At 70.0% G+C, this 54784-nt stretch carries 64 protein-coding genes (1 of these 64 cut by a window edge); 27 read left to right on the plus strand and 37 right to left on the minus strand.

What is annotated here, in order from left to right; translation table 11 throughout:
• Positions 1-30: 30 nt before the first annotated feature.
• Complete coding sequence (aroQ, locus tag JOB34_RS15850; protein ID WP_208053606.1) at positions 31-477, minus strand: type II 3-dehydroquinate dehydratase; 447 nt, start codon at positions 475-477, stop codon at positions 31-33.
• 189 nt (positions 478-666) lie between these two features.
• Here aroQ and JOB34_RS15855 point away from each other — a divergent pair, with 189 nt between their 5' ends.
• The 3 genes from JOB34_RS15855 to JOB34_RS15865 are packed head-to-tail and all read left to right on the plus strand — an operon-like array spanning position 667 to position 2774.
• The gene (locus JOB34_RS15855; protein WP_208053607.1) at positions 667-1569 is read left to right on the plus strand and encodes a DMT family transporter; all 903 of its coding nucleotides are present in this window, start codon (positions 667-669) and stop codon (positions 1567-1569) included.
• A 41-nt stretch (positions 1570-1610) separates the two neighbouring features.
• On the plus strand, positions 1611-2003 hold the full coding sequence (locus tag JOB34_RS15860) for an MmcQ/YjbR family DNA-binding protein (RefSeq protein WP_208053608.1): 393 nt from the start codon (positions 1611-1613) through the stop codon (positions 2001-2003).
• 45 nt (positions 2004-2048) lie between these two features.
• The gene (locus JOB34_RS15865; RefSeq protein ID WP_208053609.1) at positions 2049-2774 is read left to right on the plus strand and encodes an LLM class flavin-dependent oxidoreductase; all 726 of its coding nucleotides are present in this window, start codon (positions 2049-2051) and stop codon (positions 2772-2774) included.
• Positions 2775-2805: 31 nt separating this feature from the next.
• Here the strand turns inward: JOB34_RS15865 and JOB34_RS15870 are convergent, their stop codons facing one another.
• Positions 2806-3390, minus strand: coding sequence for a CGNR zinc finger domain-containing protein (locus JOB34_RS15870; protein ID WP_208053610.1), 585 nt, complete (start codon positions 3388-3390; stop codon positions 2806-2808).
• Between the two features lie 24 nt (positions 3391-3414).
• Here JOB34_RS15870 and JOB34_RS15875 point away from each other — a divergent pair, with 24 nt between their 5' ends.
• Positions 3415-4209 carry a class I SAM-dependent methyltransferase gene (locus JOB34_RS15875; RefSeq protein WP_208053611.1) on the plus strand — a complete coding sequence of 265 codons (795 nt, stop codon included), beginning with the start codon at positions 3415-3417 and terminating at the stop codon, positions 4207-4209.
• A gap of 131 nt (positions 4210-4340) precedes the next feature.
• The gene (locus JOB34_RS15880; protein WP_208053612.1) at positions 4341-4763 is read left to right on the plus strand and encodes a DUF1810 domain-containing protein; all 423 of its coding nucleotides are present in this window, start codon (positions 4341-4343) and stop codon (positions 4761-4763) included.
• A gap of 72 nt (positions 4764-4835) precedes the next feature.
• On the opposite strand, the gene JOB34_RS15885 is transcribed toward JOB34_RS15880, so the two are convergent.
• Positions 4836-5693 carry a CoA transferase gene (locus tag JOB34_RS15885; protein WP_208053613.1) on the minus strand — a complete coding sequence of 286 codons (858 nt, stop codon included), beginning with the start codon at positions 5691-5693 and terminating at the stop codon, positions 4836-4838.
• Positions 5694-5720: 27 nt separating this feature from the next.
• Here JOB34_RS15885 and JOB34_RS15890 point away from each other — a divergent pair, with 27 nt between their 5' ends.
• On the plus strand, positions 5721-6290 hold the full coding sequence (locus JOB34_RS15890; protein ID WP_347813896.1) for a VOC family protein: 570 nt from the start codon (positions 5721-5723) through the stop codon (positions 6288-6290).
• Between the two features lie 49 nt (positions 6291-6339).
• On the opposite strand, the gene JOB34_RS15895 is transcribed toward JOB34_RS15890, so the two are convergent.
• The 3 genes from JOB34_RS15895 to JOB34_RS17740 all read right to left on the minus strand — a co-directional run bounded on the left by JOB34_RS15895 (position 6340) and on the right by JOB34_RS17740 (position 9362).
• Positions 6340-7434, minus strand: a complete 1095-nt coding sequence (locus JOB34_RS15895; RefSeq protein ID WP_347813897.1) for an alkene reductase — start codon at positions 7432-7434, stop codon at positions 6340-6342.
• Between the two features lie 158 nt (positions 7435-7592).
• Positions 7593-8960 carry an NAD-dependent succinate-semialdehyde dehydrogenase gene (locus JOB34_RS15900; RefSeq protein WP_208053615.1) on the minus strand — a complete coding sequence of 456 codons (1368 nt, stop codon included), beginning with the start codon at positions 8958-8960 and terminating at the stop codon, positions 7593-7595.
• A gap of 192 nt (positions 8961-9152) precedes the next feature.
• Positions 9153-9362 carry a DUF3072 domain-containing protein gene (locus JOB34_RS17740; RefSeq protein ID WP_233767628.1) on the minus strand — a complete coding sequence of 70 codons (210 nt, stop codon included), beginning with the start codon at positions 9360-9362 and terminating at the stop codon, positions 9153-9155.
• A gap of 365 nt (positions 9363-9727) precedes the next feature.
• Between JOB34_RS17740 and JOB34_RS15910 the strand changes: the two genes are divergently transcribed.
• Positions 9728-10102 carry a hypothetical protein gene (locus tag JOB34_RS15910; RefSeq protein WP_208053617.1) on the plus strand — a complete coding sequence of 125 codons (375 nt, stop codon included), beginning with the start codon at positions 9728-9730 and terminating at the stop codon, positions 10100-10102.
• A gap of 52 nt (positions 10103-10154) precedes the next feature.
• On the plus strand, positions 10155-11330 hold the full coding sequence (locus tag JOB34_RS15915; protein WP_208053618.1) for an NAD(P)/FAD-dependent oxidoreductase: 1176 nt from the start codon (positions 10155-10157) through the stop codon (positions 11328-11330).
• A gap of 34 nt (positions 11331-11364) precedes the next feature.
• Here the strand turns inward: JOB34_RS15915 and JOB34_RS15920 are convergent, their stop codons facing one another.
• From JOB34_RS15920 to JOB34_RS15945, 6 genes are all read right to left on the minus strand, one after another.
• A complete protein-coding gene (locus JOB34_RS15920) occupies positions 11365-12069 on the minus strand; it encodes a glycosyltransferase (RefSeq protein ID WP_208053619.1) in 705 nt (234 codons plus the stop codon).
• A complete protein-coding gene (locus tag JOB34_RS15925) occupies positions 12060-13388 on the minus strand; it encodes a bifunctional PIG-L family deacetylase/class I SAM-dependent methyltransferase (protein ID WP_208053620.1) in 1329 nt (442 codons plus the stop codon). Before JOB34_RS15925 ends, JOB34_RS15920 begins: the two co-directional genes overlap by 10 nt.
• Positions 13385-14431: an acyl-CoA/acyl-ACP dehydrogenase gene (locus JOB34_RS15930; protein ID WP_208053621.1), complete on the minus strand. Its 1047-nt coding sequence runs from the start codon at positions 14429-14431 to the stop codon at positions 13385-13387. Before JOB34_RS15930 ends, JOB34_RS15925 begins: the two co-directional genes overlap by 4 nt.
• Positions 14432-14524: 93 nt before the next feature.
• Entirely contained in the window at positions 14525-15496 is a 972-nt protein-coding gene (locus JOB34_RS15935; protein WP_208053622.1) for a WcbI family polysaccharide biosynthesis putative acetyltransferase, read from the minus strand.
• Entirely contained in the window at positions 15493-16710 is a 1218-nt protein-coding gene (locus tag JOB34_RS15940; protein WP_208053623.1) for a glycosyltransferase, read from the minus strand. Before JOB34_RS15940 ends, JOB34_RS15935 begins: the two co-directional genes overlap by 4 nt.
• Positions 16707-17702 (minus strand): hypothetical protein, encoded by a 996-nt coding sequence (locus JOB34_RS15945; RefSeq protein WP_208053624.1) that lies wholly within the window; start codon positions 17700-17702, stop codon positions 16707-16709. The genes JOB34_RS15940 and JOB34_RS15945 overlap by 4 nt, the downstream gene beginning before the upstream one ends.
• Before the next feature lie 116 nt (positions 17703-17818).
• On the opposite strand from JOB34_RS15945, the gene JOB34_RS15950 reads away from it, so the two are divergent.
• The 5 genes from JOB34_RS15950 to JOB34_RS15970 are packed head-to-tail and all read left to right on the plus strand — an operon-like array spanning position 17819 to position 22399.
• Entirely contained in the window at positions 17819-18997 is a 1179-nt protein-coding gene (locus JOB34_RS15950; RefSeq protein ID WP_208053625.1) for a glycosyltransferase family 4 protein, read from the plus strand.
• Entirely contained in the window at positions 18981-20015 is a 1035-nt protein-coding gene (locus JOB34_RS15955) for a glycosyltransferase (RefSeq protein ID WP_208053626.1), read from the plus strand. Before JOB34_RS15950 ends, JOB34_RS15955 begins: the two co-directional genes overlap by 17 nt.
• The gene (locus tag JOB34_RS15960; protein WP_208053627.1) at positions 20012-21010 is read left to right on the plus strand and encodes a glycosyltransferase; all 999 of its coding nucleotides are present in this window, start codon (positions 20012-20014) and stop codon (positions 21008-21010) included. The genes JOB34_RS15955 and JOB34_RS15960 overlap by 4 nt, the downstream gene beginning before the upstream one ends.
• Positions 21007-21885: a galactosyltransferase-related protein gene (locus JOB34_RS15965; protein WP_208053628.1), complete on the plus strand. Its 879-nt coding sequence runs from the start codon at positions 21007-21009 to the stop codon at positions 21883-21885. Before JOB34_RS15960 ends, JOB34_RS15965 begins: the two co-directional genes overlap by 4 nt.
• A 28-nt stretch (positions 21886-21913) precedes the next feature.
• Positions 21914-22399: a 2'-5' RNA ligase family protein gene (locus JOB34_RS15970; RefSeq protein ID WP_208053629.1), complete on the plus strand. Its 486-nt coding sequence runs from the start codon at positions 21914-21916 to the stop codon at positions 22397-22399.
• 57 nt (positions 22400-22456) lie between these two features.
• Here JOB34_RS15970 and JOB34_RS15975 read toward each other — a convergent pair whose 3' ends face one another.
• Both JOB34_RS15975 and JOB34_RS15980 read right to left on the minus strand, forming a co-directional pair.
• On the minus strand, positions 22457-22966 hold the full coding sequence (locus JOB34_RS15975; RefSeq protein WP_208053630.1) for a pyridoxamine 5'-phosphate oxidase family protein: 510 nt from the start codon (positions 22964-22966) through the stop codon (positions 22457-22459).
• Positions 22963-23169: a hypothetical protein gene (locus tag JOB34_RS15980; protein WP_208053631.1), complete on the minus strand. Its 207-nt coding sequence runs from the start codon at positions 23167-23169 to the stop codon at positions 22963-22965. Before JOB34_RS15980 ends, JOB34_RS15975 begins: the two co-directional genes overlap by 4 nt.
• Before the next feature lie 95 nt (positions 23170-23264).
• On the opposite strand from JOB34_RS15980, the gene JOB34_RS15985 reads away from it, so the two are divergent.
• Together JOB34_RS15985 and JOB34_RS15990 are read left to right on the plus strand one after the other, a co-directional pair.
• Entirely contained in the window at positions 23265-24326 is a 1062-nt protein-coding gene (locus JOB34_RS15985; protein ID WP_208053632.1) for an NAD(P)H-binding protein, read from the plus strand.
• A gap of 144 nt (positions 24327-24470) precedes the next feature.
• Positions 24471-25022: a DNA starvation/stationary phase protection protein gene (locus JOB34_RS15990; RefSeq protein ID WP_208053633.1), complete on the plus strand. Its 552-nt coding sequence runs from the start codon at positions 24471-24473 to the stop codon at positions 25020-25022.
• 31 nt (positions 25023-25053) lie between these two features.
• On the opposite strand, the gene JOB34_RS15995 is transcribed toward JOB34_RS15990, so the two are convergent.
• The 7 genes from JOB34_RS15995 to JOB34_RS16025 form a co-directional block, all read right to left on the minus strand.
• Positions 25054-25587, minus strand: coding sequence for a DinB family protein (locus JOB34_RS15995; protein ID WP_208053634.1), 534 nt, complete (start codon positions 25585-25587; stop codon positions 25054-25056).
• A 53-nt stretch (positions 25588-25640) separates the two neighbouring features.
• On the minus strand, positions 25641-26135 hold the full coding sequence (locus JOB34_RS16000) for a cysteine dioxygenase family protein (RefSeq protein WP_208053635.1): 495 nt from the start codon (positions 26133-26135) through the stop codon (positions 25641-25643).
• 280 nt (positions 26136-26415) lie between these two features.
• The gene (locus JOB34_RS16005) at positions 26416-28068 is read right to left on the minus strand and encodes a dihydroxyacetone kinase family protein (RefSeq protein WP_208053636.1); all 1653 of its coding nucleotides are present in this window, start codon (positions 28066-28068) and stop codon (positions 26416-26418) included.
• 95 nt (positions 28069-28163) lie between these two features.
• Positions 28164-29138 carry an alpha/beta fold hydrolase gene (locus JOB34_RS16010; protein WP_208053637.1) on the minus strand — a complete coding sequence of 325 codons (975 nt, stop codon included), beginning with the start codon at positions 29136-29138 and terminating at the stop codon, positions 28164-28166.
• A 68-nt stretch (positions 29139-29206) separates the two neighbouring features.
• Positions 29207-29863, minus strand: coding sequence for a VOC family protein (locus JOB34_RS16015; RefSeq protein ID WP_208053638.1), 657 nt, complete (start codon positions 29861-29863; stop codon positions 29207-29209).
• Positions 29864-29918: 55 nt separating this feature from the next.
• Positions 29919-30689: a helical backbone metal receptor gene (locus JOB34_RS16020; protein ID WP_208053639.1), complete on the minus strand. Its 771-nt coding sequence runs from the start codon at positions 30687-30689 to the stop codon at positions 29919-29921.
• Between the two features lie 92 nt (positions 30690-30781).
• Positions 30782-31210 carry a class F sortase gene (locus JOB34_RS16025; RefSeq protein ID WP_208053640.1) on the minus strand — a complete coding sequence of 143 codons (429 nt, stop codon included), beginning with the start codon at positions 31208-31210 and terminating at the stop codon, positions 30782-30784.
• On the opposite strand from JOB34_RS16025, the gene JOB34_RS16030 reads away from it, so the two are divergent.
• The gene (locus tag JOB34_RS16030; protein WP_208053641.1) at positions 31203-31388 is read left to right on the plus strand and encodes a hypothetical protein; all 186 of its coding nucleotides are present in this window, start codon (positions 31203-31205) and stop codon (positions 31386-31388) included. The two genes, JOB34_RS16025 and JOB34_RS16030, sit on opposite strands and share 8 nt — an antisense overlap.
• A 107-nt stretch (positions 31389-31495) precedes the next feature.
• Here the strand turns inward: JOB34_RS16030 and JOB34_RS16035 are convergent, their stop codons facing one another.
• The 3 genes from JOB34_RS16035 to JOB34_RS16045 form a co-directional block, all read right to left on the minus strand.
• Positions 31496-32764 (minus strand): ice-binding family protein, encoded by a 1269-nt coding sequence (locus tag JOB34_RS16035; protein ID WP_208053642.1) that lies wholly within the window; start codon positions 32762-32764, stop codon positions 31496-31498.
• A gap of 255 nt (positions 32765-33019) precedes the next feature.
• Positions 33020-34093 carry an NAD-dependent epimerase/dehydratase family protein gene (locus tag JOB34_RS16040; protein WP_208053643.1) on the minus strand — a complete coding sequence of 358 codons (1074 nt, stop codon included), beginning with the start codon at positions 34091-34093 and terminating at the stop codon, positions 33020-33022.
• A complete protein-coding gene (locus JOB34_RS16045; protein WP_208053644.1) occupies positions 34090-34443 on the minus strand; it encodes a Rieske (2Fe-2S) protein in 354 nt (117 codons plus the stop codon). The genes JOB34_RS16040 and JOB34_RS16045 overlap by 4 nt, the downstream gene beginning before the upstream one ends.
• A 98-nt stretch (positions 34444-34541) precedes the next feature.
• Between JOB34_RS16045 and tdh the strand changes: the two genes are divergently transcribed.
• Both tdh and JOB34_RS16055 read left to right on the plus strand, forming a co-directional pair.
• Complete coding sequence (gene tdh / locus JOB34_RS16050) at positions 34542-35579, plus strand: L-threonine 3-dehydrogenase (RefSeq protein WP_208053645.1); 1038 nt, start codon at positions 34542-34544, stop codon at positions 35577-35579.
• A gap of 36 nt (positions 35580-35615) precedes the next feature.
• Complete coding sequence (locus JOB34_RS16055) at positions 35616-36815, plus strand: glycine C-acetyltransferase (RefSeq protein WP_208053646.1); 1200 nt, start codon at positions 35616-35618, stop codon at positions 36813-36815.
• A gap of 43 nt (positions 36816-36858) precedes the next feature.
• On the opposite strand, the gene JOB34_RS16060 is transcribed toward JOB34_RS16055, so the two are convergent.
• Positions 36859-38340, minus strand: a complete 1482-nt coding sequence (locus JOB34_RS16060) for an MFS transporter (RefSeq protein WP_208053647.1) — start codon at positions 38338-38340, stop codon at positions 36859-36861.
• A 55-nt stretch (positions 38341-38395) separates the two neighbouring features.
• Between JOB34_RS16060 and JOB34_RS16065 the strand changes: the two genes are divergently transcribed.
• Positions 38396-39076 carry a hemerythrin domain-containing protein gene (locus tag JOB34_RS16065; protein WP_243758235.1) on the plus strand — a complete coding sequence of 227 codons (681 nt, stop codon included), beginning with the start codon at positions 38396-38398 and terminating at the stop codon, positions 39074-39076.
• Between the two features lie 183 nt (positions 39077-39259).
• Here JOB34_RS16065 and JOB34_RS16070 read toward each other — a convergent pair whose 3' ends face one another.
• The 10 genes from JOB34_RS16070 to JOB34_RS16115 form a co-directional block, all read right to left on the minus strand.
• Positions 39260-40186, minus strand: a complete 927-nt coding sequence (locus tag JOB34_RS16070; RefSeq protein ID WP_208053648.1) for a PRC and DUF2382 domain-containing protein — start codon at positions 40184-40186, stop codon at positions 39260-39262.
• Between the two features lie 102 nt (positions 40187-40288).
• On the minus strand, positions 40289-41089 hold the full coding sequence (locus JOB34_RS16075; RefSeq protein WP_208053649.1) for a YsnF/AvaK domain-containing protein: 801 nt from the start codon (positions 41087-41089) through the stop codon (positions 40289-40291).
• Between the two features lie 152 nt (positions 41090-41241).
• On the minus strand, positions 41242-41415 hold the full coding sequence (locus tag JOB34_RS16080; protein WP_208053650.1) for a CsbD family protein: 174 nt from the start codon (positions 41413-41415) through the stop codon (positions 41242-41244).
• 15 nt (positions 41416-41430) lie between these two features.
• The gene (locus tag JOB34_RS16085; protein ID WP_208053651.1) at positions 41431-42030 is read right to left on the minus strand and encodes a hypothetical protein; all 600 of its coding nucleotides are present in this window, start codon (positions 42028-42030) and stop codon (positions 41431-41433) included.
• Positions 42027-42566: a DUF6286 domain-containing protein gene (locus JOB34_RS16090; RefSeq protein ID WP_208053652.1), complete on the minus strand. Its 540-nt coding sequence runs from the start codon at positions 42564-42566 to the stop codon at positions 42027-42029. Before JOB34_RS16090 ends, JOB34_RS16085 begins: the two co-directional genes overlap by 4 nt.
• Positions 42563-42991 (minus strand): hypothetical protein, encoded by a 429-nt coding sequence (locus JOB34_RS16095; protein ID WP_208053653.1) that lies wholly within the window; start codon positions 42989-42991, stop codon positions 42563-42565. Before JOB34_RS16095 ends, JOB34_RS16090 begins: the two co-directional genes overlap by 4 nt.
• A complete protein-coding gene (locus tag JOB34_RS16100; RefSeq protein WP_208048646.1) occupies positions 42984-43160 on the minus strand; it encodes a DUF2273 domain-containing protein in 177 nt (58 codons plus the stop codon). Before JOB34_RS16100 ends, JOB34_RS16095 begins: the two co-directional genes overlap by 8 nt.
• A 47-nt stretch (positions 43161-43207) precedes the next feature.
• A complete protein-coding gene (locus JOB34_RS16105; protein ID WP_208053654.1) occupies positions 43208-43507 on the minus strand; it encodes a hypothetical protein in 300 nt (99 codons plus the stop codon).
• Positions 43507-43821 (minus strand): hypothetical protein, encoded by a 315-nt coding sequence (locus tag JOB34_RS16110; RefSeq protein WP_347813898.1) that lies wholly within the window; start codon positions 43819-43821, stop codon positions 43507-43509. The genes JOB34_RS16105 and JOB34_RS16110 overlap by 1 nt, the downstream gene beginning before the upstream one ends.
• Positions 43811-44323: an Asp23/Gls24 family envelope stress response protein gene (locus tag JOB34_RS16115; protein WP_208053655.1), complete on the minus strand. Its 513-nt coding sequence runs from the start codon at positions 44321-44323 to the stop codon at positions 43811-43813. Before JOB34_RS16115 ends, JOB34_RS16110 begins: the two co-directional genes overlap by 11 nt.
• A 285-nt stretch (positions 44324-44608) precedes the next feature.
• On the opposite strand from JOB34_RS16115, the gene JOB34_RS16120 reads away from it, so the two are divergent.
• Entirely contained in the window at positions 44609-45445 is an 837-nt protein-coding gene (locus JOB34_RS16120) for a TetR/AcrR family transcriptional regulator C-terminal domain-containing protein (protein ID WP_208053656.1), read from the plus strand.
• A gap of 16 nt (positions 45446-45461) precedes the next feature.
• On the opposite strand, the gene JOB34_RS16125 is transcribed toward JOB34_RS16120, so the two are convergent.
• A complete protein-coding gene (locus tag JOB34_RS16125) occupies positions 45462-45920 on the minus strand; it encodes a MarR family transcriptional regulator (RefSeq protein WP_208053657.1) in 459 nt (152 codons plus the stop codon).
• Between the two features lie 68 nt (positions 45921-45988).
• Here JOB34_RS16125 and JOB34_RS16130 point away from each other — a divergent pair, with 68 nt between their 5' ends.
• From JOB34_RS16130 to JOB34_RS16140, 3 genes are all read left to right on the plus strand, one after another.
• Complete coding sequence (locus JOB34_RS16130; RefSeq protein ID WP_208053658.1) at positions 45989-46357, plus strand: VOC family protein; 369 nt, start codon at positions 45989-45991, stop codon at positions 46355-46357.
• A gap of 100 nt (positions 46358-46457) precedes the next feature.
• Complete coding sequence (locus JOB34_RS16135) at positions 46458-47462, plus strand: aldo/keto reductase family protein (RefSeq protein ID WP_208053659.1); 1005 nt, start codon at positions 46458-46460, stop codon at positions 47460-47462.
• Between the two features lie 65 nt (positions 47463-47527).
• Complete coding sequence (locus tag JOB34_RS16140; protein WP_208053660.1) at positions 47528-49039, plus strand: amino acid permease; 1512 nt, start codon at positions 47528-47530, stop codon at positions 49037-49039.
• Between the two features lie 12 nt (positions 49040-49051).
• Here JOB34_RS16140 and JOB34_RS16145 read toward each other — a convergent pair whose 3' ends face one another.
• A complete protein-coding gene (locus JOB34_RS16145) occupies positions 49052-51265 on the minus strand; it encodes an MMPL family transporter (protein WP_208053661.1) in 2214 nt (737 codons plus the stop codon).
• Between the two features lie 109 nt (positions 51266-51374).
• On the opposite strand from JOB34_RS16145, the gene JOB34_RS16150 reads away from it, so the two are divergent.
• The 4 genes from JOB34_RS16150 to JOB34_RS16165 form a co-directional block, all read left to right on the plus strand.
• Positions 51375-51992, plus strand: coding sequence for a TetR family transcriptional regulator (locus tag JOB34_RS16150; protein ID WP_208053662.1), 618 nt, complete (start codon positions 51375-51377; stop codon positions 51990-51992).
• A gap of 105 nt (positions 51993-52097) precedes the next feature.
• On the plus strand, positions 52098-53054 hold the full coding sequence (locus tag JOB34_RS16155; RefSeq protein WP_208053663.1) for an acyl-ACP desaturase: 957 nt from the start codon (positions 52098-52100) through the stop codon (positions 53052-53054).
• Positions 53055-53816: a TRIC cation channel family protein gene (locus tag JOB34_RS16160; RefSeq protein ID WP_208053664.1), complete on the plus strand. Its 762-nt coding sequence runs from the start codon at positions 53055-53057 to the stop codon at positions 53814-53816.
• On the plus strand, positions 53813-54784 hold the 5' portion of the coding sequence (locus JOB34_RS16165; protein WP_347813899.1) for an amidohydrolase. The gene runs 300 nt beyond the window's last position; only the first 972 of its 1272 coding nucleotides appear in the window; the start codon lies at positions 53813-53815; its stop codon lies off the right edge, out of view. Before JOB34_RS16160 ends, JOB34_RS16165 begins: the two co-directional genes overlap by 4 nt.

The following is a 54784-nucleotide window of genomic DNA, read 5'->3' on the forward strand; positions in this document are numbered from 1 at the left end:
TCGACCTGCGTCACTCGTCCTTTTGCGACGTCAGCTCCCGTCGGCGCCTATCAGGGCCGCGAGCCGTTGGACGGCGAACTCGTACCCCTGGGTGCCGCAGCCCACGATCACTCCCGCTGCGATGTCGCTGAGGTACGACGTGTGCCGGAAGCTCTCGCGCGCATGCACGTTGGAGATGTGCACCTCGACGAAGGGCACGTCGAGCACCTGGAGGGCGTCACGGATCGCGACCGACGTGTGGGTGTACGCCGCGGCGTTGATCACCAGCCCGTCGATCGTGCCCACCAGGTCGTGCAGGTGGTCCACGAGCGCGCCCTCGCTGTTGCTCTGGAAGAACCTGGTGCCCAGGCCCGCAGCGGATGCCGCGTCGTGGCAGCGCTTCTCGACATCGGCCAACGTCTCGGTGCCGTAGACGCCCGGCTCCCGGGTGCCGAGGCGGTCCAGGTTCGGGCCGTTCACGACCGCGATCGTGGGCATCGTCGGTGCTCCTTGCGCTGCGGGGCCGGCGCGGCCGGGGTCGCCGACGGGACGGGTCGGGTCTCGCGAAAACGTACACCGGTGGCGCCGGTCCACGCCGCGCGATCACACCCTCACCGAATTCGCAGGGTCGATCGGCAATGCTTGTGCCATGTGTCCGCGTTCGGGTCCTCGCGACAGGTCTGCCGGATGACCGGCAACCTCCTGGTCGTCGTGGTGTCCCTTGCGGCCGCGTTCGCCTTCGCCATCTCGGCGGTGCTGAAGCACAGCACGGCGACCAGGGTGCCGCAGCTGGCGGGTTTCACCGTGCGGCAGTTGTGGCGGTTCGGCATCTCCACGGTCCTGCACCCGCTGTGGCTGCTCAGCCTCATCGCCGACCTCGCGGGAGTCGTGCTGCAGATCGTGGCGCTGCACGTCGGCGCCATCTCGGTGGTGCAGCCGCTGCTCTCCCTCGGCCTGCTCTTCGCTCTCCTGCTGCGGCACGTCGAGGCCCGCACCATCCCCGGCGCGGAGATCCGCTGGGCGGTGCTGCTCATCGCCACGCTGATCGGCTTCCTCTTCGTGTCCGGCATCAGCTCGGTCAACGCCAAGTTCGAGACGGTCGACCAGATCCCGGCGTCGATCGCCGCGGCCATCGGGATCGTGATCATCGCCAGCTGCGTCGTGATCGCGCGGCGAGCCCACACCATGCAATGGCGCACCACCTCACTCGGTATCGCGGTCGGGATCCTCTATGCGATCAACGCCGCTCTGCTGAAGACGTGCACGCAGAAGTTCGAACACGGCATCCCGACCCTGCTCACCAGCTGGACGCCGTACGCCGTCGTCGTCGTCGGCGTCTCGGGGATCCTGCTGTGCCAGCTCGCCTATCAGGCGGGTCCGCTGGTCGCCAGCCAGCCCACGATCGCCGTGGTCGACCCCCTGGCGAGCGTCGTCATCGGGGTCGTCGTCTACAAGGAGGCCTTGCGTCCCGGGTACTGGGTGTTCCCGGCGATGGTGATCCTGCTGGCGCTCATGTCGGTGGCCATCGCCCGCCTGGCTGCGGTGGAGCCCGCGCCGGACACCACACCGGGCGCTCTCGGGCACGACTGAAATCTTCGTCCGCAGTCGGTGCTGCGTCGTACCGTGGCGCGATGGCGCACCCGATCAGGTTCGACGACGACGATCCCCTGCTGCGGCGGTTGCGCGAGCTGGCACTGGCGTTCCCGCAGGCGCAGGAGAAGGTGGCGCACGGCCGCCCGACGTTCTTCACGACCAAGGTCTTCGCCTACTACGGCGGGTCGGTGAGGGGCGACCACGGGTCCGACCTGCTCGCCCATGCACTGCTCTTCCTGCCGGACGCGGACGAACGGGCCGCGCTGCTGGACGACGACCGCGTGCACGTGCCCGCCTATCTCGGCCCGTCCGGGTGGTTGGCCCTCGACCTCGCCGGCGCCGAGCCGGACTGGGACGAGGTGCGCGAGCTGCTCGACGCGTCGTACCGACGGACCGCGCCGCGCACCCTGGTGGCGCGCCTGGACGCGTGATCGTGCGGGCCGGCACCGTCGCCATGTCCGGATTACGGTGGGCACGTGACGACAGCGGATGACATCAGGGATCTGCGTGTCAGGCTCGGCCCGGTCGGCGCGTGCATCGGGGTGAGCGCGTCGGCGCCCGCGATCGTCGGGCAGGTCGCCGGCGTGCGGGAGCTCGAAGCATCCGGGTACCGCGCGATCTGGACGAACGAGATCGTCGGCGCTGACGCGCTGGTGCGGTCGGCTCTGTGGTTGGCCGCCACCGCGGACGCCGTCGTCGGCACCTGCATCGCCAACGCCTGGGTGCGGCCCGCCCAGACCGCTCATGCTGCCGCCACCCAGCTCGCCCAGGCGTTTCCGGGTCGGTTCTTGCTCGGAGTGGGCGTCGGATGGCCTCAGCAGGCCGCGAGCGTCGGGCGTGAGTACGGCAGTCCGCTGCAGACCGCGCGGCACTACCTGGACCAGCTCACCGACCGCGACTACCCGATGCTGCTGGCTGCCAACGGCCCTCGGATGACCGCAGTGGCCGCCGAACTGGCAGACGGCGCCCTGCCCGCCGGCCAGTCGCCGCAGTTCACGGCGCAGGTGCGCGACCAGATCGGCGCCGACCGCCTGCTGATCGTGTACGTGCCCGTCGGCGAGTCCGGTCCGGACGAGCTGAACGACGCGATCTCCCAGCACCGCGCCATGGGTGCCGACCACGTCGTGGTCGGCACGCCGTACGACGCCGACTTCGAAGCGGCGGCGCGCCGCCTCGCCGACCTGGCTCCCGCCCTCGGCTGAACCGACGTCGCGGCGGGCGGTCGGGCCGGGGTCAGGCGCGCTGCCTCGCGCGGTGGGCGGCGGCCTTGACGCGGCTCTGACACGCCTCGGAGCAGAAGCGGCGCAACCCGTTGCGTGAGACGTCGACGAAGACGCGGTCGCACGCGGGTGCGGCGCAGACGCCCAGCCGGTCTGCGTACTCGCTGCCGAGGACGGTCGCGAGTCCCATCCCCACCGCCGCACCCCAGCCGGAAGCGTCCGCCCCGCGATCCCCGTGGAAGTGCAGATGCCACGGCTGGCCACCGTGCGACTCGAGCCGTGGACGCGCCGCGTAGCGATCGAGCAGCGCGTTCGTCACCTCGGCGGCCTGATCCATCTCCCGGGCCTCGACCAACTCGTAGACCGGGCGCACCCGCCGCGCGAGGTCGATGAACGCGTCCATCGCGCCGGCATCAGGCACGCGCGCGTCGCGCCCGCTGAGCCGGACCGCGTCGGCGAGCCCGGACAGCAACTGCGCCGGACCGGGCACGTCGTACGGCCGGCCCTGCCGTTCACCGGGGGTCGCGACGTTGACGAGTTCGCGCCCCACCGCCACCACACCGTCAACATGACTGCCGAAATCCACTTGACTAGTCACATCCTTCTCTCTAGCGTGACTGACATGACTAACTTTACCAGTAACAAGATCGGACCGGCCCCGGCACGTGCGCTTGAGTGGCTGCGGCGGTGGGATGCGCAACAGGAGCGTTACGTCCCGGACCGCGACGAGCGCTTCGCGGTGATCGGCGACGTCGTCGCAGCCGTGGTCGCCGACGCTCCCTCGCCGGTCGTCGTCGATCTCGGCGCGGGCCCCGGATCGCTGTCGGTGCGGCTGCTCGACCGCATCCCGCACGCCCGGCTGGTCGCCGTCGACGCCGACCCCCTCCTGCTCGGGCTGGCGCGGAGCGCCTACGGCGACCGTGCGGGTCTGCACGTGGTCGAGCATGACCTTCGCGACGAGGGGTGGGCTGCAGCCGCGCATCTGTGGGACGGCAGTGTCGACGCGATCGTGAGCACCACCGCTCTGCACTGGCTCACCGGCCCGCAGCTCGCTGCCGTTTACGCGACCGCCGGCAGGTTGTTGCGGCCCGGTGGTGTACTGGTGGACGGCGACCATCTCCTCGAGACGGACGGCCGCGCGCAACTGCAGCACCTCACCCGCGTCGTACGCGACGCACGGGTCAGTCGGGTCGGTACCGGCGCGAACGAGGACTGGGCCGCCTGGTGGGATGCGGTCGGTCGCGCACCCGAGCTGGCCGACCTCGTCGGCGTCCGAGGAGCGCGTCCCATCGAGCACGACGTGCCCGACCTGCCGTCCCTCGACGACCACGTCCGCTACCTGCGCGACGCCGGCTTCACCGAGATCGGAACGGTCTGGCAGCACGGCGACGACCGCGTGCTCGTAGGAGTCCGTTGAGTCGCGCTCGAACTGCTTGTCGGGCTCCTCGCCCGTCGATAACCTCGCCGGGTGGGCGAGGCGAAACGGGCCGGCGGTCTGCGCTCGGACCGGCTCGGCCCAACGCGGTCCCTGCTGTCAGGACGTCGGGCATGAGCTTCGAACTGGAGCGCTTCGAGACGGCTCAGGACGGTGGCACCTACGACACCGCTCTGCGCGAGTTGCGCGCGGGCGACAAGCGCAGCCACTGGATGTGGTTCGTCTTCCCCCAGATCGCCGGCCTGGGCATGAGCCCGACGGCGCAGCGGTACGCCGTATCGGGCCTGCCCGAGGCTCGCGCGTACCTGCAGCACCCCGTGCTCGGCCCGCGGTTGCGGGAGTGCTGCGAAGCGCTGATCGGTGTGCGGGGCCGCTCCGCCGTGCAGATCCTGGGCGGCATCGACGGGGTCAAGCTGCGGTCGTCGATGACGCTCTTCCTGCGGGCCGATCCCGCTGAACGTCTCTTCACCCAGGTGCTGGATCGCTACTACGACGGCTCCCCCGACCCGCGAACGGACGAGTTGCTCGCAGACTGAGTTTCGACCATGCACACCGGGGCAGATGTGCCCCGGTGTGCATGGTCGAAACGTCGGCGACCGCGAGGAGTCTCACGGTGCCCGCACCGCCACGACGGGCAGCCCTCGCTCCTGCGCCCAGACCTCCCACTCGTCCGCGGGTCGGGTGCGGAAGGTCGCCTCGAAGTCACGCCGGCTGCCCTCGACACCGAGTCCTCGCACCAGCTCCTGCCAGAAGTGCGGCTCCAGCGCCGCGACGGCCACGAAACCGGTGGATGCCTCGTAGATGCCGTATCCCGGGAGCCCACCGGCCAGAGGTCCGCCCGGTGCGGTGAGGCCGTGGTGGGCGGCCTGCGCCATGTCGTACGCGACCTCATTCAGCACCACTTCGCGGTAGCCACCCTCCCCCGTGCGCGCCGCGTGCAGCAGCACCGCACAGGACTCGGCCGTCGCGCGTTCGGCACCGGCCAGGTCGGCCACGAGCACCGTCGGCATCTGCGGGGGACGCAGCGTGCCCGCGCTCGCCTGGTAGGTGAGGTCGTGACCGGGAAGGTCGCCGGCGGCGCCAGGGTCACCGACGATCGCGACGTACGACAGCCGGGGCATCCGCGACCGCACCGACTGCCGGTCGAGGCCGAGCCGCTCGAGGGCCCGAGGACGAGAGGAGGTGAGCAGGAGATCGGCGTCGTCGAGCAACTGCCACAACGACGCCCGTCCGGCCTCGCGCTTGAGATCGAGCTGCACGAGATCCTGGCCCGCCACCAGCTCGTCGTAGTAGGAGCGGCACGCCGCGGCCAGCGGATCGCCGGTCGGCGGTTCGACCTTGGCGACCCGCGCACCCAGTGCGTGCAAGCGAGCACCCGCGACCGGGCCGGGCAGGTTGACCGCGAGCGTGACGACACGCACCCCGTCGAGGGGCAGGTCCGTGACGTCGCCACTTGTCTGCGGCATGCGGCAACTCCTCGGCTTGCGTGGCGCGTGAGCGAGCGGTCGTCCGGCGTACCCGCCGACGACACGACCATCATGTCGACCCTGCCGGTGCTGATGCTGCCGGATCCCGGGATGTCGCTGGGCGCGAGTAGCTTCCGGACCATGGAACAGCATCTGTCGTTCATCACCCTGGCCGTCGCCAGCACGGCCACCTCGCGCCGGTTCTACGTCGACGGACTGGGATGGCAGCCGGCGTTCGAGGCCCCCGGCGAGGTGATCTTCCTACCCGTCGGGCCGACGGTGATGTTGTCGCTCTGGTCGCGCGAGGGCTTCGTCGCGGAGGTCGGCGAGCCGATGAGCGGGCTGGCACCGGTGACGCTCTCGCACAACGTGGGGTCCCCGGCCGAGGTCGACTCCGTCCTGCAGGTCGCGCGGGCGGCAGGCGGCGAGGTGTCGCCGGGAGAGCACCGCGACTGGGGCGGCTACTCCGGCTATTTCTCCGATCCGGACGGTTTCCGGTGGGAGGTCGCGCACAATCCGCAGCCGCTCGCAGAGGACCTGCTGCATGCCGTACGCCGTTGGCACGCCTCGAAGTCCGGCGTAAGCGAGCACACATGACGAAGCCGGGCGGGTCCACGAGGACCCGCCCGGCTCAGTCAGCTCGGGGTCAGGCGGAGCGACGCTCGGCCGACTCCTGCAGCGTCGGGTAGTCGGTGTACCCCTCGGCGCCGCCGCCGTAGAACGTGTCCGAGTTCGGCTCGTTCAGCTCGGCACCGGCGCGCCAGCGCTCGGCGAGGTCGGGGTTCGCCAGGAACTCACGGCCCACGGCGACCGCGTCGGCGTGCCCCTTCTCCAGCACCTCGTTGACGTCGTCCAGGGTGGTGACGCTGGAGAAGCCGGAGTTGACGATGACCGGTCCGCCGAAGCGGGTGCGCAGATCGGAGACCAGCGTCGACGCGGGGTCGGCGAGGATGCTCAGGTAGGCCATCCCGAGCGGCGCGATCCCGTCGACCAGCGACTCGTAGGTCGCGCGGGTCTGGACCTCGTCCTCCTCCAGCACACCCTGGATGTTGTGCGCCGGCGAGATGCGCATGCCGACCCGGTCGGCACCGATGGCCTCGGTCACGGCCTTGGCGACCTCGACCACGATGCGAGCCCGCGCCGTCGGGGAGTCGCCGTACGCGTCGGTGCGCTGGTTGCTCGACGGGGCGAGGAACTGGTGCAGGATGTAGCCGTTCGCGGCGTGGATCTCGACACCGTCGAGGCCGGCGCGGATGGCGTTGCGGGACGCCGAGACGAAGTCCTCGATGAGCGCGGGGATCTCCGAGGTCTCCAGCGCGCGCGGCGTCGGGTAACTCTGCTGACCGGTCGGCGTCACGATCTTGCCCGGGGCCGCAATGGCACTGGGCGCGATGGTCTCGATGCCGTTCTTGTTGTCCGGGTGCGCGATCCGGCCTGCGTGCATGAGCTGGACGACGATCTTTCCGCCACGTGCGTGCACGGCGTCTGCGACCTGGCGCCAGCCCTCGACCTGGGCGTCGCTGTGCATGCCCGGCGTGGCCATGTAGCCCTGGCCGACGGCGCTGGGCTGGGTGCCCTCGGTGATGATCAGACCGGCGGTCGCACGCTGGGAGTAGTACTCGGCGTTCAGCTGGGCGGGGGCCTCGCCCTCGCTCGCACGGTTGCGGGTCAGCGGGGCCATCACGAAGCGCTGCGGCAGATCCCAGCGGCCGATGCGGATCGGGTCGAAAGCAGTGGGCACAGCAATTCCTCCAGCAGAGAGACGGTTGAACTTTCTACTTCGGTCCAACCAGCCGGACGCTGAAGCCATTCCGCGGGTCGAGGAGACACCCGTCACGCCGAACGCCGGGGCCCGCACTCCCGAAGGGGCGGACACCGGCGTTCGGCATGGAAACGCAGCTACTTGGCGGAGCCGCGCACCAGCTTCTTGTTGACGAACTCGTCCATGCCGTACGCCGCCAGCTCCCGGCCGTATCCGGACCGCTTGACGCCACCGAAGGGCAGGTCCGGCGCGGTGGTGCCGTGCTCGTTGACGAACGCCATCCCGACGTCGAGCCGCTCGGCGACCGCGCGACCCTTGTCCGCGTCGGTGGTCCACACCGATCCGCTCAGCCCGAACTCCGATGCGTTGGCCGCGTCGACGGCCTCGTCGGCGGACGCCACCTTGTAGACGACGGCGACCGGACCGAAGAGCTCCTCGGTGTAGGCGCGCATGTCCTTGGTGACGTCGGTCAGCACGGTGGGTGCCATGAACGACCCGTCGCGGTCGAGCCGCTTGCCACCCGTGCGGACCGTCGCGCCCTTGTCGATCGCGTCCTTGACCTGCTCCTCGAGCAGGTCCAGAGCGGAAGCGGAGGACATCGGACCGACCTGGGTGTCGTCCTCGAACGGGTCCCCGACCTTCGACCCCTCGAACTGGGCGGTCAGGCCATCGACGAAGTCGTCATAAAGGTCGGCCATCACGTACATCCGCTTCGGGGAGTTGCAGGCCTGCCCGCAGTTGGACAGGCGCGCGCGGGCCGCGATCTTCGACGTCTTCGCCACGTCCGCGGAGTCGAGCACGATCATCGGGTCGGAGCCGCCCAGCTCGAGCACGGCTTTCTTCAGGTTGCGGCCCGCCGCCTCGGCGACCGCCGCACCGGCGCGCTCGCTCCCGGTGAGCGAGACTCCCTGGACCCGCGGGTCGGCGAGCATGTCGGCGACCTGGTCGTTGCTCGCGAAGATGTTCTGGTAGGCACCCTTGTCGACCCCAGCCTCGTGCAGGATCTCCTCCATGAGCAGCGCGGAGGCCGCGCAGATCGGGGCGTGCTTGAGCAGGACGGCGTTGCCCAGCAACAGGTTCGGGGCGACGAAACGGGCGACCTGGTAGTAGGGGAAGTTCCACGGCATGATCCCGAGGAGGACGCCGACCGGCTCCTTGCGCACCACCGAACGGTCGTCGAGGGTGTCCTCGACCAGACCTTTGGGACCCTGCTCGGCGTAATAGCGGTAGATCGCGGCAGCCAGGGCCACCTCGCCGGCGGCCTGCTTGAGCGGCTTGCCCATCTCGCGGGCGATCGTGTGGGCCAGCTCGTCCGACCGCTGCTCGTAGAGGTCGGCCGTGCGACCGAGGGCGGCCGCACGGTCCGAGGCGTCGGTCGCGCGCCAGGCGGAGTAGCCGCGCTCGGCGGCGTCCAGCGCGGTCTTCACGCCCTGCTTGTCGAGCTCGGGGAAGGTCTTCAGCACCTCACCGGTCGCGGGGTTCTCCGTGCGGTATTCGCTCGTCATGCGTGATCACCTTTCGTCACCGACGGCGTCGTTGCCGTGGGCTGGCCAGATCGTGGCCTCTTGCTCCTTTGTACTCCGCATGACGCCGCGACCTCGCGTCGCGTCGGACCGCGACGAGTGGTGGACGGGTAGGCGTACGCGACCAGGTGGCGCCGCCGCGAGCGGGCTGCGCCACGTGGTGGGTGCGGGAACTCAGTCGACGCGCGGGCTCTTGCCCTGCAACCGGTCGATGTGTTCGGAGGCCTGCGCCTTGGTCAGGTCGGCCGGCAACTGCTCACCCGACTCCTTGGCCAGGGTGTCGAGGTAGCTGCGCTGCGCCGCGGTCATCGGCTCGTCGCCGGTCACCCAGTCGCTGGGGTCCTTCTCCAGACCCTCCTGATGCTGCGGCGTGCTGGCGCCGATCGTCTCGCCGCCCGCGGCCGCGTCGGTCGGACCGGCCTTGGAGGTGTCGGCGGGCCGGCCGTCGGCAGCCTGGTCGGGAATGGTCTCGGAGCCGGCGGGGACGGGGGTCTCTTCGGGAGTGGTGCCCGGTTGATCGCTCATTGGCTCACCGTAGCCACGCGCACCGACACCCGCCGGGGCACCGCCTCCACGGGCACCGGACCGCTCGTGCGATGGTGCGTCATACCCGGCCCGCGCATCGTCCCACCCACCGCGCGCGGTGCGCACCGTACCCAGGTGCACGGTGGTGGAAGCAGCAACGGTTGTCCGCGCCCAGAACGGTTACTACTACAGATGTACCTTCCCCGCCTCGAACGGAGATCCCCATGACGGACCCCACCCCCGAATCCTCAGAGAACGACGCTCCTCCCGCTCAGGTCACGGTCAGCACCGGCTTCGCCGAGCGGGTCGGACCGGACGGTGTACGCCGGTGGACGGAGCTGATCCAGGAGGTCGCCGACAGCGCGCACGGAGCCAATACCGACGAGATCGCCGAAATGCTCCAGGCACGGCTCGACGCCGACGGCCTCGCCGGCCCTCCCGTGGAGATCAAGCGCCTGGGCGAGGCGATCGCGAGCCATCCGGGTGGTGGCATCGCGTTCGTCTACGACGGCGGCGAGCACATCGGCGGGCCGCATGCCCAACCCACGGGCTCGGCCCATCAGGACACCGAGTCCGACGACCGGCCCCTCTACTCCTGAACCGTCGGGCCCGTTCGCGACCACCACCACCTCAGGAAGGCGTCACCTCCACGTGGCACACCACGCACTCATCGTGATCGGGAGCGGACCGGCCGGTGTCGCCGCCGCCAGGGAGTACCTGGACGTCGGCGGGGACGGCCCGGTAACGCTTTTCACCGCCGATGTCGACCTGCCGTACCAGCGGCCCCCGCTGTCCAAGGAGATGCTGCGCGACACGACGAGCGCTCCCCATGTCATGCCGATCCTGGACGACGAGCAGGGGCTGAGCGGCGTTGACGTGCTCCTGGGTCGGCCCGTCGCGCACGTGGACCCGCTGCACCACACGGTGACGGTGGGCGACGACGAGCACACCTACGACCGGCTGGTCCTGGCTCCCGGTGCGCATCCGACACCACTACCCGTAGCCGACGACGACGCGCAGGTGCTCTATCTGCGGAGCCTGCGTGATGCCCGGGCCCTCAGCACGGCCGCCGCGCACGCCCGGACGGCCGTGGTGATCGGTTCGGGCTTCATCGGCTGCGAAGCCGCGGCGTCCCTCGCCATGCGGGGTATCGAGACCACGCTGATCACATCGGAGCACGGCCCACAGGCCGCCCGACTCGGCGCGCACGCGTCCGAGGTGATCACTGGGTGGCTGACCGAGCTCGGCGTGCGACTGGTGACCGATGCGACCGTCACCGGCGTGCACGCACCGCGCACCGTGCACACCGACGACGGCCGCACCCACGCGGCAGACCTCGTGCTGGCCGCGACCGGCGTGACGCCCAGCACCGATTTCCTGCAGGACAGCGGGTTCGCGATGTACGACGGGCGCATCGTCGTGGACGAGCGGCTGCGGACCACCATGCGCGACGTCTGGGCCGCGGGCGATGCGGTGCACGCCCACCATGCCCGTGCCGGACGGACGCTGTCGGTGGAGCATTGGGGCGATGCGTCGACGATGGGTGAGATCGCCGGCGGGGGCGCCGCCGGGCACGACACCGAATGGAGCGATCCCCCCGGATTCTGGAGCGAGATCGGCGCGCACCAGTTGAAGTACTCGGCCTGGGGCGACGGCTGGGACGACGTGTCAGTCACCGAGCGCACGGGGGGATTCACGGTGCGCTACGGCCGGGACGGCCAGCTCGCCGGCGTGCTCACCTACGGCGCCGACGACGACTACGAGGCCGCTGCGGATCAACTGGGCCGGGCGCGGTTCTCCTCCGCCGGGTCCGGCGACGACCAGTGACCGGCGCGCCCACCGGGCGTGAGCCGTGGGTGGATCAGGCGCCGCGCACCGGGCGGCCGTCGAGGTCGTCGCGCAGGTAGCCGGCGAAACCGTCCGGCGTACGCCCGATCGTGCGTGCGGAGGTCAGCACCGGCAGCGCCGCGGAGGCTGCCCATCGCAACCCGACGGCCTTGACCCGTTCGGCGAAGTCGACGTCCTCGTGCGCCGGGAGCGGACGGAAGCCGCCGGTCGCATCCAGTGCCCTCCGGCTGAAACCGAGGTTGGCGCCGTAGACGTAGCCGTGTCCGTCCCCGTCGCTGTGCCGCGCCTGCCAGCGCGCGAACTGCGCTGCGGTGATCTCCGTGTCGTCGGGCACGACCGTCCCGAGCAGCAGGTGCAGGCCCGATGCCGCGGCGTCGACCTGGTGCACCAGCCAGTCGACCGGGACCGCCGAGTCCGCGTCCGTGGTGGCGAACCAGTCGGGCGCCGCCGCGACGACGAGCCGGCGCACTCCGGTCTGGCGCGCCGCTCCGACGTTGCCGGCCGACGTGGGGGCGATCAGGACATCCGGGTGCCTGCCGACCGCGACGGCACTGGCGTCGACGCAGGAGTCGAGCACGACCATGACGCTGACTCGGACGTGTGGGCGCTTCACCCGCAGCCATTCCGTCGCCGCGTCCAGGGCGCCCAGGCAGCGGGGCAGCAACGCCGCCTCGTCACGTGCGGGCACCACCACCCCGACCCGTTCGATCACGGACACGGCCCGAACACCTCCAGCAGTACGTCGTCGTCGACATGCCGGGCGTGCACCGGCAGGTCGAGCAGTTGCCCGGCACGAGCGTGCACGTCGCGGCCGTCCAACTCCCAGCCCTCGATCGGGTGCGCCCAATGGCACAGGAGGACATACCCACCAGAGCGCAGCGTCATGCGCGCCCGACGCAACACGGCGTCCAGATCCACCGGGCTGAGGAAGTAGCCGATCTCCGACAGCACGATCAGATCGAAATCGCCCTCCGGCCAGTCGCGCGGCACGCTGCCCTGGCGCACCTGCACCTGCGGGTACGCCGCGAGCCGGGCAGTCGCCTCCTGTACCGCCGTCGCGCTCAGGTCCTGGCAGATCAGGCTGTCGCAGTGCGGAGCGAGTGCGGCACTGAGCTCGCCGACCGAGCACCCCGGCTCGTAGGCGCGCGCGAAGCGTCGCGCCGGGAGCATCGAGACGGTCAGGTCGCGTTTGCGGCTCTCGTAGTCGCTGCTGCGCACCTGCCACGGGTCGCCGCGCGTCGCGTGCAGTCGTTCGAAGAGCTCCACCTCGGCGAGCCCCGAGGAGTCGACGAACGTCTCGAACGGCCGGTCGAAGTGCGCCAGCATCCCCGCTCCGAGCAGCACTTCGTCGCCGGGCGCGCCTGACAGCGGCTCGATCTGGGACACATGGGTCGCGAGCGCGCGCCGCTTGGCCGCGCGCTGCTCGTCCTGCAATGGCAGCACCCGCATCCGCGCCCACGGGACATCGTCGCCGGAGCCCCAGTGCCACAGCCAGATCGGGTACTCCAGCAGCAGCGCACCGGTCTGCTCGGCGACCTGTGCGGCCACCGCGCCGAGCGCGTCGTGATCGGTGTGCCCGTCGTGCCGCCACGGCGCGGCGATCACCGCACCGACCCCGAGGTCCGCGACCGATTCGCGCAGCGCTGCCGCCACCGACGCGGCGTGGGCGGCGAGGTCGCCGTCGGGCAGGCCCAGGTGCCGCACGCGCGCGGCGGGCGCCAGGATCGCGACGGCGTCCATCACCTCGATCCGTCGTACCCGTGCCAGCTGCGCCCGGTCGTACGTCGGGGAGTCCGGGTGCGATCCCTCGCCGTCCGAGGCGACGATCACGTCGACGGGCACACCGGCCTGCGCGACCAGGTGCAGCAGGCCGCCGGCGCCGAGCGTCTCGTCGTCGGGATGGGCCGCGATCACCACGAGCCGCCGCAGGCCGTGGCCTGGCCGGATCGTCAACGTCGGCAGACTCCCCCACCGCTCGTCGGCGAGCCACTCCTGCTCCGGGCGACCGCTGTCGAGATGGTCGAACGCCGGCGTCATCCCTCGGGCCGGTCGATGGCGAGCCGCGCGCCCAGGGCGGCCAGGTCACGCTCACCGTGATCCTGACGGACGTAGACCGACAGGTCGGCGACCCGGCGGGCGTGCTCCTCGTCGAAGGTGAGCGGCGCGGGTCCGGTGGCCCGGGCGGTGGTGCCGAGGACGTCGTCGACGACCGAGCGGACAAGACCTCGCACCCGCCGCGCGAGCACTTCGTCGTCGGCCCGTGCCGCGGAATCGTCGATGTGAGCGGCCGCATGCGCCAGAGCGGCCCGCGCCGCGAAGAGCAGGGTGTCCGCCTCCCCGAGATGCAGCTGCGCGATCTGGTCGGGTGCACGGCCCGTGCCTGCTTGGCGCGGAGCGAGCCGGCGCGCCACGCCCGCAGCACCGCCGTACCAGCACGCGGCGACCCCGATCCCACCCCACCAGAACCCCGGTCGTACGAGGTACCACCCCTGCTCGCCGACCGGCACCGCTGCGACATCGGCGAATTCGGCCGGCGCAGAGGGGATGTCGACCAGGCCTCGGCTGGACCACTGCCCGCTGCGGGGGCGCACATCGTGGCCGAGGGAGACGGCGAAGAGTCGCCGGTCGGTGTCCGAGGTCCACGCGGTCACGAGGGCGTGGGACAGCTGGCCGGCGAGGGAGCACCACGGTTTGACCCCGTCGACGACCCATCCGGTCGAGGTCTCCCGGGCGGCGAGACGCCCGTCGGGGCCCTCCGCCGCGAAGACGCCCCAGGTCGAGCGCTCGTCCGCGCCGACGTCGCTCGGGGACAGGTCGGCCTGGTGCAGGATCGAGAGAGCGTCGATGTGCGGCTCGAGCGCACGGGCGATGGTCAGGTCGTACGCCGCGATGCGCGACATCGCGTCCCACAGCTGCATCGTCGACCCGCCGCCGGGCGTCGGAAGCGAGTGCGCCAGCTCGCCGGCCAGGTGCAGCGCGAACGGGACCCGTTGCGCCGGGACGGCATCGGGCAGGCCGAGCGCGATCTGCGCATCCGGCGCGCACAACGTCCCGGAGGACACCTCATCGGTCCACGACATGACGCTCAACGTCCTTCCCGAGCCGACGGGCGGCCGGAGGTGCCGCACCCTCACTATGACAAGCCGCTCGCGCGACCGCCTCGGAGCGTGCGCTCAGAGTCCGAGCGTGCGCACCAGCTCGGCGTGCTGCTTCAGTCCGGTCTCGATCGCCTCGGGGTGCTCGGCGTACCAGCGCAGCTGTTCGTCGGCCACCTCCTGCTCGGCGACCTCGTCGCCGCGGATCTGCCAGCTCGTGCTGCCCTCGCCGTCGATCCCGAGGGCGTCCAACGTCTCGGCGTAGACCGGGGTACGCAGCTCACCGAGGAGCACCCGACCCGGGTCGCTGACCTCGCCGGTCAGGCCGAGCCGTTCCAGGATCGCCTGCGACTCGTGCAGCAGCACGTGGTTGTGCGGGTGGTTGACGACCCACGTGGTGTCCGCACCAGCGCGTTCGAGGATCGTCGCGGCGTCGATGGTGCCGTGGTGCTCCTGGCGTCGCCGTAGCTGGGCGAGCGAGTCCTCGTGCACCGCGCGTACGCCGTCCGCGTGGACGGGTTCGAACGACACCGGCACCCTGTTCGCAGCCGCCACCAGCACCCGCAGGTCGTGGTAGGGCACGACGGGCGGATCGCCCGCCTCCACCCGGACGATCACCTGGGTGGGGAAGAGCGCCGCCCAGTAGACCGACGGGAAACGCGCGATCGACGCGCGCTCCGGGAGCTCGCGGGCGATCTCCTGCGTGCCGAGCGGCAGGTCGCGGTACCCGTCGACGATCGGCTGTGCGACCAGGTAGGACGTGTCGGCCAGCACCTTGCGCAGATGCGGGAGATCGTCGGCCACCAGCTCGTGCACGGGCGGCATCCGCAGCGTGCGCCACCGACCGTCGGCGGCACCGTCGAGCAGCACCCGGGTCGCCTCCGCCTGGCAGTTGCCGTAGACGACCAGCAGCGGCAGGTCGGGGTTGTCCGGTGAGTGCAGCCCGTAGAACTCGCCGTAGTGCTCGCGGCGCCCCTGGTCCTCCGACTGTCCCGCAGCGTTCGTTCCGTCCGTATCGTTCACGGCCCGCTCGTGCGTCTGGTCGCTCATCGTCGATCCATCCGTCCCAGTACCTGTTCCAGCCCGTCGTCGGGCACCGCACCGGCCCACGACGGACGCGGCACGGGCGCGGGGTCGGGCGCACCGAGTGCCAGCGCGCGGGTGCTCCGGATCCGGAGCACCCCTGGCACGTGCGCCTCGCCCGCCGCGCATGCTGCAGTCAGCGTGCCCTGCAGCAGCAGTGGTGTCCAGAGATCGACCAGAACGCGGGCACGGTCGCCGACGGCAGGCGGCAGCGGTCCGGCGTGCACCCTGGGGTCCGCGGTCAGTGCCTCCGGCACGCCCGCGTGGTCGACCAGCCAGATGCCCGCATCGCTGTCGCGCAACAGGCTCGACGCGGTGAGGAAGAGCTCTGCCTCGGTGTGCCGGCCGTGCAGCCGCACGGCGATGTCGGGCCGGGCCCAGAGCAGTCCCCGCCCTCGCACGCTGGGCAGCGTGATGCGTTCGGCGAGCACGAGGGACTCGGCGTCCTTGGCCGCACGGGCCGCACTTCGGGCACCTGCGCGTGCACCGGCGTCCGGGCCGTCGTGCCAGGCGACGGCGTCCGGCACGTGCCGCAGCCGCGCACCGAGCAGCCAACATCGCCACGCCAGATCCCAGTCCTCGCCGCCGTACCCGGTGATCGTCGCGTCGAAGCCGCCGGCCCGTTCGAAGAGTGCACGGTCCACCGCGAGCACCGCCGAGATGACCAGTCGGAAGTCCTCCTCACCTGCGTCGCGCAGGTCGTGGGTGCGCGCGTACCCGTCGCGCAGCCACCCCGGTGAGGGCAGCCTGCGCTCGGCCGGTGGACCGTCCCGCACCCACTGCGCGACCTGCTCGCCGGTGCATCCGGCGAAGTCGGCGTGCTCCCGTCGCCCGACCCCGAGCAGGTACGTCGGCGCCTGCTCGTGCACGCGGGCGAGCGCCGCGAGATATCCGGGTGCCGGCACGGTGTCGCCGTCGAGGAAGACCAGCAGGTCGCCCTCCACCGTCGCGGCGCCCAGGTTGCGCGCGGCCGCGGCTCGGAAGCCCCGGTCCTCTTGGCCGACCACGTCGCATCGGTAGGGCAGACGGGGCGGCACGGGCGTCGGAGCCGATCCGTCGTCGGCCACCACCACGTGCATGCGGTCGGCCGGAAAAGACTGGCTCGCAAGGGCGTTCAGCACCCACCGCAGCCGCTTCTCGTCGTTGTAGTGGGGAATGACGACCCCGATGGTCGCGCTCACACGAGCCCGATCGCCTCGATCGCGGCGAGCTGCATCGCCGCGGCGGTCCCGGTGTCCGGCAACGCGGCGCCGTCCCACTCGGCTTCACGGATCCACGTCGACGTCGGGTCGTGCAGCGCCGCACCGATCGCTGCCGGGAGATCGGCCGCGACGGTGACGGCCCACGGCGCGCGGCGATGCAGCTCGCCGACGTACGCGCCGGGCGTCACGATGGGGCGACGGGCGGCGCTGATCCACCGGTTGATCGAGCCGGACGCAGAGATGTGGGTGTGCGCGCTGACCGGAGTGCCGGCCCGGGCAGTCCAGCGCTCGAGGTCCCCGTCGGTGACGTATCCCGTGCAGACGAACGAGCGACCCTGCGCCGCCGCCTCGTCCTCCAGCTCGGTCAGGAGATCCTCGTGACCGTCGGACGGCGCGCCGACCGCGACCAGCGGCACGCCCGTCGGCAGGGAGGCCATCGCCGCCAGCGTCTCGGCGTGTCCCTTGCCGGGGTAGACGAAGCCCAGCACGACGACGGCGCCGTCGGTGCTGCCCTGCGCACCTGCGGGCGGCCCCCACCGCGTCGGTCGGTCCACCGGCAGCGGCACCACCGCGACCGGCGGCATCGCGCCGTCCCCGCACGCACCCCACACCTGCTCCAGCAGACCCCGCTCGTGCTCGCTGCTCACCTGCACCCCGCGCGCGCCGGCGACCACCCGCGCGTACCCCTGGCGTCGCCGTTCGAAGGACGCACCGTCCGAGGGCTGGGGCAGGTCGTGCAGTGTGACCGACAGGGGACGGGTCCCCACGAGAGCGGCCAGGCGCTCGGCGGCGTCCAGCGCGTCGCGACCGAAGATGCGGTCGGTGAAATGCAGGTGGACCGGCCCTGGGGGCAGGGTCCCGTCCTCGATGTTTACCAGGGGGGCCCCCCGGGTACGCCGACCTAGGGCCTGCGCATGCAGCCGCACCCCGTGCCGGACCGGTCCGGCGAGCACGAACGTGAGGTCACTCATGGTGCGTGTCCTCCCGGAGCTGCCTGGCGCGGAAAGAGCCCAAGGCCCTCGATAGCTGGGTCTATGGTCACATCAGCGACGCCCGCGTCCGAGCCGAACGAGGTGGACATGCTCCAATGCCGCATCGCCGTCACCCGCTCGGTGACGCCCCGATGAGCTGGCGCACGCCCTCGCTGCGCGACGCGGACCGGCTGCGCGTCGCGATGCTCGCACCGGCCCGCAACGACATCGCCCCGCCGTTCTCCGGTGGCTTGGAATCGATGGTGTGGCACCTGCGCAGCCAGCTGGTCGCCGACGGGCACGAGGTGACCCTGATAGCCCGGGAGGGTTCCGACGAGGTGGAGGACCAGTGGGCGCTCGACGGCGGCCGCTGGGCGCCCAGCGAGCTCGCGACCCAGGACCACTCGATGCCCGCAGCCGAGTTCATGACCGAGCATCACACCTACCTCTCGGCCATGCGTCGGCTGGCCGCGGTGGGCCATTTCCGGTTCGACGTCATCCACAACCACTCGCTGCACTATCTCCCGCTCGCCATGGCCGACACCTGCGAGGTGCCGATCCTCACCACCCTGCACACCCCGCCCACGCCGTGGCTGGAGTCTGCCATCGCCTCGGCGACGGGCAAGGTCGGTGGGTTCACAGCCGTCAGCGACTACACCGCGCGCTCCTGGGACCGACTCCCGGAGGTGCCGGCGGTGATCCACAATGGCGTCGACCTCGACTGGTGGCACCCGGGACCCGGCGGTGACCGGCTGTGGTGGTCGGGTCGGATCACCCCCGACAAGGCTCCCCACCTCGCCATCGAGGCGGCACGACTGGCACACCTGCCGCTGGACTTCGCCGGCCCGATCAGCGACCAGGCCTACTTCGAACGCGAGATCCGGCATCGGCTCGGATCCGATATCCGCTACCTCGGGCACCTGTCCGGCGCCGCCCAGGTCGAGCACGTACGCCATGCCCGCGCGGTCCTGGTCACTCCCACCTGGGACGAGCCCTTCGGGCTGGTGGTCATCGAAGCGCTCGCGTGCGGCACGCCCGTCGTCGCGTTCGGCCGCGGCGGCATCCCCGACATCCTCACGTGCAGCCGGATCGGTCGTCTCGTGCCTGCGGACGACGTCGCCGCCATGGCGCAGGCCGTTCAGCGCGTCGACGAGATCTCCCGGGTCGAGGTCCGACGCTTCGCCGAGCGCCACTTCTCGCTGCGCCAGATGAGCCGCTCGTACGTCGACGCCTACCGCGCCGTCATCGCCAGTTCACTGCCACGGATCGCGTCGCCCCATGTCCTCGCGCCCTGAACACCGTCCGATCCGCGTCTGCACCATCCCCGGCAGGCACTCCTACGTCGACCGTTGCCTGGCCGGGGCGCCCGACGTCGTGCACCTGCCCGATCCTGCGGGCAGCACGTCGTACGACGACCCGTGGCGCCCATCGCCGGCCCTCGAGCCGGCCTGGGTGCGCGCGTACGCCGGCCAGGTCGACCTCATGCACCTGCATTTCGGCTACGAACACCGCACGCCGCAGCAGCTGCGCACCTGGACCGAGACCCTGATCTCGGAGGACATCCCGTTCGTCCTCACCGTGCACGACCTGGACAACCCGCACACGCCCGGCCAGGAGCGTCACCACGCCTCGTTGGGCGTGCTCACCAGGTCGGCGGCAGCGACGATCACGCTCACCCGCGGCGCTGCGGAGGAGCTGAAGCGTCGTTACGGTGTGACAGCTCACGTCATACCGCATCCCCACCAGTTCGACCTCGGACTGGTGGGCCGGCGAGTGCGGGCGCGGGCCCGCCGCGGCGGCCGGATCGGTCTCAACCTGCGCTCGCAGCGTCCCAACGTCGATGCCCTCGCGGCACTGTCGCTGCTGCGGCAGGCACCCGCCGACACATCCATCGTGGTCCGGGTGTCGGCCGCGATCCTCACCGGTGGCGACGAGGTCGGCAACGTGATCGCCGACGGAGCACGCGAGGGGCGCTGGGAGGTCAGCGCGGTGCCCGGCTACACCGACGAACGTCAGCTGTGGGAGTTCCTGTCCGGGATCGACGCCCTGATCCTGCCCTACCTCTGGGGCACCCACTCCGGATGGGTCGAGTCGTGCTGGGACGTCGGCACGAGCGTCGTCGCGCCCGCGATCGGGTACTACGGCGAGCAGCACCCTGTGGTGACGCTGGCACTCAACGCCCGGCCGGACGTCGTCCAGCAGGTGCTCGGCGAGCTGCGGCCCACCGAGGGCGCGACCGTGCAGGAGCGACGCGCGAAGCAGACCGAGGTCGCGGCCCGGCACGCCGCGATCTATCGGCAGGTGCTCGGTTGATCGGGTACTACGTGCACCACCAGGGGTCGGGCCACCTGGCGCGGCTGACCAACCTCGCTCGACACCTGCGATCCCCTGTCACGGCACTGAGTTCGCTCGACGCGCCGTCGGACTGGCGTGGCGAATGGGTCCCGTTGGCCCGGGACGACGATCCGCCGCCCGGGTCGAACGCTGACATCGAGGCGCACGGCCGGCTGCACTGGGCGCCACTACGGCACGGCGGATACACCGCGCGGATGGCGACGATCTCGGCGTGGATCGCCACCCACCGGCCGCGGCTGATGGTGGTCGACGTGTCGGTCGAGGTGACCCTCCTCGCGCGCACCCTCGGTGTACCCGTCGTGGTGGTCGCCATGCGCGGCGAGCGAGCCGACCCGGCCCACGAGCTGGCGTACGACGTGGCGCAGGCCCTGCTCGCCCCGTGGCCCGCGGAGTTCGCCGAGCCGCACTGGCCGGAGCGATGGATCGCCAAGACCGTTCACACCGGGGCGTTCTCGCGTTTCGATGCGCCGCGTGTCGGTCCTGCACCGGCCGCAACCGGGACGCAGCGCTCCGTGACGTGCCTGCTCGGTGGCGGCGGTGCGGACCTGCCCGCGCGGTTCGCCCCGTCGGTCGCGGCGGCGACACCCGACTGGCGCTGGACGTTCTGCGGTGGTGACTTCGGGCCCAGCGCGATCCCTCTGCGTGATCTGCTGGCGGCCTCGCAGGTGGTCGTCACGCACGCCGGTCAGAACGCCGTGGCCGAGGTTGCCGCACTGCGCCGTCCCGCCGTGGTCGTGGCGCAGCCCCGTCCGCACGACGAGCAGCTGGCGACGGTCCGCGCACTCGCGGCCGGGGACGTCGCGGTCACCTGCGAGCGCTGGCCCGCCGCGAACGACTGGCCGGCACTGCTGGCGCGCGCGGTCGCAACCGGCGGCACGTCATGGTCGCGCTGGAACGATCTGCAGGGGGCCCGGCGCGCAGCCGACGCCCTCGACGGGCTGGGGTCGCTGTGAGCGCCCGTGAACGCCTGGCGCTGGTGACGATCGCGCACGGTCGCCATGCGCACCTGGCCGCCCAGGTCGAGCATCTGGCGCGCGGCACCCGCCGTCCCGATCGGCACGTCGTCGTCTCGATGGGGGACGAACAGATCGCGCCACTGCTGTCGGGGGTGCCTGACACCGACGTGCTCTCGGTCGACGCCGACCCCGCACGTCTCCCCCTGGCCGCCGCGCGGAACGCCGGTGCCACCGCTGCTCTCGACGGCGGCGCGGACTCCCTGGTGTTCCTCGACGTCGACTGCCTGCCCGGTGTCCGTCTGCTCGAGCGGTACGCCCAGGTCACGTCCGCCGAAGCAGACTCCGACGGTCCGACGCCGGTGATCTGGAGCGGCCCCGTGCACTACCTGCCCGCGCTGGAGCGGGGCGAAGCGTCGTACAGCGCTGCAGACCTCGCGCTCTCCCGACCACACCCCGCCCGCCCTGTGCCCGACGGTGATCGACTGCTGGACGAACCGCGGCTGGAGCTGTTCTGGTCGCTGTCCTTCGCGCTCACCGCGGCGACCTGGCACCGGCTCGGCGGGTTCTGCGAGGACTACGTCGGGTACGGCGCGGAGGACACCGACCTCGCCCGCGTCCTGGGCCGCGAGAGCGGCCGCCTGACCTGGGTGGGCGGAGCGACCGCGTACCACCAGCACCATCCGACGAGTACGCCACCGGTCCAGCACGTCGCGCCGATCGTGCGCAATGCCAACGTCTTCCACCGTCGCTGGGGGGACTATCCGATGCTCGGTTGGCTGCGCGAATTCGAATCGCAGGGCCTTGTGCGGCACGACGAGCGCACCGGCGATTGGTCGATGTGCCAGGACACCCGCGCCGTCACGACACCGTGACGAGTCGCTGGCATGCGAGAGTCGGACCGTGCCGTTCTCCTCGCTCGATCTGAGCCTCGACCCGGCGTCCGATGAAGCCGTGCGGGCCGGATGGCAGGCACTGGAGCAGCAGGAGATCCCCTCCGAGGGGCGCCGCACCAGCCCGACGCACCGTCCCCACCTCACGCTGCTGGCCGCGCCGACGGTGCCTGCCGACCTCCTGGAGCGTGCAGCCCGCGATCTGCGGCCCCTCCTGCCGGCTCGCCTGACCGCCCGCGCGACCGTCGTCTTCGGCCGCGGGCCCTTCGTCGTCGCGCACCTCGTCGTACCGGACCCGGTGCTGCGCGCAACGGTCGCCGATCTGCGCGACGATGGCGACCTGTGGATCCCGCACCTGACGCTCTCACGCAAGGTGCCCGTGGATCGCCTGACCGACGCGCTACGAGCCGCCGAGGGCGCTCGACCCATCGTGGTCGTAGCACAGCAGCTGCGACATTGGGATGCGATGCATCACATCGTCACGCCGTTCACTTAGGCCCGCGCGTTCTGGCAGACGCCCGTGCCCCGGCCGCCGGTCAGGCGCCGGTGTCGATCAGAGATCGACCGTCCTGTTGTCACCGCCGGGCGGCTTCTCGCCCGTCGTGAGGGTGCGCACGATGCCGACGAGACGCGACGGCTTGGCCGGGGTGTCCCAGTACTCCGCCGTGTCCGCGGTGACCTTGATGAGCACCACCCGCTCGTCCTCCGGCTCGGCCTGCAGCCATGCCTCGGCGAACTTGTTCCACAGCTCCCGGTTCTTGGCCGGGTCGTGCACGACCTCCGCCGTGCCGCTCAGCGAGATGAAGTCGTCTGAGTCGGAGAACGCCAGGTTGATCCTCGGATCGGCTCGCAGCTCAGCCACTTTCGGCGAGTCAGCGGCTGCGAAGAACCACAGCAGATCGTCGTCGGTCTGCTGGATGCCCATGGGCCGGGACACGAGGCGCCCGTTGTCGTCGACCGTGGTCATCATGCAGAAGCGTGCCTTGTCCAGGAGCTTCCAGACGGTGTCGCGCGCCTCGTCGTCCTGCGTGACGGGCGATCCGTGGGCGGCCTGCGATGTCATCCCAACTCCTCCGGGTCGGCCTGCGGGGTGGTCTCGTCCGAGACGGTCTTGTCGGCGCGATAGTCGCGCGGAGCGCCGTCGGCCTCGGTCTGGGAGTCCTCCGCCGGGGGTACTCCGTCGTCGGTGCCGGGCGAGTCCTGCACGCTGCCGCCCGGGGTCATCATGGAGGTCTCGGATACCTGCTTCTCGTCGTCATGACTCATCTGTGCAGTATGCGCCGCGCTTCGGCGGTGCCGCCCGCCCGCCGGGGGTGGGCGGCGCTGCTGACGGGCCCGCGTGCACGCCGTACTGTCGAAGAATGCCCCAGTCCCAGCGTGTCCTCGTCACCGGTGCCAGCGGATACGTGGGGGGACGGCTCATCCCGGAGCTGCTGCGCCGCGGTCACTCCGTCGCCGGCGGCTTCTACGACGTCGACAAGGCCGACGGTTTCTGGTGGTCGGACCGGATCGACGCCGTGCAGCTCGACGTATCGGACAAGGAGCAGGTGCTCGCCGGCCTCGACGGGGTGCACACGGCGTACTACCTGATCCACGGTCTGGGCGGCGACGACTTCATGCAGAAGGACCGGGACGCCGCGCAGACGTTCGCCGACGGTGCGCGCGACGCCGGCGTCAGTCGCATCGTCTACCTGTCCGGCATCGTCCCTCCCGTGGACCACGACGAACTGTCGGACCACATCAGTTCGCGCCTGGAGGTCGAGGACATCCTGACCGGCTCCGGCATCCCGACGTACGCGTTGCGTGCCGCGATCCTCCTGGGCAGCGGCTCCACGTCGTTCGAGATCGTGCGGCAGCTGTCTGAGCGACTCCCGGTGCACACCGTCCCCACCTGGATGAAGTCGCAGGTGCAGCCGATCGCCATCGTCGACGCCGTGAAGGCGCTGGCGGGCTGCGTCGACCACGACGGCGAATCGCGTTCCTACGACATCGGTGGCTCCGAGCGGATGCCCTACTCCGACCTGCTCGCACTCTTCACCAAGGTCGCCGGTCTCACCCGCCCCCAGATCGAGATCCCGCTGCTGCCGACCGCGCTGGTCGGCAAGCTCGCCGGTCAGTTCGCGGACGTCCCCGGTTCGACGGTGGAGTCACTGGTGGAGAGCCTGCACGAGGACATGGTCTGCTCCGAGACCGACTTCCGCCGCGATCTGCTGCCGGACGGGTACGAACTGGTGGGGGTCGAGGCAGCATTCGACCGGGCCCTTGCCGACCCGGCGGACGACGCCGACCCGGCCGAGCTGGACCCCGTCGGACCGTGGCCGAACGACCCGGACTGGGCCGGTGGCAGGGTCGAGATGGACGACGACGGGACGACCCACAAGAAGGGCCTGCTGCGCTCGGTCGTCGACCGCATCACCGACTGACCGGCAGCCGGGCGAGCTGCCGACGTGGCGGCCCCTGCGGTGTAACGTCGAAGACAATCCGCGAATCACGTCCCATTTCAGTCCATCCGGTGCCTTGCCGCTAGCTGCCGCAACATCCGGACGGACTCAGGCAGAGGAGTCACCATGGCCGTGCGCTACACCGTCCCCGGAGTGTCCACCAAGGACGCCGAGCAGCTCATCAAGACCCTGCAGAAGCGGCTCAGCGCCTACAACGACCTGCACCTCACGCTGAAGCACGTGCACTGGAACGTCGTCGGGCCCTACTTCATCGCGGTGCACGAGATGATCGACCCGCAGGTCGATCTGGTGCGTGGGTACGCCGACGCCGTGGCCGAGCGCATCGCCACCATGGGCGGCTCGCCCTCCGGGACGCCCGGTGCGATCGAGCGGGACCGCACCTGGAAGGACTACTCGATCGGCCGGGACACCGTCCTCGCACACCTCGGCGCGCTCGACCTGGTCTACAACGGCGTCGTCGAGGACAACCGCAAGGCGATCGCAGCAGCCGGCGAGATCGACCCGATCACCGAGGACATGCTCATCGGTCAGACCGCGGAGCTGGAGAAGTTCCAGTGGTTCGTGCGCGCGCACCTGGAGGACCTGGGCGGCAACCTGGCCAGCGCCGACTCCAGCACCGAGAAGGGCGCGGCCGAGGCGACCCGCACGGACGCCTGACCGGTTCCACGCCTTCCGTCGAGCGCGTTGGTCAGGTACGCCGCTCGAGCAGCCCGCGCACGTACGCGGCCTGGCCGGCGTGCTGGGTGATGTCGTTCAGCACGGACACGACGCGGGCGCCGAGGGTGACCGGCGGGTCCCAGTGCTCATCGACCACGCGGTCGTAGTCGGCGGCCGAGACGCCCCGCAGCGCAGCGATCGTCGCCCGGTGGGTCGCCTCGTGATAGCCGGTCAACAGGGCAGGGTCGTCGACCGCGAACTCGCCGACCTCGGCGCTGGACTGGCCGTAGCCGAGTGCGTCGTCGTCGTACGGCAGGGCGAAGCGACCGACCCAGCCGTCCGCCGTCCAGACCTGGTCATCGCCGGTAAGGCCGGCGATGTGGTCGTCCTGCACCCGCGTCAGGTGCCAGACCAACCACCCCACGGAGTTCGCGTCGCGGTCGGGGCGCCAGGTCAGCTCCGCCGTACTGAGGTCGTGCACGATGCCCGGGATGAGCTCGTGGACCCGTTCGAACGCGTCGGTCAGGAGCGAACCAGCAAGAGCGGCAGCGGAATCCGAAGGCATGTCATCACCATGTCACGCGGCGCCCGTGCCGTCACGCGGCCGGAACCGATTCATCAGGCGTCGCCGGCGGTGTCGACGCCGAGCCGGTGCAGACGATCGCCCTGCAGCTCATACCGCGTCATGTCCGTCAGCGTCGGGGAGTAGGCGTGCACCGAGACGGCCAGCTCCGATCCGTCGTTCTGGACGTCGTGGACGTGGTCCGCGCCGAAGCCCTTGCCCTGGCCGTCGGTCAGGTCGGTGCGGCGGACGCCGTCGTGCCAGGCCTGCTCGACGAGTGCGCCGGAAACGACGACGAAGGCGCCCGAGGCGATGCCGTGGTCGTGCCATCCGGTGCCGGTGCCCGAGGGCCAGGCGATCGCCCAGACCTGCACGGCGGGGATCGATGCCAGCTCGATCCAGTGCCGTTCGGCGTGGTCCCGGCTGATCGAGGCGAGCGCGTTCAGGCGCCAGTCGTGCGCGAAGAGGTGGGCGATGTCGAGCAGTTGGTCCGGTGTGTGGACGCCGGTCCGCGGGGTGGAGGTGAGCGGGGCGGCAGTGAGAGTGGTCATGCGGGAGTCCTTCGAGGGGTGTGCAGACGGTCGGGCCGGCGAGGGGATCAGCCGCGGCGACAGCACTCGGCGCGCGGCTGATCCCCGGCGGTACACATGCCGCGGGCGCTGTGAGCACGCCCGGGCACACCCCTTCCCACCGGGAGGTCAGCGGTCGAGGAAACCTCGATACCACGCTGAGTTATCGAATTCATAACGCGAAGTTAGATGTGCTGGGCGGCGTGAGCCAGCCCAGGTCCACCATCCGGACGCTTCCCATGGCGTGGAAGGCGAGACCGGGTCAGTCCGACAGGGCGTCCAGCCAGACCGTGACCGCGACCGCGCCAGGGTCCGGATGGCCCTTGACCCGGTCGCCCAGGTAGCTGGAGCGCCCGCGACGCGCCACCTGGGACGTCGTCGCGTCGGAGCCCCGCCGTGCAGCCGCCTGGGCGGCACCCAGCCCCGCAGTGGCCTCGGTCGCAGCGGGCGCGAGCGCATCGACCATCGTGCGGTCGCCCGCCTTCGCGCCACCCAACTCCTGCACGCCCTCGCTGGCCGCCTGCAGGGCAGCTGCCCAATCACCATCTGCCCCGACGGCTTCGGCCGCCCTTAACAAGCCGGCCGCGTACAACGGGCCGGAGGTGCCACCGACCTCGCGGCGTACGACGGCTGCGAGCGCGCGCAGCTGATGACGTGCGTCACCGGTCTGCGGCTCTCCCAGCCACGAGCGGGCGCCGCGGGCCAGGGCGGTCCCGAGGTCGCCGTCGCCGACCACCTTGTCCATCAGGGTCAGCTCCTCCTCGGCCGCGAGGAGCGCGTTGCAGGCGCGCTCGATGCCGCCGGCGCAGATCCTGTCGTCGACGCCTTCCTCCTCCTGCGGACTCCAGGCAGCCGCGGGCACCTCCACCTGCACCAGGCCCGGCACGTCGGAGGCACCACGACTGGGCCAGCCGATCGATGCCGTCGGCGCGTCGAGGAGTGTGAGCAGGTCGGGGTGCACATCGGTCGCGAGCAGCGAGACCGAGCATCCGGCCATCTCCAGGCTGGTCATCACCAGACCCTGATAGAGACGGTCGACGCGAATGCCCTTTCGCTGCAGGAGGTTCACTGCAGCTCGCGCCACGATCGCCAACTCCATCGGCGGGGTGCCACCCGTGGAGTTGATGAGTGCGACGACGCCGGCGCCGGACTCGTATCCCCGGTCCTGTACGACGCCGTCCACCAGCCGCCCGGCCAGATCGTCCGCCGGCGCCATGTCGATGGAGGTGACGCCCGGTTCGCCGTGGATGCCGAGGCCGAGCTCGACGCCGTCCTCGGCGATGTCGGCACCGGGCTCGTCCGAACCCGGCACGACACACGGAGTGAGCCCCAGACCCATCGTGCCGACGCCGGTGGCGACGGCCTGGGCGAGCGCGGTGACGTCGTCCAGCGAACCGCCGCGTTCCGCGAGCGCCCCTGCGGTCTTGTGCACCAGCACCGTGCCGGCCAGGCCGCGACGTCCGGCGTTCTCGTCGTCGTCGGCGAGCGCCACATCGTCACCGACGACGACCATCCGCACGTCGTAGCCCTCGGAGCGCGCCAACTCCGCGGCCAGCCCGAAGTTCAACCGGTCGCCGGTGTAGGACTTCACGATCAGCAACGCGCCACCGGTGCCCGTGACGGCCCGGATACCGTCGAGCACGGCATCGACACTCGGCGAGGAGAAGACCCCGCCGCTGACCGCCGCGGTGAGCATGCCGCTCGCGACGTACCCGGCGTGCGCGGGTTCATGGCCTGCGCCGCCCCCGGAGATCAGGGCGACCGGCAGGTCGGTGTTCGGTCCGTGGCTCAGGCGGTCACGGCGTACGACGATGGTGCGGTCGCGCAGGATCGCGGTGCCCGGCTGGGTGAGCACCACCCCCTCCATCGACTCCCGCACCACCTCGAGCGGGTCGTTGATCAGCTTCTTGGCCATGAAAGCTCCATCCGGGTCGCCCCCTCACGTCGTCGTAGGGGTCTGCCGCCACCGTGGCCCTCGCCACGGCGACGCGCAAGGCATCCGCCGAGAAACTACCTCGGCAGGCCGCCCAGCCCCGGTGTCCCGACCAGCGGGAGCGCCGCCTGGCAGGACGGCTTGAATTTCGGCACCCGCGGTCCCAGCGCGTTCAGCACGTCCTGGATCGCGTTGTTGTCGTAGATGATTCCGAGGTGATCCGTGCCGTCGAGCGGGCACTGCTGCTGCAGGACGATGTTCGTCGCGCCGGGGCCCTTGAGGAACGCGTTGGTGTACGGCGTCACGACGTCGTCCAGCCGGGTCTCGATCACCGTGTAGTGCACCCCGGGCACGGTGTCGCCGTGCGCGTTCAGAGCTTTGGTGAAGGGCGAGGTGTTGAGCTGCTGGTCGAACGCGGGGGCGCCGGAAGCGCTCAGGAAGTCGACGCCCGTGGCGTTCTGGACCGCGCCGATCAGGCTCAGCACACCGAAGAAGCTCGTGCCGTAGTTGGACGGCGCGAGGCCGACGAGCGAATCGACCTTCGACGCACCGCCGAGGTTCTGCAGGTAATAGCGGGGCAGCGGACCGCCGCCCTGCGACCAGCCGACGATGTCGACCTTCGCGGCGCCTGTCTGCGCCAGCACCTTGTCCACGAACCCGGACACCTGTCGGGCCGAGGTCGGGATGTCGCCCATCGCGCCGATCACGCCGCCGGTGGAGGCGGTGAGCTGGGTGTCGCCGTAATTCAGTCCGTAGACGCAGTAGCCCTGGTCGGCGAGCAGCGGTCCGATCCGGGCGAAGGAGTGGGTGATGCGGGAGGTGGTGCCTTCCAGCAGCACCACCGGACGCGGGTGCGCCGCGCTCGGCGTACACGGCACGTTCACGCCGGGCGGGTTGGCATCAGGCGTGGAGACCCAGCTCGCGTAGCCCGAGACGGAACCGCCGACCGGGTAGTCGAGGGCGGCTGCCTGCGCGGGAGTCGTCTGCGCGACGCAGAAGCCGCCCACCAGGGCGACACCCGTGCACGCCTGACCGATACGTCGTCTCGTCATTACCGGAGAGTAACGCGATCCTCAGGCTGCGGTGAGACTCGCGTCACACCCGGATCCGGGGTCCGGGGTCAGCCCTCCCGGCCGCTCGTGGTGCACACGCACACCCGGTTGCCGTCCGGGTCGGCCAGCACCGTGAAGGCGGGCGCCTCCTCGTCGTCGACGACCGTGCCTCCCGCGGCGACGGCGGCTGCGATGCGGTCGGAGGCGACCTCTGGCGCAATCCATAGGTCGAAATGCCAGCGTTGACGGGGGGTCTCGTGCTCGTCGGTGCCTTGAAACCACAGGCTCGGCACGCGGCCGGTCGGGTCGAAGACGGAGTCGTGAATGCGGTTGTCCGGGCTGCCGGTGAGCAGCGCAGACCAGAACGGCCCGACGCGGTCGTCATCAGCAGTGTCGAGCGCCAGCTCCAGCTGTGTGACCTCGAGGGGTCGGGCGGCCAGGCCGTGCTCAGCGGCGATCCGGCTGACCTCCCCGGCCAGGTCGAGGTCCTTCTGCGTGACCCACAGCCCGGCCTCGTGGGTGCACAGCGACAGGTCCACCACGCCGTAGGTGAGGCGGACGTCCGGATGGTGGTTCGCGGACTCGGCCGCGTCAGCGACCGCAGTGATGAACTTCGCGGCAGCGGCGTAGTCGGGAACGGCGTAGCGGGCGTGCAGCGCCTGGGCGAGCTTGCGCCAGTCGTCCAGCCCCGCGGCGCGCATCTGTGCGTTATCGACAGTGTCCATCCTGCGACTCTGGCACGAGGGTCCGACAGCTGTGGGCGTTTCCGGCCCGGCAGGCTCAGCCGCCCGGTAGCGCCGGCCGCAACGCCTCCGTCAGCTCTGCTCGGGCGCTGACCAGCGACGGGCCGTACCAGGTGAGAGCGCGGCCGGAGACGAGCGCGGTCGGACTCGTGAACGCCTCGGGGCCGTCGTCGGCCGTGAACACGTACGGCTCGTCGGGCAGGACGACCAGCTGCGCGACACGCTCGATCTCGGCGACGTCCGCACGCGGGTAGCGCTCCTTATCGGCGTACGCGTTGACCAGGCCGAGCCGATGCAGCACGTCGCCGGCGAAGGTGCCGCCGCCGACGACCATCCAGGGGTCGCGCCACACCGCGATCGCCGCGGCGACCGACGGCAGCGTGGGCGGTGCCGCCCACACCTCCCAGGCGTCGGCCAGCCACTGCGGCCGCGGCCAGCCGAGGGCGGCGAACATCCGCGCGAGGGAATCCAACGCCTCTGCGACGCCGGTGATCTCGGTGACCCACACCGCGATCCCCGCATCACGCAGCCGCCGCACGTCCAGCTCTCGGTTCTCCTCCCTGTTGGCGATCACCAGGTCGGGTCGCAGCGCCCGGATCGCCGAGAGGTCCGGGTTCTTCGTGCCCCGCACCCGGCGTACGTCGAGATCGGCGGGATGCGTGCACCAGTCCGTCGCGCCGACGACGGCCTCCGGACGATCGTGCGCGAGCGCCTCGGTTAGCGACGGCACCAGGGAGACCACCCGGCGAGCCGGTGAGAGGAGGTCCAGCGGGTGTCCCAGATCATCGGGCGGCAGCACGCTGCTCATCCAACCCGCCTCCCCCGCCATGGGCCACACTGGTTGGCGACCAGGCCCATGCGTGTGGACCAGCGGTCAGGCGACCTATCAGCAGCGCACCTTCAGCGTGGGACGGTCCACACCACGAAGTTGTTGAGATGGTGACCCTTCACTACGCGGCTGGCCGGGTCGCAGGTGATCAGGACCACCACGGGCGACGGCGATGATCCCCAGACGGTCTGATCGGTCTGCAGGGTTGTCTTCGGCACCGATGCTGTGCGCGTCACGACGGCGTCTATCTGCCGGCCCGACGAGCAGGTGATCCGGAGCGGGGCCGCCGCCGCCACTTTCGTCAGGTTGTAGAAGTTGTCCGGACCGTCGTAGGTGACATGGCCGGCGATCACCGCTATGCCGTTCTGCCCCGGCTGCGCAGAACCGGAGTACCACATCGTGGTGCGCCGCGGCGGGTAGATCTGGCCCTGGGCATTGAGCCCCAGCGCCTTCACGTGCTCGTCGATGCCGATGGAGGCGATGGTGAGACCGATGGGCACACAACCGCCCTCCGGCGCCGTCGATCGGCTCGGCGTGCTGACCCCTCTCGGTACGGCGACGGTGCCACGCGTGCCCGCGCCGGTCTTCGACGTTCTTGTCCCGGGTGTCTCCTGCGAACCCCGCGACGAGGGGGTCGTGGGAGCCGACCTGCCTGCGCCAGCCGTGCCGGAGGTGTGAGGTCCGGGCACAGCCGCTGGCGCCGAGCAACCAGCGACGACGCAGCACACGGCGATCCACGAGACCCCCATGAGGGTTCGGCGCCTGCGGGCGGAATGTCCCACGCTCTAGTGTCGGCGGATCCGCCACATGGCGCCACCGGTGATCACGACAGCACCGCCACCCAGCAGAGCCAGCTCGAGAGGCCCTCGACCGCCGCTGCCCGACGGTCCGTCCGTGATGACTGCCGGGCCCGTCGTCGTGGTCCTGGTGCCCGTTCCAGTAGTCGGCGCGGTGTTCGTTCCGCTTCCAGTTCCTGTCGTCGACTCCGTACTCGTCGCACTTCGGGTGCCGGTGCCTGTACGCGTGCCGGTGCCTGTACGCGTGCCGGTGCTCGTTCCAGTACCGGTGCCCGTACCTGTGCCCGTGCCGGTTCCGGTTCCGGTTCCGGTAGTCGTCGGACTGCTGGTGCCGGTGGGCGCGCTGGTCGTGGAAGGGGGAGCCGTCGGACTGCTGGTCGTGGTAGGCGGAGCCGTCGGACTGCTGGTGCTCGTGGGCGGAGCCGTCGTACTAGTGGAGCTCGTGGGCGGAGCCGTCGTACTGCTGGTGCTGGTCGGCGGAGCCGTCGGACTGCTGGTGCTCGTGGGCGGCGCTGTGGGCGCGGTGCTGCAGGACGGTCTGGTGATGACGTTGGTGTCCAAAGTGACTGCGCCGTTGCGGGCCAGAAGTCGACCCTGCACCCTGGCCGTGGTCTTGGCGCTGATCGACGTCAGCGCGAGAACAGTGCCGACGAATGTCGAGCCGGTCCCCAACGTCGCAGAACTTCCCACCTGCCAATAGACGTTGCAGGAATTCGCACCATTGACGAATTGCACACGGCTGGCGGTGGCTGTGATGAGCGTGCTGGCGGACTGGAAGATGAAGACGGCGTTGGGATCCCCCTGAGCGTTGAGCGTCAGCGCCCCGGTCACGCCGAGGGTATTTCCTTTGTAGACCCCAGGCGTGAAAGTCCTGCCGCCCAACTCAGTGGCTACTGACGCCGTGGGCTTCTGGCCGGCCGCCTCGTTGTAGGCAGTGGTGAGGTCGCCCTTGGCTTGACGTGCGACGGCGTCGGCGCGGTGGATGGTCCCGTTCGTCACCCGGCCGGGCGGAAAGCCGGTGACCGCTGTACCGGGGCTGACACCCACGTTCCCGCTGATGGCAGAGGGTCCCGTGTTGGTGACGGTCGACCCCGCGAGGACGGCGAAGCTGGCGGCGGTCCCCAGGCCCACCGTCGGTTGCGCGGCGTCCGATTCAGCGACTCCGAAGGCCGATATGGCCACCACCAGCGACGTGACGCCGACGGGAAGAATGATGCGGCGCATTCTACGCCCAGAATTGTCTTCGGTATTGATCATGGGCCCCGACTTCCCGCGGTGTGCCTGTACAAACAGAGCACGCGACGCGGCTTGTCAAGTACGACGCTAACCCGTTCACTACCACGGAGTCAATGACTCCGCCATCATTTCCTGCGTTCGTCGGAAAATCCTCGAATATTGTCTCGACACTGCCCCAATGCGGACCGAATAGAGACGTTCACATAATCCCATTCTCGACTTTAGGGGCGTATATTGCCTCTGGCGATTCGCTACTCGCACGAATGCAGCGGTGGGTCAGGACCGCCGGCGACGACTGATGGGTCCGGCGGTCACCAGCGCGTGAATCCGGTTGAGCACCGAGCGCGGCCGTAGCGCCGGGCTACTCGTACCCGCGTTGTCCGCCATCCCGTCGATCGCGTCGGTCAAGACCTGGTGCGGGTCCTTGGACGGCCGCCATCCGAGGTCGTGGTGGGCGTGCGCACAATTCTGCAGCGGCACCGCGAAGGCCAGATCGATCCAGCCGGGGCTGAGCGGTTGCAGTCCGACCTTCCAGCTGCCCGCGACGATGGCCCGTAGGACGGTCGCCGGCACCTGGACGGGACGGGCGCCCAGGACGTCGGCGACGATCTCCCTCGTCAGCGGCTCGTCGGCGGCCAGGTTGAACTCCCCGCCCCGGCCCTGTTCGAGGACCCGGTCGAGAGCGTCCGCGACATCGTCGGAGTGCACCACCGGGATGGCGAACCGTCCGTCGAGCGGCAGCACCGGGAGGTACCGCAGCAGCCGCGCCGGGAAGTACGCCGGAAGTCCGTAGCGGTCGAGCGCGGCACCCGCGTCCCGTTGCATGACGATGCCGGGCCGGATCCGGGTGAGCGTCATCCCAGCCGGGTGGTCTTGGGCATAGGTGTCGAGCAGCCGCTCCGCCGCAGCCTTGTCGTTGCTGTACTGCGAGCTCGTCATGCCCGTATGCGGATAGGACTCCTCGACCGGCGTGTCGCTCGTCTTCGCGGCGTACGCGCCGACCGACGACATGTGCACGAAGTGGCCGACACCCGCACGGTCGGCAGCCGCCAGGACGGCCGCCGTGCCTCCCACGCCCACCCGGGTCAGATAGTCGGGCCGCCGGGTCGGTTGGAACGCCCAGGCGAGGTGCACGACGGCATCCACACCGGTCATCGCCTCGTCCAGCGCCGCGGGTGCGGAGTCTTCGCTGAGATCCACCCGCTGCCAGCGCACATTGTCGTACGGCGGCTCGGACGGCGGCGGCCGGCGGGCCAGCCCGACGATCTCCACGTCCTCGCGACCGGCCAATCGGCGCAGCAGGGCGGTGCCGATGTTGCCGCTGGCGCCGGTGATCAGCAGCCGGGTCATTCGACGTCCAACCCGTGCGACGTGCGCACCAGCCGGCCCACCCGCAGCTTGATCCGCCGGCCGTAGGACAGGACGAGCGCGGTGTAGCCCGGTGTGTCGCCGTGGTATCCGAGGAAGCCTCGCGGCCCCGCGACCATCGCCCCGGTCACCACGTCGTACCGGCTCTGGTGCCATGGGCACACGAGGCAACCCTCGGCATCCACATGCCCCTCACTCAGGTCGGCGAGCTGGTGACGACACCGGCGGGATACGGCGAAGTCCTGGCCGTTGCTGTTGCCCACGGCCCACCGGCCGTGACGGCGGACCGATCCTGGGGGAAGGTCGCCGGCGCGCGGCTGCTGTTCGCTCATGCTCGTGCGGTACCCGTTCGAGGCGATGGTGACGCACAGGCCGCGCCCGCCCGACCGCGGCGGCCGGCCCGGACGGCGTGCGGGCATACTTCGTACACGTGCGTGCCCTAGCCAAGACCTCCGCCGCTCCCGGCCTCGAACTGATCGACGCCCCCGAACCGGACTGCGGACCCGACGACGTGATGATCCGGGTGCTGCGCACCGGCCTGTGCGGCACCGACCTGCACCTGGAGCAGTGGGACGAGTGGGCGGCCTCCACGCTGCGCGTGCCGCAGATCATCGGCCATGAGTTCTTCGGCGAGGTCGCGCGCGTCGGCGCCCACGTGACGAGCGTCCGGGTGGGCCAACGCGTTTCGGGCGAGGGCCACATCGTGTGCGGTGAGTGCCGCAACTGCCGGGCCGGGCGGCGGAACCTGTGCATCCGCACGATCGGGATCGGCGTCAACCGGGACGGCGCGTTCGCCGACTACGTCGTGATCCCGGCGACCAACGCCTGGGTGCAGCCCGATGACATGGACCCCGACGTGGGCGCGGTCTTCGACCCGTTCGGCAACGCCACGCACACCGCGTTGTCCTTCCCGATCGCGGGCGAGGACATCCTGGTCACCGGCGCGGGCCCGATCGGCGTGATGGGCGCGGCGATCGCCAAGCACGTCGGCGCGCGCAACGTCGTGGTCACCGACATCAGCGACTACCGCCTCGCGCTGGCCGAGGCGGCCGGCGCGGACCGGGTGGTCAACGTCTCGCGCGAGCGCATCGGCGACGCGCAGCGCGAGCTGGGGATGCGCGAGGGCTTCGACATCGCCCTGGAGATGTCCGGCCATCCAGCGGCGGTCGAGGAGATGCTCGCGAACATGAACCACGGCGGACGCATCGCGATGCTCGGGCTGCCCGCGGGTCCGTTCGCCATCGACTGGGGACGGGTGATCACCCACATGATCACCATCAAGGGCATCTACGGCCGCGAGATGTACGACACCTGGTACGCCATGAGCGCGATGCTGCAGTCCTCAGGTCCGCTCGAGCACGCGGTGCGCTCGGTCATCACCCACCGCTTCCCCGCGGAAGAGTGGCAGCAGGCGTTCGATACCGCCCGATCGGGCGAGTGCGGCAAAGTCGTCATGGACTGGAGCTGACGCCACCGCGTCGCTCCCTCACCCGAGGAGACACCGATGTACGACATCAAGGACGATCTGGCCGCGACCCTCGCCGAGATCGAGGACGCGGGCCTGACCAAGCACGAGCGTGAGCTCACCTCACCGCAGTCCTCCCACGTGCGCACGAAGCAGGGTGAGGCACTGAACTTCTGCGCCAATAACTACCTCGGCCTGGCCGACCATCCCGAGATCGTGGCCGCGGCCACCGATGCGTTGCAGCAGTGGGGTTTCGGAATGGCGTCGGTCCGCTTCATCTGCGGGACCCAGTCCCAGCACGCCGAGCTCGAACGCCGTATCGCCGACTTCGTCGGGCAGGAGGCCGCGATCCTCTACTCCTCCTGCTTCGACGCCAACGGCGGCACCTTCGAGGTGCTGTTCGACGCGCAGGACGCGATCATCTCCGACGCCCTCAACCACGCCTCGCTCATCGACGGCATCCGACTGTCCAAGGCGAAGCGCTACCGCTACCAGAACGCTGACATGGCCGACCTGCGTACGCAGCTGGAGGCGGCCCGGGACGCGGGTGCCCGGCGTACCGTCGTCGTCACCGACGGGGTCTTCTCGATGGACGGCTACTACGCGCCGCTGGACGAGATCTGCGACCTGGCAGAGGAGTTCGGCGCCCTGGTGATGGTCGACGACTCGCACGCGGTCGGCTTCGTCGGCGACGGCGGACGCGGGACGCACGAGTTGAAGGGTGTGCTGGACCGGGTCGACATCGTGACCGGCACCCTCGGCAAGGCCCTCGGCGGAGCCTCCGGCGGGTACGTCGCCGCGCACCGGGAGATCGTCGACCTGCTGCGCCAGCGCTCGCGTCCCTACCTCTTCTCCAACGCCGTCGCGCCGAGCGTGGTCGCCGGCTCGCTCAAGGCGCTCGAACTCGCCGCGACCTCGACCGACCAGCGGGAAGCGTTGCGGCGCAACACGTGTCTCTTCCGCGAGCTGATGACCGATGCCGGTTTCGAGCTGCTGCCCGGCGGTCACCCGATCGTCCCGGTCATGTTCCCGGGCGAGGACGGCGCCCGCACCGCGGCCCAGGTCGCCGATGCCATGCTCGAGCGGGGTGTCTACGTGATCGCCTTCTCCTACCCCGTCGTACCGCAGGGCAAGGCGCGCATCCGCGTGCAGCTGTCGGCCGCGCACAGCGAGGACGACGTGCGCACCTGCGTGCAGGCGTTCGTCGACGCACGCGACGAGGTCACCGCAGGCAGCTGAGGCTGCCCCGCGGTGACCGTCGTCGGTGGGGGTGGATCCCCCGTCAGTGCTCCTCCACCGCGTGGGAGTCGGTGAGCGTCAGGGCGCCGCCGATGGCGATGACACCGACGACCGCCGCCAGCACGGCGTAGGTGATGCGCTCGCCGTGGAAGAACGACGCCACGAGGGCACTGCTCCAGGTGCCTGCCGGCAGCTGCGTGGTGACCAGCGCGGCGATGAGCGTGCCGACGATCGCGGTGCCGACGCTCGTGCCGACCTCCTGTGCCGTGTCGTTCAGTGCCGCGCCTATCGACGTGCGGTTGGCCGGCATCGCATCGATTAGAGCGACCGCACAGATGGTCATCACGGTGCGCAGTCCGATGGTCATCAGGACCATCGAGGCCGCGATCGCGGCGTACCCGTGACTGACGCCCCACGACAGGCCCACCAGGGAGAGGGTCAGGCAGACGGCGCCGACCAGGCAGGCGATGCGGTGGCCGAAGCGCTTGCCCAGCCACTCCGACAACGGGGTCGCCGCGAGCATCGTGATGATGAGCGGCAGGTTGGCGAGACCGGCCTTGACCGGGCTCCAGCCGTACGCGTACTGGAAGTGCAGGATCAGACCGAAGAGCACCGCGGCCATCGCGATGGAGGTGCCGATCTGGGCGAGCACGGCGCCGCGAGCGGTGCCGTTGGACATGATCGACAGATCAAGCATCGGTGCGGCGCTTCGACGCTCGTGCCAGACCCAGGCGACGGCGGCGGCGATCGCGCCGGCGATCGAGGCGAGGGTGATCGCCGAGAGCCAGCCGTGCTGCACGCCACTGGTCAGCGAGTAGCAGGCGAGGCCGATCATGGTGATGCTGAGGAGCGCACCCGGCAGGTCGAGGCGGTCCTTGGTCAGGTCCTCGGGACGGTCCGCACGCACTCCGAGGCGCACGCCGATGCACGCGATCAGCGCGATCGGGGCGTTGACGACCAGCAGCCACTCCCACCGCACGTGCGCCAGGGCGGTCCCGCCGAGCAGCGGGCCGAGGATGAAGCCGGACATGCCGACGACGATCATCACGGTGACCGCGCGCATCCGCAGGTCCTTGTCGTCGAAGAGGCGGAAGACCAGGGAGTTGGTGATGGGCGCCATCGCGGCGGCCGCGATGCCCAGTGCCGCACGCAGCGCGATCAGCTCACCGGTCGACTCGACGAAGATCACGGCCAGGCTGAGCACACCGAACAGCGCGAGGCCGGCGAGCAGGACCCGACGCCGCCCGAGACGGTCGGCGATCGATCCGGACGTGAGCAGCAGCCCACCGAACGTCAGTGAGTACGCGCCGGTCACCCACTGCAGCGCGGTCGTGCCGCTGCCGAGGCTGCGACCGATCGTGGGCAGGGCGATCGACAGCAGAGTGTTGTCGACCATCTCGACGAAGAACGCCAGGCAGAGGGCGGCCAGCGGGATCCAGGCCGCGCGCAACGACGTGTAGGTGTGCGGCGCCGGCGCCTTGACGGCGATGTCGGCGGTGTCTGCAGGGGACGTGGTGTCTGTCATGGCGGCCTCCTCAGGGTGACGGACGAGCTCGGTGGTCATGCCGACGAATTTAGGGATGCGTGCTTTCAACGCGGTTTCATCCCGGTTTCACGCCGCGCGCCCGCGCCACACCACCCGTCTGCGTTCCGCCAGGGCGCGCGGCCGGTCGGCCTCCCCCCCAGCCTCCGATCGGCCGACTATCGTCGGTGAGAAGAACGAGCGCCCACCAGCGCGCTCGTCACAAGGAGATCGCTTCATGAGCTCAGACGCCATCGTTCTGCTCAAAGACGACCACAAGCGCATCAAGAAACTGTTCCGAGACTTCCAAGCCGCCGGCGAGAACGCCACGAAGACCAAAGGCGACCTCGTCACCAAGATCATCGAGGCGCTGACGGTGCACACCTACCTGGAGAACGAGGTCATGTACCCCGAGGTGCGCACGTTGCTTCCCGACCTCGAGGAGGACGTGCTCGAGTCCTACGAGGAGCACCACGTGGCGGACGTGCTGTGTACCGAGTTGTTCGCCATGCAGCCCTCCGACGAACGATTCGACGCCAAGACCACCGTCCTGATCGAGAACGTCACCCACCACATCGATGAGGAAGAGAACGACTGGTTCCCGAAAGTCCGCGCGGGGCTGAGCCGGAAAACGCTGCAGGACATCGGCGCTCAGATGGCCGACATGCGCGACAAGGCACCTCGGTCCCCTGCCCAGCCGTCGGCCCTCAAGAAAACCGTCGACGCCATCATCAGATAGCCACCCGCCCGCCTGACGGCTCCTGAGTACACGGCGGTCGGCCAACAGGGGCGGCTGCACCCGCACGACACGCACACCACGGCCGAGGGCCGAGGGCCGAGGGCCGAGGGCCGAGGGCCGAGGGCCGAGGGCCGAGCATGGCCACGCCGCGCCCCCGGACGGGAGGCGCGGCGCGGCATGACCTCAATGGTTGGTGTCGTCGTCCCCGCGGGTCTCGGTGCGCTCGCCGGTGTCGGTCTCGATCTGCTCCTTGCGGACCTGCTCGGTGACCTGCTGCTCACCGGTGACAGTCGCGGTGTCGAGCTTCACGCGCTCCACCGGGACAGTCTCCTTCTGCACGACGGGCTCCTCGGCGTGCAACGTCACCTCGTGCTCCTCCTCGGTGAACTCTCCGCCGGACATCGCTGCGCCGCGGTTCTCATCGGTGATGGGCTCACGAACCACCCGCACCTCTTCGTGGCTGACCGGGACCGTCGTCGTGACGTCCTCGGTTGTCACGAACTTGCGCAGGCGCGCCCGGCCCGTCTCACGGGTCTCGGTACCGACGTGCACCTGCTCCTCCGAGCGGGTCATAGCCCCGTCGGTGGTCGGACCCGACGTGTCCTGCCCGACGATGCCGGGTTCACCCGCGCGGTCACGACGATCGTGGCCACCGTCGCCGGCGGCGGCCAGCTGAGCGTCCTGCTCACTCTCGTGGTCATGCGCAGCGTGATCGGCGTGGTCGTGGTCCGCGTGATCGTGGTCATGGTCGGCGTGGTCGTGCGTCATGCCCTGCTCATCGCCGCCGACCGCCGACGTGCCGTAGTTCAGCCCGTAGTACTCGTACAGCTTCTGCTCCTGCTCGACGTCCAGGTGATGGTCGGCGTCGACGCGGGGGGCGTCCTTGACCTTGTCCTTGCTGTAGGGGACCTTCAGGTCGTTGCCGTCGACGTCCCCGTCGCGCAGGGGTACGAAGGTCTCAGCCGTACCGAAGAGCCCGGTCTTGACCGTGACCCACTCGGGCTGCCCCGACTGGTCGTCCAGGTAGATCTGACCGACGGAGCCGATCTTGGAACCATCGCTGTCGACCACGTTGCCGGTCACGGCCTGGATCTGTTCTGTGGAAACCATGCGGTCAATCCTTTGTGTAGTGGGATGAGCACGAGGTGCCTACCCGGCAGCGCCGGGGTCTTGGGGCCGGATGGCTCGCTGTGCGCGCCACCCGGAAGGAAGCTAGGAACTGGGGGAAGGGGCGCCGTCGAGGTCGTCATCGACCGCGATGTGCTCGGTGCGCACCTGATCGGCGACCTCCTGCTGGCCGGCGACCCGTTCGACGGTGATGCGGACCGATTCGACCGGGCGGGTCTGCATGGTGAATACGGGCACTTCCGCGTGCAGGACCATGACGTGTTCCTGCTGCTCGACCCATTCCGTGTCGCTGTCCGGACTGTCGCCGGTGATGTCCATCCGGTCCACGCGTAGCTCCTCGCGTCGGACCGACACGGTGATGGTCTGTTCCTCGGTGATGACGACCTTGCGGAACCGCACCTTGGTCGACGGGCGACGCCGGGTGCCGGTGCGCAGCTGCTCTTCACGCAGAAGCATCACGTCCGCGTCAGCAGGATCAAGGACGTGATTCGATCCCTGCGAGTTGCGTCCGGGCCGCGAGCTCTCCTGCTGTGCCGGCGGCTCAGGTGCTACATCCCCCGCGTGAGCGGTGGTGTTGCCGCCGGAAGCCATGGCGTAGTGCACACGAAGTGTCTGTTCCTGCCCGATGTCAAGGTGCCGGACCGCCTCGACACGCGGGGCTGCGGCGATTACGGCCGCCGAGTGAGGGAACCTCAAGCCCCGGCCATCTGCCTGAGCGTCCCCTAAGGGGATGAACACCTCAGACCTTCCAGCGGGCCCCGTTGTGACGCTGACCCACGCGGGCTCTCCGCTCCGATCATCGAGGTAGATCCGGCCGATCGCACCGATCGTGGTGCCGGCGCTGTCGATCGCCGGGCCACCGGCGAGGCCGCGGATCTGTGCCATGGAGATCACGTGCGTTCCTTTGAACGAGGGTGTGATGCGCCCGTGTCACACACGGTGGTGTGTCGGGCCCGACGACGGCGCCGGACACCTGCGGGGGTCGTGCGCGACCGGGGTCGCCGGCGGACCCCCACAGGGTCGAGCTGCAGGGTGGGTCAGTTGCCGAACGTGTCCTTGACGTCGTCGCCGACTTTCTTGGCCGACGCCTTGCCCTGGTCGGCCCGGCCCTCGGCCTGCAGGCTCCTGTCGCCGGTCGCGTCGCCCGCACTCTTCTTGGTCTTGCCCTGCAGGCTCTCGGCGGCGTGCTTGGCCTTGTCCATCCATCCCATGAGATCTCCTAGTGACTAGCTGGTCGAGGGCACCCGTGCGGATGCATCGGATTTCCGGTCACTACGTGGTGACCGGGGCTGGTCGAGCAGGACGCGTGCGGTGACGCCCTGGTCGGGGAACGCGGATCGCAGCTGCGTCCTCAGGGCCTGTGTCGCCTCGTGGATGCTGGTGCCGTCGGCCTGTTTGTCCAGATGGGCGGTGACCAGCACCGTGGTCGCGGCCCCGGCCTGGCTGCTGCTGGCCTTGACGGACGTGAAGGGGCCGGACTTCTGCAACGAGTCCGCCACTGCGGACGCCAACGACGCGGTGTCCAGGATGATCGTCCCTCGAGGGTCGCTCTGGGGCATCTTCGTCTGCTTGGTCGTGGTATTCCGCAGATGCGCAAGCAGCCACCACATGCCGATCAGGCCCAGGACCAACGTGACCGCTGCGAAGGCCCACGGCCACCAGCTGCTGGCCGCCCAGGTCGGTAGCGACCCCAGCGAGATGCGGCGCGAGTAGCCGTGTAGCACCAGGTGGTAGCGCCAGTCGATCAGCACCAGTCCCAACGCGATCGACAACAGCGCGATGACGATCGTGGCGAGGCGGTCGAGCTTGTACGGCGCGCGGCTCATGCGGTGACCTCCTGAGTGTCGACCTTCACCGGCAGGTCGCTCAGCCGACCGATGCGGTCGTGGATCTGCTTCGTGGCGGTCTGGACGATCTGGTCCTGCTCGGCTCCGGGCGTGGTGTGCAGCCGGACCCGGACGCGGCGACGGGACACCTTCGAGTGCGCCTGCAGGACCCCGGGCACGTCCTCACCGGCGGCCTTGGCCAGTCGACCGAGCGCCGCGGGCGCGATCCACACGTCGGCGGATTCGTCCTCGTCGGGGACCAACTGATGGGTGGATCGGCGCGGTTTGAACGAGACATAGAGCAGCAGCACCCCGACCAGGAGAGCGAGCACGGCCAGCGGAACGACCCAATCGGCCCGGGTGGAGTGGTTGACGCCGTCGATGGCGCCGCGAGCCCAGGCGTGCCCAGCGGCCCAGCCCTGGGTGACGAGCAGGTCATGGAGTCCGATGACAGCCAGGGCGATCAGGGCGGCAGCGACCAGCAGACCGGTCACCGCAGCCACTGGGGTGGCACGGGGCGTGTTCCGGGTACTCATCGGACCCTCCGTTCCGGTGCGCCGACCTGGTCGGCGGTGAGGACGTGCACGGTGACGTCGACACGACGTACGTCGCTGCCGGACAGGCGGCTGGTCTCCGTGCGCACCTGGTCGCGAGTGGTGGAGGCGATGTCCTCGACCACCCCGGGCCAGGCCACGGCTATATCCAGCGCGATCCAGCTGGAAGCGCCCCGGATGCTCACCGCGGCGTGCGGGTACCCGCGGCCGCGCAGCTTGTCGATGTTGGAGCGGTAACTCACCGTGCCGACTACGTCGGCAGCGATGTGTTCGGCCAGGTGCTCGATGGCGGCAGAGCGCACGTCCAGGGTGCCGCGGGTGGATGCTTCGTGGGCCGGCTCGGACGTCGTCGGTGCGGTATCGGCGGCCATCTCCTGAACGGTGCCCGCCGCAGGCGAGTCACTCACGCTTGCCACGGACCAACGCCGCCAGGTCCAGTTCACCGTCGACCTGGGCACCGACCAGATAGCCGATCACACCCAGCACGAGAGCGAGCAGGAAGCCGGTGAAGCCGTCGATCGCGATGGCGATCGCCATCAGCAGTCCGGCGAGCAGGCCGAGAGCAGAGCGTGTCATGAGGTTCTCCTTGGGAGAGGTTCGGTGGTGCTGAACGGGTGGGGGAGTCACAGCCGGCCGTACCGGCGCGACCCGGGCCACCCGGAGGGAAGGATCCGACGCATCGTTCGCGCTGCACGGCGGGTATTGCCGCGCACCGACGACAGGCGCCCGTGCCGCACGATGTCCGGCACGGGCCCCTGACCCGCGGCGTGCGGGGCAGCGGCGGTCACCCCGAGTCGGTGGTCGAGCTCCGCCATCGCGGCCACGTACTCCTGCGAGTCGCCCCCAAGATCCGGGTGCAGTCGTCGCGCGACCGCACGTCGCGCCGCGGCGTGATCAGGGGTGCGGTCCGCGTCGGAGGTCATCAACCCTGGTCGCCGGCAGCGGCAACGTCCTCGATGGTGACGTCCACCCGGCCGGGTGCGACCCGTTGCACGGCCGTCCGTACGGCCTGCGCCGTCGTCATGGCTGTGGCTCCCCAGGCGAGGACGATATGCACGTCGTATCCGTCGTCCAAGGTGCGGACGCCGGCAACCCGACGTCCGGGCAGATAGGTTGCGACCTCACCGAACGCGCCGGCGTGCAGCCCGTGCACACCGGGAGTGGCCAGCACCGCATCCGTGATGACGTCGGCCATCTGCGACGAGCCGCCCTGGGGCTCCGCTGGGTCACTCGACACGCGACTGCTGCTGCGAATCGTCATCGTCGGATCCGTCGTCCAGGAACACGTCGTGCACCGTGATGTTGACCTCGGTCACTTCCAGCCCGGTCATCTGCTCCACGGTGGAGATCACGTTGCGGCGTACACCGGCGGCAAGGTCCACGATCGCGACGCCGTACTCGGCGACCAGGTCGACATCGACCGCGGCCTGACGCTCCCCGACCTCCACCGTGACGCCCTGGGAGTGGTTGGTGCGCGACCCGGGGATCCGGTCGCGCAGTGCGCCCACGGCCCGTGCAGCTCCGCCACCGAGGGCATGCACTCCCGATACCTCGCGGGTGGAGATACCGGCAATCTTGGCCACGACCGTGTCGGCGATGGACGTGCTGCCCTGTGACGTCACCAGCGGGCTGTTGTCCTCGCGTGTCGACACCTCCGAGCTGTTCTTGCCGGAGGCAGATTTCGTCGAGGTGGGAGTCTTCGTGGTGCCGGCCGATGAGCCGGCGTGGGTGTCTGTCATGGCTGCTGCCTTCGATAGCTGCGGATGTTCAAGAGAGGTCTCGGTGCGTTCGGCGGATGCGGCGGCGGGCGACCATCGGTCGCCTGCCTAGTGCCCCATGACCACCGCGAGGTCGGGGCGGCGGGCCGTTGTGTACACCGTATACGGAAAAGCGTACGGTGTACACAAGCGTTGTCGGGCCGCGTCGCGAAAGGGCGAACGGTCATCGGGAAGCCCTCGATCTCAAATCGAGACCGGGCCAGCACACCGCAGAGCAGGATGGACCTGCAAAGGTCAGGTGGTGTGGTGAGACAACTCGGGAACGGTTCCAGCACGGGCGCACGACGGCGGCTGTCCCTGGAACAGATCGTGGCGGCGACGGTGGCCATGATCGACGAGGAAGGCATCGCCGCCGCCTCGATGCGCACCGTGGCACGCCGACTGCGCGTGCAACCGATGGCTCTGTACAGGTACGTCGAGAACCGCGAGGACCTGTTCGACGCTGTGGTCGACCACATCGTGAACGAACTCGATCACGACCCGGACATTCCGAGAGCCACCGCCGAGACCGACTGGCGTTCGTATTTGACCGGCCTGGCATGGGGTGTCCGCCGGTACGCGCGCGCCCATCCCCACGCGTTCCCGCTCGTCGCGACGCGCCCACCGAGTGCTCCATGGATCAACCCACCGCTGCGATCGCTGCGCTGGATCGAGACCCTGCTGCAGCACCTGTCGGAGGCCGGGTTCACCGACGAGCAGGTGCTTTTCACCTACCGCTCCTTCAACAGCTTTCTTCTCGGCCACCTGCTGCTGGAGACCAGCGCGATGGTCATCCAGGACCCCAAACCGGGCGACGGATCCTTCCAGGCCGGCGACGACAGCGGGTCCCACGACCCCGTCGAACCCGCCGACCCCGTCCCGGGTTCCATCAGCCCCACGCGTACGACCGCCGATCGCGAGGAGATCGCGGATGCGGCGGACGGGGGCGCCAGTGAACTCATCGGCGTCGCCCCGGACGACTACCCCGTGATCCACCGCCTACGTGAGGGCCTGACAGAAGACCGGTTCGAAGCGGAGTTCGGGGCGGGCCTGGACATCCTGCTCGACCGGATCGACACCGAGCTCGGCGATCGGGATGCCTGACCTGGGCCCGGCTGGTTCACACAGCATCGTCCCCGTCGTGCAGCGACCGGACCATGCTGCGCAGGATCCGCAGCGCGTCCGACGTCTCGCCCGGGGTCAGACCGCTCAGCATCCTGACCTCGACGGATCGGATGGCGGCGGTCGCCTTCGCGAGGCTCCGTCGCCCGCGCGGCGTCAACCGCGCAGGCAGGACCTTCCCCACCGCGGCCTCCGTCGGCCTGGTCACGTAGCCGTCGCGTTCCAGGGCCTGCAGCAGCACGTTCATCGACTGCCGTGTCACGAAGGCGCCTCGGGCGAGTTCGGAATTCGAGAGGCCCGGGCGCTGGGCGAGCAACTCGAGGCAGGAGTAGTGCGTCACGGTCATCCCCAGCGGCCTCAGCACCGCCTCCATCTCTGAGCGCAGGGCGCTGGAGGCCTCTTTGAGCAGGTAGCCCAGCGACGTCTCCAGGTCGATGCCAGGTCCGTCTTGACTCATGTCAGTATTCTGACATACGGTCCCTCGTGTCAGATTACTGACACGCCACGGAAAGTAGGACGATCATCATGCCCGTCACCGGCCCCGACTTCATCTCGCTCCAAGCTCGCGACCTCGACGCCTCGCAGGCGTTCTACGAGCAGTACCTCGGTCTCGTCCGATCCCCCGTCGGCCCTCCCCACGCCGTCGTCTTCGACACCAAGCCGATCGCGTTCGCTTTGCGGGACATCGTCCCCGGCACCGATCTGGCGTCCGTCCCGCAACCCGGCATCGGCGCCGCCATCTGGCTGCACGCCACTGACGTGCAGGCCATGCACGACGCCCTCGCCGCGGACGGCCACACGATCGTGAGCGCGCCGATCGACGGCCCGTTCGGACGCACGTTCACCTTCGCCGACCCCGACGGCTACCAGGTCACGCTGCACGACAAGGCCTAGGACGACGGTCGCCGCGCCCCTGGAACGGGGCGTGGCACGTTTCCGACCCGTCGCCTACCCCGGGAGACACACGTCGCACCACGCGACTACGGTCGAAATCATGGACTTTCGATACCTCGGCAACAGCGGACTGAAGATCTCCGAGATCACCTACGGCAACTGGCTGACCCACGGCTCCCAGGTCGAGGACGACATGGCGGTGCGGTGCGTGCGCGCCGCTCTCGACGCCGGCATCACCACCTTCGACACCGCCGACGTCTACGCGAACGGCGCCGCGGAGAGTGTGCTCGGCCGGGCCCTGGCCGGCGAACGCCGCGAGGGGATCGAGATCTTCACCAAGGTCTACTTCCCGACGGGTCTGAAGAAGCACAACGACACCGGCTTGTCCCGCAAGCACATCCGCGACTCGATCGACGCGTCGCTGCGGCGGCTGCGCACCGACTACATCGACCTCTACCAGGCGCACCGCTACGACCACGAGACGCCGCTGGAGGAGACGATGCAGGCGTTCGCCGACGTCGTGCGGTCCGGCAAGGCCCTCTACATCGGGGTCAGCGAATGGACGGCCGACCAGTTGCGCGCCGGCCACGCGCTCGCGCAGGAGCTCGGCATCCAGCTCATCTCCAACCAGCCGCAGTACTCCATGCTCTGGCGGGTCATCGAGGACCAGGTCGTGCCGACGTCCAAGGAGCTGGGCATCTCCCAGATCGTCTGGTCCCCCATCGCGCAGGGCATTCTCACCGGCAAGTACCAGCCCGGCCAGCAGCCGCCGGCGGACAGCCGCGCTGCCGACGAGAAGGGCGGCGCCGACATGATCAAGCGCTTCATGAACGACGAAACCCTCACGGCTGTGCAGAAACTCGTGCCCATCGCCAAGGACCAGAACCTCTCGATGGCGCAGCTCGCGGTGGCCTGGGTGCTGCACAACGACAACGTCGCCGCCGCCCTCATCGGCGCGTCGAAGCCGGAGCAGGTCACCGACAACGCAGGCGCCGCCGGCGTCACCCTCTCACCCGACGTCCTCACCTCGATCGACGAGGCGTTGGGCGCGCTACCCGAGAAGGACCCCGGCAAGACGAGCTCACCCAAGGAACGTCTCGTTTGAGGCACGAATGCCCGCGGGCGTTGCCAACCTGAGCAATTCCTGAACATCCTCGCTACGCTCCGGCGATGGGATTCTCCACGCTGGTGCGGACCAAGGATGTCGACACCGTCATCCACCAGAACGACGAGGGCGGCGCGGACCATCACGCGAAGCTCGGGAAGAGCCTCGGTGCCCGAGACCTGATGGGTTTCGGGATCGGCATCGTGATCGGCACCGGCATCTTCACCCTGACGGGAGTGGAGGCCAAGAACCACGCGGGGCCGGCAGTGGTGATCTCATTCGCCATCGCCGGCATCATCAGCATGCTCGCGGCGTTGTGCTACGCCGAGCTCGCCGCCGCGGTGCCGACCGCGGGCAGTTCCTACACGTACGCGTACACCACGATCGGCGAGATCTTCGCGTGGATCATCGCGTGGGACCTGATCCTGGAGTTCGCGCTGGGCGCGGCGGTGGTCGCGCGCGGCTGGTCGGGCTACCTGCAGTCGTCGTTCAACCTGCCGCAGGCGTTCTTCGGCGAGGAGCACTCCGTCGTCAACCTCGGCGCCGTCTTCATCGCCGGCATCCTGGGCGTGATCGCTGCGGTCGGCATCCGCGAGTCCAAGTGGGTCACCAACGCGCTCGTCGCGATCAAGGTGTCCATCTGCATCTTCGTGATTGTCGTCGGCATCTTCTTCGTCAAGGCCGCCAACTACAAGCCCTACATCCCACCGTCCCGTCCGGACACCACAGGGGCCTCGGGCCTGTCCCAGCCGCTGTGGCAGTGGGCTTCCGGCTCGCACGCCACGGCGTACGGCCTGACCGGCGTGCTCGTCGCGACCGCCGTGGTGTTCTTCGCCTACAGCGGGTTCGAGGCGGTGGCCAACCTCGGCGAGGAGACCAAGGATCCGGCCAAGGACATGCCGCGCGGCCTCATCGGCACCCTGGTCATCTGCACGGTCCTCTACCTTGCCGTGTGCGCCGTGCTCACCGGGATGGTGAAGTACACCGGCCTGTCCGAGGGCGCCCCGATCTCCGACGCGTTCAAGCAGGTCGGCATGGGCTGGGCGAACGTCGTCATCGGCATCGCCGCCGTCTGTGGGCTGAGCTCGGTGATCCTGGTCGACATCGTGGCCATGGGCCGCATCGGCTTCGCCCTCTGCCGTGACGGGCTGCTGCCCCCGGCCGTCGGCCAGGTCCACCCGAAGTTCAAGACGCCGTTCCGCATCACCATCTTCACCACCATCGCTGTCTGCATCCTCGGCGCGTTCGTGCCGCTCGCGACCCTCGCGGAGATGGTCAGCATCGGCACTCTCTTCGCGTTCGTGGTGGTCGCGATCGCGGTTGCCGTGCTGCGGCGCACGAAGCCGAAGATGAAGCGGCCGTTCCGCACCCCGGCCATCCCATGGCTGCCCATCGTGTCCGCGCTCGCCTGCGTGGCCCTGATGAGCAGCCTGGCCGTCGAGACGTGGATCCGGTTCCTCATCTGGCTCGTCATCGGACTCGTGGTCTACGCGTTCTACGGCCGCAAGCACTCCCGCCTCGCCACCGGCGAGAAGGCCATCGCCGGTGTGGATGACGCCGACCCCGTCGACGCCTGACCTGACCTCCTCCTAGGACGGACGACCGGCATGTCGGGGCACCCTCGGGTGCCCCGACTCCGTCTCGGGCTCCGGTTCGAGATGCGGCAGTGCCCGGTCCAGCCAGGCCGGCAGCCACCAGTTGCTCCTGCCGAGAAGGAACATCGTCGCCGGCACGATGATCAACCGGATGACGGACGCGTCCAGGAGCACGCTGACGCCGAGACCGAGCGCGAGCATCTTGATCACCACGTTGGTGGACAGCAGGAACGAGAAGAAGACGCTCGCCATGATCAGCGCCGCGCAGGTGATGACCTTGGCGGTCACCGCCATCCCGTCTGCGACGCTGCGGCCGTTCTCCCCGGTGGCCACCCACCGTTCGCGAATGCGTGAGAGCAGGAAGACCTCGTAGTCCATCGACAACCCGAAAACGATGGCGAACATCATCATCGGCACGTAGGACTCGATCGGGACCTTCTCGTGGACGCCGAGCAGCGAACCGCCCCAACCCCATTGGAAGACGGCGACGACGACGCCGTAGGCCGCGGCGATCGAGAAGAGGTTCGCGAAGGCTGCCTTGAGCGCCAGCATCGGACTGCGGAAGCTCGCGAGGAGCAGGACGAACGAGGCCGCGACCACCACCGCGATGATGACGGGCAACCGTGCGGCGACCTGATCGCGGAACTCCAGGTTGCCGGCGAGGGTGCCGGTGACATACCCCGTCGACTTCGATCCGGCGAGCGCGGACGGCAGCGTGGTGTCGCGCAGCGTCTTGATCAACGCATCCGTCTTGGCGTCTTGGGGGCTGGTGGTGGGGATGACGTTCGCGACCAGGAGCTTCCCGTCTGACGTCGGCTGGGGCGTGGTCACGGACGCCACGCCGTGAGTCGATGCGAGGTCCTTCTGCAGCGTCGAGCCGAGCTGCTGCGCCGAGGTCGTGGATGTCCCGGACGGCAGCTGCACGACGATCGCGACGGGCCCGTTGGCACCGACGCCGAAACCCCTGCTGATGGCGTCGTAGGCGCGGGCATCTGTGTACGACGAGGGGTCGGCGCCCTCGTCGACGTGCCCGATCGTCATCGACAGCACCGGGATCGCGATGATCGTGAGGAAAGCCAGGCCTGAGACCAGGTAGATCCAGGGACGTCGTTCGACGTGGACTGCGTACCGGTGCCACACCGTCTCGGCACCCGTGACGTCGCTCTCCGCGCTCGGCGCGCGCACCCGCAACCGATCGATCGAACGACCGGCGAGTCCGAACATCGCCGGGACGAGGGTCACGGACGCCGCGGCGGCGACCGCGACGGCGATCGACGCGGCCGCGCCGAGCTTGCCGATGAAGGTGATGCCGGAGGCGAACAGCCCGAGCATCGCGATGACCACCGTGACGCCGGCGATCAGCACGGCCCGACCGCTGGTCGCCGTCGTGAGACCGGCTGACTCCACCGGATCCATACCGTCCATCACGTGCTGGCGGTGGCGGGTCGTGAGGAACAGCCCGTAGTCGATACCGACGCCCAACCCGATCATCACGGCCAAGGTGGGCGATACCGAAGCGAACTCGGTGGCGGCCGCGACGACTCCGAGGAGACCGAGACCGGTCGCCACCCCGATGGCCGCCGTCACGATGGGCAGTCCCGCGGCGTACACGCTGCCGAAACCGATCAGCAGCACCAGGATCGCCACCCCGATCCCGATCAGTTCCGAGGTCAGGTGGGCGTTCTCGGGACGCGCCGCCTGGCCGAGGACGCCGCCGTAGTCCACGTGCACCCCGACGCTGCGCGCTGGAGCGACCGCGTCGTCCACCGACCGCACGTACGACGACCCGAGGGTCGCGGGGTTCACGTCGAAGTGCACGACCGCGTACGACGTGCGGCCGTCCTTGGACGTCGTCGGGTCACCCACCGACAGCACGTGCGGCAGCCTGCCGACGTTCTGGGCGGAGGAAGTGATCTGGCTGGAGTGCTGCGTCAGCGAACCCGTGGACACCGTGAAGACCAGTTGGCCGCTCTGGCCGCCGGAGGATGGTGCATGCTGCTTCAGCAACGCCCCGCCCTGCTGGGCCGACGAGCCGGGCAGTGAGAAGTCGTCCGAGTACGACGACCCGACGGCGCGGTCCGCGATGGTCGCGCCGGCGAGCAGTGCCAGCCACACCACCAGAACGACCCAGGCGTGGGACGCGCAGAAGCGCCCCATCCGGTACATCGAGCCCTGTGCCGTCTGCGGTGGATCGTCGGCGGTGCCCATCAGCGACTCGAAGGTCCGCCGAAAGAAGGGGTCACCACACCCCGACAAAGTGTCATGACTGACAGTAAGACTAAAATGTCACAGGTGACAAGATCTGGAGTGAGCCCGGATGAGTGAAGAGCCCGGCCGTCGTGAGGCGAACAAACGCGCAACCCGGGAGGCACTCCAGCAGGCCGCAGACCGGCTCTTCGCCGAGCAAGGGTATGAGCAGACGACGGTGCGCGACATCGCCGCAGCCGCGAAGGTGACCCCTCGCACCTTTTTCCGCTACTTCGGTGGCAAGGAGGAGCTCATCGTCGACGAGGCGCTCAGCTGGTTGCCGCGGCTGACCGCCGCCATCCGCCGGCGCCCGGCCGGCGAGCAGCCGCTCGCCGCCGTCCTGCACGCCCTCGCGGACGTGTCCGCCCAACTGCGGGATCAGGGGTTGCCCGCGCCGGTGCTGCTCTTCGCGGACGGGCCGCCGAGCACTCGGCTGCGGCTGCGGGGACCGGCTCTGCTGCTGCGCTTCGAGGAGGGCATCGCCGGCGCCGTGCTCGACCGCCTCTCGATCGACCGCACGGAGGACGATGAGTTGCGCTACGAGAGCGATGTGTACGCGCGTGCCGCGGTCGCGGCCATGCGCAGCGCGATGATCAGAGACTGGGCACAGCGCGCCCGCGGCGATGTGGACCCCGTGCCGCTGCCGGAACTGATGCGCACGGCGTTCGCCCTCGTCGCGTCCGCCTGACCCGTCCTGATCGATCCGACCGACAGTGAGAATCGCAGACGGCAGGCACCTGCAGCGGTGAAAGCGGAGGTCCCCCGAACCGACCGACCGGCGTACTGTCGAAACATGAGCACAGCACCCGCCCATCTGCTCGAGGAGCTCGAGCCCGTCGTCGCGCAGAACCTCGACCGACACCTCGGGCTCGCCCAGGAATGGCACCCTCACGACTACATCCCATGGAGCGAGGGTCGCGACTTCGCCGCGATGGGAGGCGAGGACTGGGCGCCGGAGCAGTCCCGGCTGTCCGAGGTCGGCAAGGCCGCGATGATCACCAACCTGCTCACCGAGGACAACCTGCCCTCTTACCACCGGGAGATCGCGACCCGCTTCGGACGCGACGGTGCCTGGGGCACCTGGGTGGGGCGCTGGACGGCGGAGGAGAACCGGCACGGCATCGCGATGCGCGACTACCTGGTCGTGACCCGCGGAGTGGACCCGGTCGAGTTGGAGCGGGCCCGGATGGACTACATGACCTCTGGTTACGACTCGGGCGACAAGACGCCGCTGGAGGCGGTCACCTACGTCTCGTTCCAGGAGCTAGCGACGCGGGTGTCGCACCGCAACACCGGCAAGGTCACCGGCGACCCGGTCGCCGACAAGCTGCTGGCGCGGATCTCCAAGGACGAGAACCTGCACATGGTCTTCTACCGCAACATCGTGGAGGCCGCCCTGCAGATCGCGCCCGACGCGACCATGCGCGCGATCGCCGACGAGGTGATCGGCTTCGAGATGCCCGGCGCGACGATGGCCGGCTTCCGCCGCAACTCGATGATGATCGCCAAGGCCGGCGTCTACGACCTGCGGCTGCACCACGACGAGGTCATCGCCCCGATCCTGAAGTACTGGAACGTCGACGGGCTGACCGGGCTCGGCCCGGAGGGTGAGAAGGCGCGCGAGGAGCTGGGGGCCTTCATGGCCGGCCTGGATGAGCAGGCGAGCCGTTTCGTGGAGCGCCGTGCCGAGGGCCGGGCCCGGGCCGCCGCACGCTCCGAAACCGGCGAGACGCCCGATATCGCCAGCTGAATGTACGGGTCGGGGCATCTGACCGAGCTGTTCCGGGTGCTCGACCTGACGGGAGTGCTCGCCAACGCGACCCTCGGTGGAGTCATCGCGCGCGCCGAGAAGCTGGACCCCTTCGGTTTCGCGACCCTCGCGGTTCTGTCGGGGCTCGGCGGCGGGATCATCCGTGACGTGCTGCTGCAACACGGCACCCCGGTGGCTTTGACCGACTACGCCTACCTCGTGACGGCCCTCGTCGGCGCGGCCATCAGCTTCGTCATCCGCGTGCAGGGTCGCGCCTGGGACCGGGTCTGGCCGATCATCGACGCGGTCGCCCTCGGCACCTGGGCCGCGGCCGGCGCAGCCAAGACCCTTGCGGCCGGGCTCGGCTGGCTGCCGGCGGTGCTGCTCGGCATGATCACCGCGGTCGGCGGCGGAGTGGTGCGCGACGTCGTGCTGCGCCGCATCCCCGGAGTGCTCGGCGGCAACACCCTCTACGCGACCTGCGCGCTCGGCGCCGCCGGTGTGCTCGTGCTGCTGTCGACGAACGGCCACCCGACCGTCGGCCTCGTCGCGGCGACGATCTTCGGCGCCGGGCTCTGCATCATCGCGAGGTGGCGCGGCTGGATGCTGCCGAGCGCCGACGCCTGGTCACCGGCACGGGTGGTGCCGCCGGCCTACCGCCAGCGGATCCGGCATCGCATCGACCCCGAAGCCCGCCAGCGTCGGCGGGCGGCTCAGACCGACTCCGCACCTGAGACCGCCCGACCCGAGGAGACGCCGTGAACGACGCCACTCCCGCAGCACGAGTCCTGCAGGGTCTGCCGGAGCACCGCGCGGACCTGGAGCACTTCTACCGCCACCTGCACCAGCACCCGGAGCTGTCCCATCAGGAGAGCGCCACCGCGGCGAGAGTGGATGAGCGACTGCGTGATTCCGGATACGACGTCACCACCGGCATCGGGGGCACCGGCGTGGTGGGGGTGCTCCGCAACGGCGACGGGCCGCGGGTGCTGCTGCGCGCGGACATGGACGCGCTTCCGGTCGAGGAGGACACCGGGCTGGACTACGCCAGCACGGTCACCACGACCGATGCCGAGGGCGACACCGTCCCGGTGATGCACGCGTGCGGTCACGACGTGCACGTGACCGCGCTCCTCGGCGCGGCCGCGCTGATGGCGGCCGCCCGCGATCAGTGGAAGGGCACGCTGGTGGCGCTCTTCCAGCCGGCCGAGGAGGTCGGCGACGGCGCACGCAGGATGGTCGAGGACTCCGGATTCGTAGACGCCGTCGGGGCGGTCGACGTGGCCCTGGCTCAGCACGTGATGCCGATCCCCGCGGGCATCGTCGGCACTCGCCCCGGAGCGATCCTGTCGGCTGCGGACAGCATGCGCGTCACCGTGCACGGTCGCGGCGCCCACGGCTCGATGCCCCGGTCCGCCGTCGACCCCGTCGTGCTCGCGGCCATGATCGTCGTGCGCCTGCAGACCGTCGTGTCCCGCGAGATCGCGCCGACCGAGCCCGCGGTGCTCACCATCGGCAGCGTGCGAGCCGGCACCAAGAGCAACGTGATCGACGACCACGCGGTCCTCGAGCTCAACGTGCGCACCTACAACGAGCAGACCCGCACCGCCGTGCTCGACGTCGTACGCCGGATCGTCACGGCCGAGTGCCAGGCCTCGGACACCCCGAAACCGCCGGAGTTCGAGCTGTTCGACCGTTTCCCTGTCACCACCAACGACGCCGTGACGACC

Source organism: Allobranchiibius sp. GilTou38 (assembly GCF_017565325.1).
Classification (GTDB): domain Bacteria; phylum Actinomycetota; class Actinomycetes; order Actinomycetales; family Dermatophilaceae; genus Allobranchiibius; species Allobranchiibius huperziae.

Coding starts and splice junctions, on each gene's coding strand:
- JOB34_RS15995 (WP_208053634.1), bottom strand. CDS start 25,587: ATGCCTTCGGATTCCGCTGCCGCTCTTGCTGGTTCGCTCCTGACCGAC.
- JOB34_RS15990 (WP_208053633.1), top strand. CDS start 24,471: ATGGCCGTGCGCTACACCGTCCCCGGAGTGTCCACCAAGGACGCCGAG.
- JOB34_RS15925 (WP_208053620.1), bottom strand. CDS start 13,388: ATGACGCCGGCGTTCGACCATCTCGACAGCGGTCGCCCGGAGCAGGAG.
- JOB34_RS16015 (WP_208053638.1), bottom strand. CDS start 29,863: ATGGACACTGTCGATAACGCACAGATGCGCGCCGCGGGGCTGGACGAC.
- aroQ (WP_208053606.1), bottom strand. CDS start 477: ATGCCCACGATCGCGGTCGTGAACGGCCCGAACCTGGACCGCCTCGGC.
- JOB34_RS16070 (WP_208053648.1), bottom strand. CDS start 40,186: ATGGTTTCCACAGAACAGATCCAGGCCGTGACCGGCAACGTGGTCGAC.
- JOB34_RS16155 (WP_208053663.1), top strand. CDS start 52,098: ATGAGCACAGCACCCGCCCATCTGCTCGAGGAGCTCGAGCCCGTCGTC.
- JOB34_RS16145 (WP_208053661.1), bottom strand. CDS start 51,265: ATGGGCACCGCCGACGATCCACCGCAGACGGCACAGGGCTCGATGTAC.
- JOB34_RS16060 (WP_208053647.1), bottom strand. CDS start 38,340: ATGACAGACACCACGTCCCCTGCAGACACCGCCGACATCGCCGTCAAG.
- JOB34_RS16140 (WP_208053660.1), top strand. CDS start 47,528: ATGGGATTCTCCACGCTGGTGCGGACCAAGGATGTCGACACCGTCATC.
- JOB34_RS16040 (WP_208053643.1), bottom strand. CDS start 34,093: ATGACCCGGCTGCTGATCACCGGCGCCAGCGGCAACATCGGCACCGCC.
- JOB34_RS15980 (WP_208053631.1), bottom strand. CDS start 23,169: ATGAGTCATGACGACGAGAAGCAGGTATCCGAGACCTCCATGATGACC.
- JOB34_RS16135 (WP_208053659.1), top strand. CDS start 46,458: ATGGACTTTCGATACCTCGGCAACAGCGGACTGAAGATCTCCGAGATC.
- JOB34_RS16090 (WP_208053652.1), bottom strand. CDS start 42,566: ATGAGTACCCGGAACACGCCCCGTGCCACCCCAGTGGCTGCGGTGACC.
- JOB34_RS16020 (WP_208053639.1), bottom strand. CDS start 30,689: ATGAGCAGCGTGCTGCCGCCCGATGATCTGGGACACCCGCTGGACCTC.
- JOB34_RS16115 (WP_208053655.1), bottom strand. CDS start 44,323: ATGACAGACACCCACGCCGGCTCATCGGCCGGCACCACGAAGACTCCC.
- JOB34_RS16130 (WP_208053658.1), top strand. CDS start 45,989: ATGCCCGTCACCGGCCCCGACTTCATCTCGCTCCAAGCTCGCGACCTC.
- JOB34_RS16100 (WP_208048646.1), bottom strand. CDS start 43,160: ATGACACGCTCTGCTCTCGGCCTGCTCGCCGGACTGCTGATGGCGATC.
- JOB34_RS16080 (WP_208053650.1), bottom strand. CDS start 41,415: ATGGGATGGATGGACAAGGCCAAGCACGCCGCCGAGAGCCTGCAGGGC.
- JOB34_RS16010 (WP_208053637.1), bottom strand. CDS start 29,138: ATGACGAGACGACGTATCGGTCAGGCGTGCACGGGTGTCGCCCTGGTG.
- JOB34_RS16045 (WP_208053644.1), bottom strand. CDS start 34,443: ATGAGCGAACAGCAGCCGCGCGCCGGCGACCTTCCCCCAGGATCGGTC.
- JOB34_RS16085 (WP_208053651.1), bottom strand. CDS start 42,030: ATGAGCCGCGCGCCGTACAAGCTCGACCGCCTCGCCACGATCGTCATC.
- JOB34_RS15910 (WP_208053617.1), top strand. CDS start 9,728: ATGACGGACCCCACCCCCGAATCCTCAGAGAACGACGCTCCTCCCGCT.
- JOB34_RS16005 (WP_208053636.1), bottom strand. CDS start 28,068: ATGGCCAAGAAGCTGATCAACGACCCGCTCGAGGTGGTGCGGGAGTCG.
- JOB34_RS16150 (WP_208053662.1), top strand. CDS start 51,375: ATGAGTGAAGAGCCCGGCCGTCGTGAGGCGAACAAACGCGCAACCCGG.
- JOB34_RS15975 (WP_208053630.1), bottom strand. CDS start 22,966: ATGACATCGCAGGCCGCCCACGGATCGCCCGTCACGCAGGACGACGAG.
- JOB34_RS15860 (WP_208053608.1), top strand. CDS start 1,611: ATGGCGCACCCGATCAGGTTCGACGACGACGATCCCCTGCTGCGGCGG.
- JOB34_RS16055 (WP_208053646.1), top strand. CDS start 35,616: ATGTACGACATCAAGGACGATCTGGCCGCGACCCTCGCCGAGATCGAG.
- JOB34_RS16065 (WP_243758235.1), top strand. CDS start 38,396: ATGCGTGCTTTCAACGCGGTTTCATCCCGGTTTCACGCCGCGCGCCCG.
- JOB34_RS15880 (WP_208053612.1), top strand. CDS start 4,341: ATGAGCTTCGAACTGGAGCGCTTCGAGACGGCTCAGGACGGTGGCACC.
- JOB34_RS15885 (WP_208053613.1), bottom strand. CDS start 5,693: ATGCCGCAGACAAGTGGCGACGTCACGGACCTGCCCCTCGACGGGGTG.
- JOB34_RS15985 (WP_208053632.1), top strand. CDS start 23,265: ATGCCCCAGTCCCAGCGTGTCCTCGTCACCGGTGCCAGCGGATACGTG.
- JOB34_RS15900 (WP_208053615.1), bottom strand. CDS start 8,960: ATGACGAGCGAATACCGCACGGAGAACCCCGCGACCGGTGAGGTGCTG.
- JOB34_RS15875 (WP_208053611.1), top strand. CDS start 3,415: ATGACTAACTTTACCAGTAACAAGATCGGACCGGCCCCGGCACGTGCG.
- JOB34_RS16035 (WP_208053642.1), bottom strand. CDS start 32,764: ATGATCAATACCGAAGACAATTCTGGGCGTAGAATGCGCCGCATCATT.
- JOB34_RS16105 (WP_208053654.1), bottom strand. CDS start 43,507: ATGACCTCCGACGCGGACCGCACCCCTGATCACGCCGCGGCGCGACGT.
- JOB34_RS15950 (WP_208053625.1), top strand. CDS start 17,819: ATGCCGCATCGCCGTCACCCGCTCGGTGACGCCCCGATGAGCTGGCGC.
- JOB34_RS16000 (WP_208053635.1), bottom strand. CDS start 26,135: ATGACCACTCTCACTGCCGCCCCGCTCACCTCCACCCCGCGGACCGGC.
- JOB34_RS16160 (WP_208053664.1), top strand. CDS start 53,055: ATGTACGGGTCGGGGCATCTGACCGAGCTGTTCCGGGTGCTCGACCTG.
- JOB34_RS15945 (WP_208053624.1), bottom strand. CDS start 17,702: ATGAGTGACCTCACGTTCGTGCTCGCCGGACCGGTCCGGCACGGGGTG.
- JOB34_RS15930 (WP_208053621.1), bottom strand. CDS start 14,431: ATGTCGTGGACCGATGAGGTGTCCTCCGGGACGTTGTGCGCGCCGGAT.
- JOB34_RS16075 (WP_208053649.1), bottom strand. CDS start 41,089: ATGGCACAGATCCGCGGCCTCGCCGGTGGCCCGGCGATCGACAGCGCC.
- JOB34_RS15955 (WP_208053626.1), top strand. CDS start 18,981: ATGTCCTCGCGCCCTGAACACCGTCCGATCCGCGTCTGCACCATCCCC.
- JOB34_RS16125 (WP_208053657.1), bottom strand. CDS start 45,920: ATGAGTCAAGACGGACCTGGCATCGACCTGGAGACGTCGCTGGGCTAC.
- JOB34_RS15855 (WP_208053607.1), top strand. CDS start 667: ATGACCGGCAACCTCCTGGTCGTCGTGGTGTCCCTTGCGGCCGCGTTC.
- JOB34_RS16030 (WP_208053641.1), top strand. CDS start 31,203: ATGGGCACACAACCGCCCTCCGGCGCCGTCGATCGGCTCGGCGTGCTG.
- JOB34_RS15935 (WP_208053622.1), bottom strand. CDS start 15,496: ATGAGCGACCAGACGCACGAGCGGGCCGTGAACGATACGGACGGAACG.